The organism is Burkholderia sp. Tr-20355 (genome assembly GCF_017104685.1).
In the GTDB taxonomy this organism is placed as follows: domain Bacteria; phylum Pseudomonadota; class Gammaproteobacteria; order Burkholderiales; family Burkholderiaceae; genus Burkholderia; species Burkholderia seminalis.
Map to the genome: position 1 here is coordinate 1 of NZ_JAAGPK010000041.1, position 54,162 is coordinate 54,162.

A 54,162-nucleotide genomic window follows, 5' to 3' on the forward strand; every position below is an offset into this window, starting at 1 on the left:
TCGTCGCGGGCCGCGGCGACCGCGCGCTCGACATCGGGCGCCGTGCCGCGCGCGATGACCGCGAACGGCTGGCCATCGGAGGGATCGACGACCGCGATGGTTTCCAGTTGCGCGGGCAACGTCCATTCGCCCGCGATGAAGTGCTTCGCCTCTTCCATGCCTGCTCCCGTGTACCCGGGTTGGCGCTTCAGCGCCGACGCCGATGCCGTGCCACGCGGCCGGCAGTGCGACGGCCGACCATCCGGAACGATTATCGCGCCGATCGTCATCCGGACGCCACCGGTCGATTGGCTATAATGGCGCATTCCCTTGGGGGGCGCCCGCGCCGGTGCATCGGCCGCTGCGCCCTGTCCCGAATTCCCATCGACCTACAGAGAGTGCTCATGAGCTTCAATCATGTTCCGGCCGGCAAGGACCTGCCGCAAGATTTCAACGTGATCATCGAGATTCCCGCGCAAAGCGACCCGGTGAAGTACGAGGCGGACAAGGAACTGGGCCTTCTCGTCGTCGACCGCTTCATCGGCACGGGCATGCGCTATCCGGTGAACTACGGCTACATCCCGCAGACGCTGTCGGGCGACGGCGATCCGGTCGACGTGCTGGTGATCACGCCGTTCCCGCTGCTGGCAGGCTCGATCGTGCGCTCGCGCGTGCTTGGCATGCTGCAGATGACCGACGAGTCGGGCGTCGACGCGAAGCTGGTCGCCGTGCCGCACGACAAGGTCTGCCCGATGACGGCGAACCTGAAGTCGATCGACGACGTGCCCGAGTACCTGAAGGACCAGATCAAGCACTTCTTCGAGCAATACAAGGCGCTCGAGAAGGGCAAGTGGGTGAAGGTCGAAGGCTGGGCCGGCATCGAAGCCGCGCACAAGGAAATCACCGACGGCGCCGCGAACTACAAGAAGTAAGCGGCGTGCCGGCCGACGGCCGGTTCGTACGGAACGCAGACCGCGTGTGTCTCCTCAGGAGGCCGCGCGGTTTTGTTTTGGGCGCGCGGGTTTCCGGCGTGCGGCCGGCGCGGTCTTCGCACGTGTTGCGCGGGGCGTGGCCGCTTCGATGGTTGTCGCGGCCGTTGGCCGGCGACGGGCCGGCTCGGAAGCGGCGTTCTTGCGCGTGTTCGCCGCGGGCTGGCCGACGGCGGCCGGGGCCTTCGGTTTCGATGAAGCGGATGCGGGCGGCCTGGTCTTCTTTACCGACATGCCGCGCGATGCGGTCTTTTTTGCGGCTGTGGCGCCGTCGGCTTGTGCACGTTTCGCTTCCGGCGCGGCCTGTTTGGCTATCGTCGCCGCTGGTTTGCGCGTTGCCGCCTTTGCCGGTTTGCCGACTTTCCCCGCCTTCACGTTTTCCGCTGCAGCCGGTTGCGCCGCGGCCGTGTCCGCCAGGTTGTCGGCGTTCTCCGCCTTCGCCTGCTTGCGCCCGCGCGTGCGCACCGGTGAGCCGGCCGCGTCCGCGCTTTCATCGAGCGTCGCCACGACGGGCAACACCGATTCGAGCGTCCGCAACCCGGCCGCCAGCTCCCGCTTCTGCACGGGCGTAAGCCGCTTCACCCAGTATTCCGCCCGCGACGCGCTCGATCGGTCGGGCAGCGGAAACGACGCGAGCACCGCACGCGGCTTGCGCGAGCGCGTGTAGCGCGCGCCCTTGCCGGACGCGTGTTCGTCGAAGCGCGCGGCAACGTCGGTCGTGATGCCCGTATAGACGCTGTCGTCGGCGCATTCGATCAGATACAGAAACCAGGACATGGCAGGGCGGCGGAGTGCGAAGCCGCCAGTGTCTCAGAAAAAACGCGCGTCAACGCCACCGGTCGCCGTGTCCGTCGCGAAAGCGGCTCGGCGCCGCGCCGAGTTCGCGCGTGAAGAAGCGCGTGAACGCGCTCGTCGAACGGAAGCCGACGCGCACGCCGATCTCGCCGATCGGCAACTGCGTGTTCAGCAGCAGGTCGCGTGCTTCGCCGAGTCGCGCCTGCGCGACGAGCGCATGGAACCCGACGGCTTCGCGATGCAGCCGCCGGCGCAGCGTCCAGCGCGACATCGCGAAGCGCGTGCATACGTGCTGCATCAGCGTGTCGGTCGGCACGTCGACTTCGTCGGACGTGCGCAGCCAGTCGCGCACGCACTGCTCGACCGACGAGCCGAACGTCGAGCGTGCCCGCACGCGCTCGCGCGCGGCGTCGGCCGCATGACGCTGGATGCCGGCGAGCGGCGCGTTGTAGCGCTCGAACGGCGTGTCGAGGTGCGCGGAGCGCAGCACGATGCGATTGTGCGCGGCGTCGAACGACATCGGCGCGCCGAGCATGTCGCGCAGCGCGGCGGCGGGCGCGAACGCGCGGCCGGCGAATTCGGCGTCGGCGATGCGTGCGTGCGGATCGTACAGGCGCGCGAGTGCCGCGAGGATCGCGAGGTTGGTGAATGCGCTGCCCGCGTGCCGGCCGTCGCCTTCGTTCACGTACTCGAGCGCGATCGCATCGCGATGCTCGTGCGCGAACACCCAGTCGACGTTGCCGATCAGCTCGCGATAGTGCAGGTAGCCGTGCAGCGCGTCGCGCAGCGTCGCCGCGTTGCACGTGATGCCCGCGAGTTCGGGAAACTGCACGAGCCACGGCACGACTTGCGGCGGCGGGCGACGCCACGACAGCGGCCAGCCGCTCGTCAGCTGCATCGCAGCCACATGCCGGTCGCCCGCGATGCGGCGCGCGTCGTCGGCGAGCTCGGCCGGCCCGATGCCGAGCGTGTCGTAAAGCGGCGCGGGATCGATGCCGTTCGCGCGCGCGTCCTCGCACAGCCAGCGGTAGATCCGTACGGATACCGATTTCTGTTGCAACTCCATGTCTGTCTCCCTGTCGTCATGCCGTTCGGGTTTGTCCCCGCTGCGAGAGGTCAACGCATGCTCCTGCCGGTCAAGCGTGGTGACCGGTCACTTTTTAGACTCGGACGCTGGAGTGTGGCGACAAGTACAACAGAACGATTCTGGAGGATCAATGAAAACTTCGCTGTTCCGGTGTTCGACGATTGCGTCCGCGTGTGCGCTCACGGTGCTGCTCGCGTCGTGCGGCGGCGACGACATCCAGGCGGGCCCGAGCTCACCGGCCGACCCCGATGCGGCGGCCGACCGGCGCGCGGCCGCGCTCGTCGCGCAACTGACGACCGACGAGAAGCTGCAGCTCGTGCACGGCACGGGCATGCCCGCGCTCGACCTGGGCGGCCCGTTCCCGGCCGACGCGCTGAACGGCGCCAGCTACATCCCCGGCGTGCCGCGGCTCGGCATTCCGGCGCTCAGCAGCGCCGATTCGGCGGGCGGCGTGAACGTGAAGAACGCGCGCGTGACCGCGCTGCCGGCACCGGTCGCGCTCGCGGCGACCTGGGATCCGGCGCTGGCGGGCACTTACGGCACGCGCATCGCGCTGGAACTGCGCGCGCTCGGTTTCGCGGAAGGGCTCGGCGGCGGCGTGAACCTCGCGCGCGAGCCGCGCAACGGCCGCACGTTCGAATACATGGGCGAGGATCCGGTGCTCGCGGGCACGCTGAGCGCCGCGCGCACGCAGGCGACGCAGGCGCAGAAGGTGATCGCGACGATCAAGCATTTCGCGTTCAACGACCAGGAAACCAACCGGATGACGATCGATTCGGTCGTCGACGAGCGGACCATGCGCGAGGCCGAGCTGCTCGCGTTCGAGATCGGCGTGAAGGACGGTCAGCCGGGCAACGTGATGTGCTCGTACAACAAGCTGAACGGCGTGTATGCCTGCGAGAACCCGTATCTGCTGACGACGGTGCTGAAGAACGAATGGGGCTTCAAGGGCGTCGTGCAGTCCGACTGGGGCGCGACGCACTCGACCGTCGCGGCCGTGCAGGCCGGGCTCGACGAGGAGCAGCCGGGCGCGGCCGACGACGGCAACGCGCCGCTCGGCTCCTACTTCAACTCGAAGCTGCGCGCGGCGCTGCAGGCCGGCAGCGTGTCGGCCGCGCGCCTGAACGACATGGTGCAGCGCAAGCTGCGCACGCTGATCCGCATCGGCGTGATGGATGCGCCGCCGAAGCCGGGCGGTGCGATCGACGAGGCCGCCGGCAACGCCGACGCGCTGGCGATCGCGCGGCAATCAGCGGTGCTGCTGAAGAACGCGGCCGCGCCCGGCGATGCGCAGCCCGTGCTGCCGCTCGCGGCCGGCGCGCTCAAGTCGGTCGTCGTGATCGGCGGGCATGCGGATGCCGGCGTGCTGTCGGGCGGCGGCTCGGGCGCGGTACCGGCGATCGACGGCAACGCGGTGACGACCTGCGAGCAACCGGCCGGCACGCTGTTCGGCGGCTGCGCGACCTGGTACAAGTCCGCGCCGCTCGCGGCGATCCGCGCGAAGGCGCCGAACGCGTCGGTCAGCTATCTCGACGGGACCGATGCGAATGCCGCGGCGGCCGCGGCCGCGCAGGCCGATGTCGCCATCGTGTTCGCGACGCAGTGGCAAACGGAAGGGCTCGACCTCGCGAGCCTGTCGCTGCCGGATGCGAAGGCCGATCCGTACAACCAGCAATACGACCAGAACGCGCTGATCGCGGCCGTCGCCGCGAAGGCGAAGCGCGTGGTCGTCGTGCTCGAGAACGGCAGCCCGGTGCTGATGCCGTGGCTCGCGAACGTGCACGGCGTGCTCGATGCCTGGTATCCGGGCGCGCAGGGCGGCCAGGCGATCGCCGACCTGCTGTTCGGCGACGCGAATCCGTCGGGCCGGTTGCCGCTGACGTTCCCGAAGCAGGAAGCCGACCTGCCGCAGCCGGCGATCGATCCGTCGCGCACGCAGACCGTCTATGCGGAAGGCCTCGCGTACGGCTATCGCTGGTTCGACGCGAAGGCGATCGAGCCGCTGTTCCCGTTCGGCTACGGGTTGTCGTATACGACGTACGCGATGTCGGGGATGTCGGCGCAGGCCGACGCGGCGGGCAACGTGAAGGTCGGCGTGACGGTGACGAACACGGGCGCGCGCGCCGGTGCGCAGACGGTGCAGATCTACGCGGCGCTGCCCGCTTCGCTCGGCGAGCCGCCGAAGCGGCTCGTCGGCTGGACCAAGGTCGCGCTGCAGCCGGGCGAGGCGCGCACGGTCAGCGTCGCGGTGCCGGCGCAGCGCTTCGCGGTATGGGATGCGAATGCGCATGCGTGGCGGGTCGGCGCGGGGAGCTACGTGCTGTCGGCCGCCGCGTCGTCGCGCGACCCGCAGGCGCTGTCGCAGACGGTGACGCTCGCCGCGCACTGAGCCGGAGGCGGCCGTGCGTCATGCGGCGAGGCCGGTCGTGGCCTCGCCGCATGACGACGTGCCTGCCGGTGCTATTCGGTGCCGCGCCGGAACGGATCGTGTTCGCGCAACTCGTCGACGTACGCGTGGATATGTTCGGTCTCGCGTTCGAGGAAGCGCGCGACCGCATCGGAAAACGCCGGGTGCGCGAGCCAGTGCGCGGAGTGCGTGACGGTCGGCAGGAAGCCGCGTGCGAGCTTGTGCTCGCCTTGCGCGCCGCCTTCGAACGTGTCGAGCCCGGCCTCGATGCAGAATTCGAGCAACTGGTAGTAGGCCGTTTCGAAATGCAGGCAGGGGACGTGTTCGATCGCCCCCCAGTAGCGGCCGTATAGCGTGCCGCCGCCGTGCTCGCCGCGCCGGTACACGGCGAGCGCGCTCGCGATCGGCCGGCCGTCGGCTTCCGCGATCACGAGCAGCAGGTTCTCGGGCATCGTCGCGCCGATCGTGCGGAAGAAATCGAGGTTCAGGTACGGGCTCGAAAAGTGTTCGCGGTAGGTCTGCCGGTAGCAGCGCGAGAAGAAGCGCCAGTCGGCGTCGGTGATCCGGTCGCCGGTCAGCCGCCGGAACGTCACGCCCGCGTCGTGCACCTTGCGTCGCTCCGCGCGGATGTTCTTGCGCTTCTTCTGCTCGAGCGTGCCGAGGAAGTCGTCGAAGTGACGGTAGCCGTCGTTGAGCCAGTGGAACTGCACGCCTTCGCGCAGCATCATCCCCATCGATTCGAGCAGCCGCGCCTCGTCGCCGGTCGGGAACAGCACGTGCAGCGACGACACGTCGCTCTGCTCGGCGAACGCGAGCAGCGTGGCCGCGAGCCGGCGGCGTGCGTCGTCGTCGGCCGCGAGCAGGCGCGTGCCCTGCACGGGCGTGAACGGCACCGCGCACAGCAGCTTCGGGTAGTAGGGCAGGTCGTTGCGCTGATAGGCGTCGGCCCACGCCCAGTCGAACACGTATTCGCCGTAAGAATGCTGCTTCGCGTAGACGGGCGCGGCGGCCGCGAGGCGGCCGGTGCGCTCGTCGGTCAGCGTGACGAAGTGCGGCGACCAGCCGGTCTCGTCGACCGCGCAGCGCGCGACGTGCAGTGCGTCGAGAAATTCGTGGCGCAGGAACGGCGTCGGCTGCGCGTCGCGGGCGAGCAGCGCGTTCCATTCGTCGGCCGGCACCTCGGCGGGGGACGACAGGATGCCCGTGCGATAATCGATGCGTGCGTGTTTCAAGCGTGAATCCGTACCGTTGGATGTTGCCGGATGTGTGCCGCCGCGGCCCGCGTCCGGTTCGATTTCGTCAGCCGTTCCGGGCGCGCCGCCCGATCCCGCCATGAAGACCCGACTCGCTCTTGCCCAGATCAACGTCACCGTCGGCGATTTCGCCGGCAACGTCGCGCGGATCGTCGCGGCCGCACGCGCCGCGCACAACGATGGTGCGCAGCTGATGGTCGCGCCCGAACTCGCGCTGTCCGGCTATCCGCCGGAAGACCTGCTGCTGCGGCCCGCGTTCTACGCGGCGGCGGCATCTGCGCTCGCTGCCCTGGCCGACGCGCTGAAGGCGTTCGACGGGCTCGCGGTGCTGGTCGGCCATCCGTTGCGCGGTCCGGGCAGGGGTCCGGGCGCCGATCCGCACGCGCCAGCCGTCGATGGTAATGCAAACCGCCCGATCGAGCGCGGCGTGCCGCCCACCGATACCTTCAACGCGGTATCGCTGATCGTCGGCGGGGCAATCGTCGGCACCTACCGCAAGCAGGATCTGCCGAACGCCGAGGTGTTCGACGAGAAGCGCTACTTCGCGACGGACGCCGAGCCGCTCGTGTTCGAGCTGAACGGCGTGAAATACGGCGTGATCATCTGCGAGGACGCGTGGCATGCGTCGGCCGCGCAGATCGCGAAGGCGGCCGGCGCACAGGTGCTGCTGATCCCGAACGGCTCGCCGTACCACATGAACAAGGAAGCGGTGCGCATCGACATCCTGCGCGCGCGGATCCGCGAGACCGGGCTGCCGATGGTGTACGTGAACCTCGTCGGCGGCCAGGACGAGCTCGTGTTCGACGGCGGCTCGTTCGTGCTCGACGCGCAGGGCGCGCTCGTCGCGAAGATGCCGCAGTTCGACGAAGGCCATGCGATCGTTGAATTCGACGGCGCGCGGCCGTTGCCCGGCACGATCGCGCCCGAGCTGTCGACGGATGCGCAGGTGTACCGCGCGCTCGTGACCGGCGTGCGCGACTACATCGGCAAGAACGGTTTTCCCGGCGTGCTGATCGGGCTGTCGGGCGGCGTCGATTCGGCGCTGGTGCTGGCCGTCGCGTGCGATGCGCTCGGGCCCGGGCGCGTGCGCGCGGTGATGATGCCGTCGCGCTTCACGGCCGACATCTCGACCACCGACGCGGCGGAGATGGCGCGGCGCGTCGGCGTGCGCTACGACGAGATCGCGATCGAGCCGATGTTCGACGCATTCCGCGCGGCGCTTGCCGGCGAGTTCGCGGGCCGCGCGGAAGACGCGACGGAGGAGAACATCCAGGCGCGCATCCGCGGCACGCTGCTGATGGCGCTGTCGAACAAGTTCGGCTCGATCGTGCTGACGACCGGCAACAAGAGCGAGATGGCGGTCGGCTACTGCACGCTGTACGGCGACATGGCCGGCGGTTTCGCGGTGATCAAGGACATCGCGAAGACGCTGGTCTACCGGCTCTGCCGCTATCGCAACGCCACGGCCGACTACGGGCTGCGCGACGTGATTCCCGAGCGGATCCTCACGCGCGCGCCGTCGGCCGAGCTGCGCGATAACCAGACCGACCAGGACAGCCTGCCCCCGTACGACGTGCTCGACGCGATCATGCGGATGTACATGGAAGAAGACCGGCCGCTCGCGGAGATCGTCGCGGCGGGTTATGCGCAGGCCGACGTCGAACGCGTGACGCGGCTCATCAAGATCAACGAATACAAGCGCCGCCAGGCGCCGATCGGCATCCGCGTCACGCATCGCGCGTTCGGGCGCGACTGGCGCTACCCGATCACGTCGCGGTTCACCGAACGTCTCGATTGAGCCGTGCTGGGCCGGAGGCGGCCCGCAGGCTTACAATCGGGAACGCGATTTTTCATCCAAACGAGCATTGGGGGACAACCACCATGAAACGCATCACCGCCATCATCAAGCCGTTCAAGCTGGACGAAGTCCGCGAAGCGCTCGCCGAAGTGGGTCTCACGGGCCTGACCGTGACGGAAGTGAAGGGTTTCGGCCGCCAGAAGGGCCATACCGAGCTGTATCGCGGCGCCGAATACGTCGTCGACTTCCTGCCGAAGATGAAGATCGAGGTGGTCGTCGCGGAAGCGCAGGTCGACCAAGTGATCGACGCGGTGATCGGCGCGGCGCGGACCGGCAAGATCGGCGACGGCAAGATCTTCGTGTCGGACGTCGAGCGCGTGATCCGCATCCGCACCGGCGAAGAGAACGAAGCGGCCGTTTGAACGCCGTCGTGCGTCGCCGGGCCTGCGCAAGCCCGTGGTTTGCGGGAGCAGGCGCCAAGCCGGCCCGCCCAAGAAAAAACGGTGCGGATACCCGGTTGGGTACCGCACCGATACGCGCCTCTCGCAGCAGCGTGGAAAGTGTTGTCGAATCGTTCTTTGACGGCGCCTGATCAGAACAGGTGCTGGATACCGGCGTAGACGCCGGTCTGGCTGCCGCCCGGATTCGGGTTGCCCGTCGACACGGCCGTGCCTGCACCGTTCGCGTTCAGGCCGAAGTTCGCGTTCTTGCTGTTGCGCACGGTTGCGACCTGCAGGTCGAACAGCGTGCGCTTCGAGATGTTGTACGAGCCGCCGACCGTGTAGATGTTCGCGTTGCCGCCGCCGTGGTTCGCGTTCACGTGATACACGGCTGCGATCAGCGCCGCTGCCGGCGTTGCCTGCCACGTCACGCCGCCCCAGACCTGCTGGGTACCCGTCACGCCGGCGTTCACTGCCGGGCCGCCGCTGCCGTCCGCGCGCGATGCCTGGTAGGCCGCCTGCACCTTGAACTGGCCGAGGAACACGTTCACGCCCGCGAAGTATTCACGCGAGTAGTTGAACACGTCGGAGAAGCGGCCGTTGCTGTCGCGCGTTTCGTCGTAGATGCCGCGCAACTGGAACAGCGAGTTCGTGTAGGTGACCTGACCGCCCATTGCACGGCCCGGTTGGCCGGCCGTCGTGTTGCCGTTGAAGCTGGTCGAGTTCGAGAACGAGAACTGGCCGTAGAAGTCGAGGCCGTAAAGCGACGGCGACTGGTACGACACGTTGTTGCTGGTCTTGTTCCAGTTGCGGCCGCGCACCAGCGAGGCCGTCGACCAGGCCGACTGGCCGAACGGGTCGAAGTCCCACACGCCGTTGGCGATCGCGAGCTCGCGACCCAGCAGCAGCGTACCGTAGCGGTCGTTCGAGATACCGACGGTCGCGAAACGATCCCAGATCGAGCCGCTGAAGCCGCCCGTCATCGTGTTGAACGCGCCTTCGAGGTGGAACAGGACCTTGTTGCCGCCACCGATGTCCTCGCTACCCTTCAAGCCCCACAGGCTCGTGCCCCAGTCGCCGCTTTCCGCGCGCACTTGGTGGCCGTTTTGCAGGCCGTTCAGGTACTCGATGCCCGCATCCAGGCGGCCATACAGCGTGACGCTGCTCTGCGCGTGCGCCGTCACCACCCCAGCAGCCATCAGCGCGGCCGCGACCAAAGCTTTCTTCATCATCTCCTCCATACCCTGTCAAAAAGTCAACCCAGACTGCACGAGATGCCCGGAGCGCGAGCGCCGGGCAAAAGCGGGATAACCAGGGAGACCTCGTGCAGGGCCGGTAAGCGCGGCACGCGGGCAAGCGGACGGAAAACCGTTGAGCGGTCCCGCGCAGCCGGGTCGGCCTGCGGGGTCTCCTTGTAGTGTCGTGAAGCTAAACTACATTTCACGAACTTCGTTTTGCTACTTTGGTTACTAATTTAGCAAAAATACAATTTTGTGGCGATGGAAATCGTTGTTTGACTAACCGCTGTCGCCAAATTGCCATGCAACACGGTGGGCAACAGGTGCACCGAGGGTTGGCGATTAACGGAAAACCCTTGTCCCGCAAGGGAGACACGAATTTTTTGGATAGGGGTCAAGGATTGCCACTATTGACGTTGCGAATGCGCGGGCGTAAGCGCGAAAGTCGCGAAATTGGTAAGCATTTCGTAATGATTCGGGCGGTTTCGGCGAACGCAGGCCGGCGCCTGAAACGCCCGTCGCACAAGGCGCGCGGAACCTAGCGCGGGCCCGGCCGCGCGTCGAGCAACTGCGCGCGAATCCAGCGGTGCGCATCGGTGCGCGCATGCTTCGCGTGCGAGTAGACCTTCACCGTGTAGCGCGGGATCTCGAACGGCGCGGGAAAGATGCGGATCGGCGCCGCGTGCCGCAGGGCCTGCGCGGCGCGGTTCGGCACGGTCATCAGCAATTCGGATTCCGCGATCACGAACGGCGCGGCCAGCACGGTCGGCAACTGCACGGCGACGTGCCGCGCGAGGCCGAGCCGGTCGAGCACGTAGTCGACGACGCCGCGCGATTCGTTCCACGGCGTGACGACCACGTGGCGGGCGGCCAGGTACCGGTCGAGCGTCAGCCGCCGGCGGATCGCCGGATGCGCGGCGCTGGCGATCACGACGTAGTCGTCGGAGAACCAGTCGAAATCCTCGATGCCCGGCGCATCGGCCGCCGATTCCTCGTGATAGCCGAGCGCGAAGTCGATGCGGCCGGCCGCAAGCTCGTCGACGGAGATCTTCCGGTCGGAATGCACGACGCGGATCCGCAGGTGCGGCGCGACGTGCTGGATCCGCGCGAGGAACGCCGGCAGCACCGCGAAGGCCGTGTAGTCGGTCGCGGCGAACACGAACGTGCGGTCGCTTTGCGCGGGATCGAAGCGGCGCGCGCGGGCGAGACCCTTCGACATCGTGTCGAGCGCGTCGCCGGCCCACGTGGCGATGTCGTCGGCGCGCACGGTCGGCTGCATCTCGTTGCCGAGGCGCACGAACAGCGCATCGCCGATCGCGTCGCGCAGCCGCGCGAGCGCGTGGCTCAACGCGGACGGGCTCAACGCGAGCTCATGCGCGGCCGCCGCGACCGACCGGTGGCGGTACAGCGCGTCGAACACGAGCAGCAGGTTCAGGTCGAGACGGCGCAGGTCGGGATGCATCATGTTCAGGTCTAGATGAAGAAACTGCACTTCCTGCAGTCGTTGCGCGAACGTAGCATGACGGTTCGATCGGCGCCAGCGCGCGTGCGCGGCGCTGCTTTCTGTTTCAGAACCGGGCCGGAGGAGGGCTCAACCCGTGCAAATCGATATCCGTTGCGCCACCGTCGCCGACGTGCCGCTGATCCTGCGCTTCATCACCGAGCTGGCCGTCTACGAGAAGGCGGAGCACGAAGTGATCGCGACGCCCGCGTCCCTCGAACGCAGCCTGTTCGGCGATGGGTCGCCCGCGCGCGCGCTGATCTGCGAGGTCGACGGCGAGCCGGCCGGCTTCGCCGTGTATTTCTTCTCGTATTCGACGTGGCTCGCGCGGCAGGGCCTGTATCTGGAGGATCTGTACGTGTCGCCGCGTTTTCGCGGCGCGGGCGCCGGGCTGCGGCTGCTGAAGACGCTTGCACGAATCGCGGTCGAGTCGGGCTGCGGGCGGTTCGAATGGAGCGTGCTCGACTGGAACGAGCCGGCGATCCGCTTCTACGAGAGCGTCGGCGCGGCGCCGCAGAGCGAATGGGTGCGATACCGGCTGGCGGGCGACGCGCTGCGCGCGTTCGCCGACGGCGCGCCGGTGAGCGCCGCGTAAACGCAAAACGGGCGCCGCGGGGCGCCCGTTCGACCGTCGTGCGTTTCGTGCGTGTTACTTGAGGCTGCCCGACAGGAACCCGCGCAGGCGTTCGCTCTTCGGATTGGCAAACACTTCGGCCGGCACGCCTTCTTCCTCGACGCGGCCCTGGTGCAGGAACATCACGTGATTCGACACGTTGCGCGCGAAGCCCATCTCGTGCGTGACGACGATCATCGTGCGGCCTTCCTCGGCCAGCTTCTGCATCACCTTCAGCACTTCGCCCACCAGCTCCGGGTCGAGCGCCGACGTCGGCTCGTCGAACAGCATCACGTCCGGATGCATCGCTAGCGCACGTGCGATCGCGACGCGCTGCTGCTGGCCGCCGGACAAATGCGACGGGTACTGCTTCTCGACGCGCGGCGCGAGGCCGACTTTCTCGAGATACTCGCGCGCGCGGTCCTCGGCTTCCTTCTTCGGGATGCCGAGCACGTTCACGGGCGCCTCCATCACGTTCTCGATCACGTTCATGTGCGACCAGAGATTGAAGTGCTGGAACACCATCGACAGCTTGGTGCGCACGCGCTGCAGCTGTTTCGTATCGGCCGCGCGCAGCGCGCCCGTCTTGTCGAGCGCGGTGCGCACTTCCTCGCCGTCGACGAAGATGCGGCCCGCATTCGGCTGCTCGAGGAAGTTGATACAGCGCAGCATCGTGCTCTTGCCGGAGCCGGACGAGCCGATCACGCTGATCACGTCGCCGGAGTTCGCCCTCAGCGACACGCCCTTGAGCACTTCGTTGTCGCCGTAGCGCTTGTGCAGATCGTCGACGAAAAGCTTCTGAGTCTGGGAGTTCATCAATAGTCCTGCGAAAACTTACTTGCCTTGCGGGCGCAGATACGCGAGCCAGCGACGCTCGGCCTGGCGGAACAGCCACACGAGCGTGAACGAGATCGCGAGGTAGAGCAGGGCGGCAATGCCGAACGCATGGAACGACATGTAGGTCGCCGAGTTGACGTCGCGCGCGATCTTGAGGATGTCCGGCACGGTCGCGGTGAACGCGACGGTGGTCGCATGCAGCATCAGGATCACTTCGTTGCTGTACAGCGGCAGCGCGCGGCGCAGCGCCGACGGCAGGATCACGCGGCGATACATCGTGAACGGGGACATCCCGTACGCGCGCGCGGCTTCGATCTCGCCATACGACGTCGCCTTGATCGCGCCGGCGAAGATCTCGGTGGTGTATGCGCAGGTGTTCAGCGTGAACGCGAGCAGCGTGCAGTGCATCCCGTCGCGGAAGAATGCATCGAGCACCGGCGTGCCGCGCACGGCCTGCAGGCTGTAGAGGCCCGTGTAGCAGAGCAGCAGCTGCACGTAGAGCGGCGTGCCGCGGAACACGTACGTGTACAGCCATACGGCGCTCGACAGCCACTTCTTCTTCGACACGCGCGCCACGGCGAGCGGTATCGACAGGCAGAAGCCGAGGCCGATCGACACGACGAGCAGCCACAGCGTGATCGCGACACCGGTGATGCGATAGCCGTCGGTGTAGAGATAGTTGCGCCAGTATTCTTGGATGAGTTCGATCATAGGTCAGCCTTGCGGACACCGGTCGAGTAGCGCTTTTCGAGCCACATCAGCACGAAGTTCGAGATCGTCGTGATGGCGAGGTAGACCGCGCCCGCGATCAGCGTGAAGAAGAAGAACCGCAGCGTGCCCTTGCCGGCGTCCTGCGAGGCCTTCACGACGTCGGCGAGGCCGATGATCGACACCAGCGCGGTCGACTTCACGAGCACCTGCCAGTTGTTGCCGATGCCCGGCAGCGCGAAGCGCATCATCTGCGGGAACATGATCCGCGTGAACACCTGCCAGTTCGTCATCCCGTATGCGCTGCCGGCCTCGAGCTGGCCGCGCGGCACCGACAGGAACGCACCGCGGAAGGTCTCGGTGAAGTACGCGCCGTAGATGAAGCCGAGCACGAGCACGCCGGCGAGGAACGGGTCGATGTCGATCTGGTCCCAGCCGAGCGCGTCGGTCGCCATGTTCAGCCAGATCTGCAGGCTGTAGAACAGCAGCAGCATCAGCACGAGGTCGGGTACGCCGCGGATCAGCGTCGTGTAGACGGTGCCGATGCCGTTCGTCACGCGGTTGCGCGACAGCTTCGCGCCTGCGCCGAGCAGCCCCAGCAGGAACGACAGCGCGAGCGAAAGCACCGCCAGTTTGACGGTTTGCCAGGTGCCAGCGAGGATCAGCGGGCCGTAACCTTGTAGAAACATATGTGGTCCTTGACGGCGCACGCGGTGCGCCGCGAAAGACGCGCCCGCCAAGCTGCGCGGAACGCCCCGTGCGTATCATGACCGTCCGCCCCGGCAACGGTGCCGGGCGAGCCCGTCGCGCGAGCGGCGGGCAAGGGGGCGGGCGGCGCGTGGTTGACTGCCTTTACTGCGTGGACACGGGGCCGCCCCCGCATCCGTTGCTTCTTCTTGTCGGCGCTTAGCGGGCCGGCGCCGAATAGACGCTGAACGAGAAGTACTTGTGCGACAGCCGGTCGTACGTGCCGTCCTTGTGCATGTCGGCCAGCGCCCGGTTGATCTTGAGCTTCAGGTCCGTATCGTCCTTGCGCAGGCCGATCGCGGTGCCGTCGCCGATCGTCTTCGGATCCTTCACTTCCGGCCCGGCGAACGCGAAGCCCTTGCCGCGCGGCGTGCGCAGGAAGCCATAGTCGGCCTGCAGCTCGTCCTGCAGCGTCGCGTCGAGGCGGCCCGAGCCGAGATCGGTGTAGACCTGGTCCTGGTTCTGGTAAGGAACGATCGTCACGCCCTGCGGTTCCCAGTACGTCTTCGCGTAGGTTTCCTGCGTCGAACCCTGCTCGACGCCGACACGCTTGCCCTTCAGCGACGCGACCGTCGGCAGCAGCGGCGAGCCGGTCTTCGCGATCATCCGGGCCGGCGCGTCATACACCTTGTCGGAGAAGTCGATCTGCTCGCGGCGCTTGTCCGTGACGGTCAGCGACGACACGATGACGTCGTACTTCTTCGCCTTCAGCGCCGGGATGATCCCGTCGAGATCCTGCGCCACCCACACGCATTTCACGTTGATCCGCTTGCAGATTTCCTTGGTGAGATCGACGTCGAAACCGACGATCTCGCCGCTCGGCGCGGTCGACTCGAACGGCGGGTAGCTGGCATCGACGCCGATCCGCACGGTCTTCCACTCCTTCGCGAAGGCGCTGCCCGCCACGAGGGCGAGGGCGGCGCACAGGGCGGCCTTCTTCATTTCCATCCTTCTGTTGCTGACTTTCCGGGGGCGCTCGCGGCCGGCGGGACCGGGCGCCGCGGCGTATTCTAGACGGCCAAAATTCGCCGGACGGCGCTCTGGCGATGGCGCCGCCGGAACGGCGAACGCCAAAAGGGCGGTATTTTACCCGAACGCGATTCCCCGAAAACGGCAATCCGGCGCGATCGATCGATTCTTCGAATCGGCTGTTGCGGCAATCGTGGTATTGACAACGAATATTTTGGCGATTGGTTGCGCGAGCGCAACAATGCTGTGCATTGGCGGCGGATTGTGGCGCGTTCGGTGTCCCCCTACAGTGGCGGTAAACCCGAACAAGTATCTGCCCCCGGAGTGCCCGCGCCATGTTCCAGATCCGCCGCGCCGAAGACCGTTGCCACACGCGCCAAGGCTGGCTCGAATCGAGTCACAGCTTTTCGTCGGCCGGCCGCGCCGCGAACGCGCATCCGCCGGTCGGCGCGCTGCACGTGCTGAGCGAGGACCTGATCGCGCCGACGCGCGGGTTCGGGATGCAGCCGCGTCGCGACGTGGAGATCGTGACCTACGTGCTGGACGGCACGCTCGCGCACCGCGACAGCCTCGGCTGCGGCGCGATCGTCCGCGCCGGCGGCGTCCAGCGGGTGAGTGCCGGGACGGGGCTCGTGCACAGCGAAACCAACGCGTCGCGCGACCGTCCGCTGCATCTGCTGCAGATCTGGCTGCAGCCGGCCGAGCGGGGCGGGCGGCCCGGTTACGAGGAGCGGCATTTCGCCGCCGCCGAGAAACGCGGCCGGCTGCGGCTCGTCGCGGCGCCCGGCGGCGGCGACGGCGCGCTGTCGATGGGGGCGGATGCCCGCATCTTCGCGGGGCTGATCGACGGCGACGAGGGGGTGACCTTCGAGGTCCGCGCGGGGCGCAGCACCTACGTGCACGTGGCGCGCGGCGACATCGAGGTCAACGGCCGCGCGCTGGCCGCCGGCGACGGCGCGCGGATCGGCGGCGTGGACGCGGTGGCGTTCGCGCGCGGCCGGGCGGCCGAAGTGCTGCTGTTCGACGTCGCCTGAAACGAAAAAAGGGGGCGCGGGCCGGTGCCCGCGTCCCCTTCGGCGCCGCTCCGGGAAGCGGCCCGCCGGCTTACTGCGCCGGCGCCGATGCGCCCTTGGCGGCGCGATGCTGCTCCCAGCGCTCCTTCATCTTCTCGTGACGCTGTTCCATCTTCGCGTACTGCTGCTTGAGCGCCGTGCTGACCGTCGTCTTCTGCTGGTCGTTCAGCCCGTTGTAGAACGTGAGCCACGCAGCCGACGTCTGCTCGCGCAGTTGCGCGTTCTGCGCTTCGGCCTGCTGGCGTGCCGAATGCATCGCGCTCAGGTCGAGGATCGGCTGGTTCTGCTGTGCCTTGAACTGCTCGCGCACCTGCTCGTGGTTCTTGCGCATCGCGTCATGGTTCTGCTTCATCGTGTTGACGGCCGCCTGCCATTGCTGTTCCTGCGACGCGTTGAGCTTCAACTGGTCGTGCAGTTTCATGATCGCGCCGAACGGGCCGCCTTCGTGCCCGCCGTGCATCTGGTGCATGCCGGGGCCGCCCGGAGGCGGCATGTCGTTGGGCTGAGCGGCATGCGCGGTGCCGAAGGCGAGAGCGAGCACGGCGGCGGCCGCGATGGCCACGCGGGAAGTCTTCTTATACATTTCAGAAACTCCTTGTATCCAAAGGGTCCGGCGATGCGGTGCCGGAAAAGCCGGGTACCGCATCCGGTAAGACGCAGGTTAGCGATGCAGGCTCCGGCCGGTGTTACGTGGGGCGGCGGCCCGGTTACCGTGCATTACAGTTCCCTTGCGCGGTAACCCGCAGTAACCCTTTCGTCCCTTTGTTTCGTTCTTCGACTCCGCCCTCGCGCGGTAAACTTCGAGCCATGACTACCCAGATCCTCATCGTCGACGACGACCAAGAACTCCGAGACCTGCTGCGCGACTATCTCGTGCGCCAGGGGATGGAAGTGTCCGTGCTGCACGACGCGGCGACGCTCGAGAAGCGCCTCGAGCGCGAGCGGCCCGACCTGATCGTGCTGGACCTGATGATGCCGGGCGTGGACGGCCTGACCGCGCTGCGCCAGTTGCGCGCGGCCGGCGACGACATCCCCGTGATCATGCTGACCGCGCGGGCGGACGACGTCGATCGCATCGTCGGGCTCGAACTCGGCGCGGACGACTACCTCGGCAAGCCGTTCAACCCGCGCGAGCTGCTCGCGCGCGTGCAGGCGGTGCTGCGCCGCCGCCGCGCGACGCCGTCGGCGGCAGCGCCCGAACAGCGCGAGCCGTTCGCGTTCGGCCGTTTCCTGCTCGACTTCCAGGCGCGCACGCTGTCGGTCGACGGCAAGCCGGCCACGCTGTCGAGCAGCGAATTCGCGCTGCTGAAGATCTTCGTGAACCATGCGCTGCGCACGCTCACGCGCGAGCGGCTGCTCGAGCTGCTGCACGGGCCCGAGTACGACGGTACCGACCGCGGCATCGACGTCCAGGTGTGGCGCCTGCGCCGCATCCTAGAAACGGATCCGTCGACGCCGCGCTTCATCCAGACGGTGCGCGGGCGCGGCTACGTGTTCGTGCCCGACGGCGAGGCTCATGCGCAAACCCATTGATTCACTGTTCGGGCGGCTGGCGCTGCTCGTCATCGGTGTCCTGCTCCTGTCGCACTTCGCGTGGTTCTTCGCGATGCGGCTCGAGCGCAACCAGATGCAGACGCGTTATGCGGTCGAGGAAGCCGCGTTCCTTGTCGACGCCGTGCGCCAGCACGTCGAGCGCACGCCCGACCAGCCGCTGCCGTCGCGTGTGCGGCTGGTGCCGCCGGACAGCGCCGACGTCCCGAAGGGCGGCGATTCGGCGTTGCCGCCGCCGCTCAAGCGGTTCCGCGACGACGTGAGCGAGCGCATGCCGCCCGGCACGCAGGTCGAGATCGGCACGCCGGGCCATCCGCCCGTGCTGTGGGTGAAGGAGCCGGCCGATCGCAACTGGATCGTGGTGCCCGTGCAGCCGCTGCGGCCGCCGCGCTCGCTCGACCGGATGCTGCTGTGGCTCGGCACGATCTTCTCGGCCGGCGTGATCGCCGCGTTGTTCGCGGCCTGGCAGCTGCAGCAGCCGCTGCGCTCGCTCGCGCGCGCGGTCGGGCGTTTCGGCCGCGGGCAGCCGGTGCCGCCGCTGCGCGAGCGCGGCCCGCGCGAGCTGCGCCAGCTCACGCACGGCTTCAACCAGATGGTGGAGCAGGTGTCGCAGGCCGAGAACGATCGCGCGGTGATGCTGGCGGGCGTCGCGCACGACCTGCGCACGCCGCTGGCGCGGATGCGCCTGCGGGCGGAAATGATGGACGACGCGCGGTTGCGCGACGGCGTCGTGCGCGATGTCGACTCGATGTCGCACATCGTCGACCAGTTCCTGGTGTTCGCGCACGGCGGGTCCGACCGCAGCGAACCGGTGCCGGTCGACCAGGCATGCGAGCGGATCGCGCGCAGCTATCGCGCGGTCGCGCCGAATGCGCCGACGGTCCAGACCCGGCTCGATGCCGATCCGGGTTTCCGGCTGCCGACGGCCACGCTCGACCGGATCCTGTCGAACCTGCTGGACAACGCGCATGCGTATGGCGCACCGCCGGTGCTTGTCGAAACGGCGCGCACGCCGGCCGGCTATGTGTTGTCGGTCAGCGACAGCGGTGGCGGGATTGCGCCGCGCGATCTGGCGGCCGCGACGCGGCCGTTCGTGCGGCTCGACCCCGCGCGCGGCGGGAACGGCCACAGCGGGCTCGGGCTTGCGATCGTCGAGCGGCTGGTGCTCAGGCTGGGCGGGGCGTGCGACATCGGCAACCGCCCCGAGGGCGGTCTGCGCGTCGCGATGACGTTCCCGTTCGAGGCTGTGCCGAAGGACGAACCCCACGCACAGGCCGCGTAGGCGGCTGCGGCGCCTGCCCGGCCGGGCGGGCGCCGCGCGGCGTCATTCGCCGAACAGCGTGCCGAGCGTCTCGGCCGCGTTGCTGTCGATCGTGTTGTAGGTCACGCTGGTGGCCTCGAAGATGTAGACGGTCGTATACCGGCCGAGGCGCTCCAGGATTTCCTCCTGCAGCGATTCCGGCACGACGTTCATATTCAGGTACCATGCGGTCGACGACAGCCGCGTCTGGAACGACCCGTACTCCTGCATCAGTTCGTAGAACGCGTCGGCATCCTGATCGCGGCAGACGATCACCAAGTTTCCTGCCATTCCCTTTCCTCCCGCTCGTCGGTCGATCCCCAAGGGGGCTAGCCCCGATCATACCCGCTTCACCGTATTCGGCCCCTGATGTCCGACACGGTTTGCGCCCGTGTGGGGCTGGCGGGTTCCCGGCCGGGCCGGATCACGGCATAATTCGGGCCTGCTGCCGGCCGAAGGACTCAGGCCGGGCTGCTCCGTACCGCGCACCGGCCGTCCGCCCGCGCGTCGGGCACGATCGGTGCACCGACCCCGGACGGTTGAACCTGAAATACAGGTTGGTGTAGTGTCGTGCCGTCGCGGGCCGACTCGCCCCCGGGAGCGCGGGCGCAGCGTGCACGCACGGCGCATCGCGCGTGCGCGAGATCGTCAGTCAATCGAGAATTACCGCGCCCGTGCGCTTTGCCATGAATCAACATCGACTGCCGGCTTCGTTCGGCCTTACCGGGGAGGGCGCCTGATGAATGTCGGATTCTTCAATCCGAACCGGACCGCCAACGCGTCCGCGTGGCGCGTTCTGCCGAACCGTTGGGACTTCATCGCGTTTCCGCTGATCATCTGCCTGATCGCGATGGCGGTCGTCGGTTTCCACGAAACGATGGCGCCGATCGGCACGCTGCAGACGCAGAAGATCTCGCTCGACCCGTCGAACCTGCCCGAATACGCGTTGCGCACCACGCTGCGGATGCTCGCGGCGATGGTCGCGTCGCTCGCGTTCACGCTCGTCTACGGCACGCTCGCGGCCAAGAGCCGTCGCGCGGGCATGGTGCTGATCCCGATCCTCGACATCCTGCAGTCGGTGCCGGTGCTCGGCTTCATCTCGTTTACCGTCACGTTCTTCCTCGCGCTGTTCCCGAGCCGCGTGCTCGGCGCCGAGCTCGCGGCGATCTTCGCGATCTTCACGAGCCAGGCGTGGAACATGACGTTCAGCTTCTACCAGTCGCTGCGCACGGTGCCGCGCGATCTGGACGAAGTGTCGCGCGGTTTCCACCTGACGTCGTGGCAGCGCTTCTGGAAGCTCGAAGTGCCGTTCTCGATGCCGGGCCTGATCTGGAACATGATGATGTCGATGTCGGGCGGCTGGTTCTTCGTCGTCGCGTCGGAGGCGATCACGGTCGGCAACCAGACGATCACGCTGCCCGGCATCGGCGCGTATCTCGCGCAGGCGATCTCGGACAAGAACTTCGGCGCGATCGGCTGGGTGATCCTCACGATGACGGTCGTGATCCTCGCGTACGACCAGTTCCTGTTCCGTCCGCTCATCGCGTGGGCCGACAAGTTCCGGATGGAGAACACCGCGTCGGGCGATGCGCCGCAATCCTGGCTGCTCGACCTCGTGCGCCGCACGCGCCTGATTCATCAGCTGCTCGTGCCGGCCGGCTGGTTCTTCGCGAAGGCCGCACGGATTCCGCTGCGCCTGCCGCTGTCGGGCGCGATGCGGTTTTCGCTGCCGCGCGTCGAGAAGAAGGCGTCGCGCACCGTCGACATCGCGTGGGCGATCCTCGTGCTGGTCGGCACGGCCTACATCGTGTGGCGCGTCGTGAGCTTCGTCGCGACCGGCGTGACGATGGCCGAGGTCGGCCACGTGATCACGCTCGGGCTCATCACGCTGCTGCGCGTGGTCGTGCTGATCTCGATCGCGTCGGTGATCTGGGTGCCGATCGGCGTATGGATCGGGCTGCGCCCGAAGCTGGCCGAGAAGCTGCAGCCGCTCGCGCAGTTCCTCGCCGCGTTCCCGGCCAACCTGCTGTTCCCGGTGTTCGTGATCGTGATCGCGCGCTTCCACCTGAACGCGGACATCTGGCTGTCGCCGCTGATCGTGCTCGGCACGCAGTGGTATATCCTGTTCAACGTGATCGCCGGTGCCACGTCCTACCCGAACGACTATCGCGAAGCGGCGACGAATTTCCGCATCCGCGGCTGGCAGTGGTGGCGGCAGGCGATCCTGCCCGGCATCTTCCCGTACTACGTGACCGGCGCGATCACCGCGTCGGGCGGCGCATGGAACGCGAGCATCGTGTCGGAAGCCGTGCAGTGGGGCAACACCAAGATCGAGGCGCACGGCCTCGGCGCGTACATCGCGCAGACCACCGCCGCCGGCGATTTCCCGAAGATCATCCTGGGCATCGCCGTGATGTCCCTGTTCGTCACCTTGTTCAACCGCCTGCTGTGGCGGCCGCTGTATGCTTTCGCCGAAGCGAAGCTGCGGCTCGACTGAGATCGATTGAGAGCGAAACGCGATGCACAATCCGAATGCTGTAAACGCCCCCGTCCAGACGTCCCAGCCGCCGCGCCTCGGTGAGGAAATCCTGCGCGTCGATCACGTTTGCCGCGGCTTCAACAAGACGCAGGGCGAATTGCTCGTGCTCGACGATGCGAACCTGTCGCTGCGCGAAGGCGAGATCGTCGGGCTGCTCGGCCGTTCCGGCTCGGGCAAGTCGACGCTGCTGCGCATCATCGCCGGCCTGATCGAACCGACCGGCGGCGAGGTGACCTACCTCGGCAAGCCGCTGACCGGCCCGGCCGAAGGCGTCGCGATGGTGTTCCAGACCTTCGCGCTGTTCCCGTGGCTCACCGTGCTGCAGAACGTGGAAGCCGGCCTCGAGGCGCTCGGCGTCGGCGCGCGCGAGCGGCGCGAGCGCGCGCTGGCCGCGATCGACCTGATCGGTCTGGACGGCTTCGAGAACGCGTACCCGCGCGAGCTGTCGGGCGGCATGCGCCAGCGCGTCGGTTTTGCGCGCGCGCTCGTGGTCGATCCGACGATCCTGCTGATGGACGAGCCGTTCTCGGCGCTCGACGTGCTGACGGCCGAAACGCTGCGTACCGACCTGCTCGATCTGTGGACGCAGGGCCGCATGCCGATCAAGTCGGTGCTGATCGTCACGCACAACATCGAGGAGGCCGTGTTCATGTGCGACCGGATCCTCGTGCTGTCGTCGAACCCGGGCCGCGTGATCGCCGAGATCAAGGTGCCGTTCAAGCATCCGCGCAACCGGCTCGACCCGGCGTTCCGCAAGCTCGTCGACGACATCTACGCGAAGATGACGGCGCGCCAGACCGGCGAGGCGACGAAGAAGGGGCTCGAACTCGGCAGCTGGCTGCCGCAGGTGTCGACCAACCTGATGGCCGGCCTGATCGAGACGCTCGCGATGGCGCCGTACCACGGCCGCGCGGACATGCCGGAAATCGCGCGTACGCTGCATCTGGAAGTCGACGACCTGTTCCCGATCGCCGAAGTGCTGCAGTACCTCGGTTTCGCGGACGTGCGCGAAGGCGATGTGTTCCTGACGCCGCCGGGGCGCGTGTTCGCGGAATTTGGCACGCAGGAGCGCAAGCTGATGTTTGCCGATCATCTGCTGAAGCACGTGCCGCTGGCGGCCCGGATCAAGAAGGTGCTGAACGAGCGCCCGGGCCATCGCGCGCCGCGCGTGCGCTTCGAGCAGGAGCTGGAGGATTCGCTGTCGGACGGCGCGGCCGAGGAAACGCTCGACGCGGTGATCGACTGGGGCCGTTACGGCGAGATCTTCTCGTACAACGACCAGACCGAGATCTTCAGTCTCGAGGACGTCGAGTCCTGATCGACGAATGCCGGGCCGTCGGCCCGGCATTCGCAGGCGCCGCGCGTGACGCGGCGCGCATCGTTCGTTACTGCAGGTTCCCCCACCGGTCGACCGCCGGCTCCGCCGACGCCCACTTCCAGTGCGTGCCTTGCTGGCATGCATTCGCGAAATACCAGTCGGCCTTGTCGCCGTCCTTCACCGAGAACGCGAATTCCTTGCAGATCGCAAGCGCCGACGCGTATGCGCGCGTGACGCGCACTTCGCCTTCGCCGTTTTCCAGCGGCAGCGTGTTCTTCACCTTCCACGGCTTCACTTCGCCGACGGCCAGGCCGCCGGCCGTCTTCGCGATCGCGTCCTGCTGGTTCTGATGGAGTTGCTTCATCGTGCGGTTGACGGCCTCGTCGGTCGCGGCCTGCACGGCGATCCCGACGCCGACGCCGACCGCCGGATTCGCGGTGACGAGGCCCGTCGCCGCACCGGCCAGCGCGCCGCTTGCCGCGCCGACCGAGCCGCAGCCGGACAGCGCGGCGGTTGCCGCGCACAGCGCGCCGATGGCCGCCAGACGGAGGGCGACGCTCATTGCAGCGCGCCCCAGCGCTCGGTCGCCGGCTCGGCGGACGCCCATTTCCATGCGGGGCCGTCGCGGCAGATGGTGGCGACGTAGAACGCCGATTGCGCGGCCTTGTCGGCCTTCGCCGGCGTGTCGACCGCGAACACGATTTCCTTGCAGTCGAGCGGGCCGACGCTGATCATCCGGCTGACCGTCACGCGGCCCTGTTCGTCGTCCTCGATCGGGAACGAGTGGTGCGTCGACCACGGCGCGACGCCGCCCACATCGAGCGGGCCGGCCGCCTTCGCGATCTGTTCCTGGGTGTAACGGTGGGCGACGCGCTGCGAGTACTGGACGCCGGCCCGCGCGCCGGCCACGGCGCCGAGGCCGATACCCGTCGCGACGGCGGCGTTGTTCGTGACCTTGGACGCGATCGCGGCGCCCGCGATACCGGCGCCGGCCGTCGCGCCTTCGCTGTACAGCGAGTTGCAGCCTGACAGCAGTGCGGCCGTGGCGATGACGGCCAGCACGATGCGCGCCGGCATGGCCCGACGCGGCGATTCGAAGCGAATGTTCATCCCTGAGTGCAAGTCCTGTCTGGGTGAGCGGCGGCGCATGCACGCCCTGATGCCGCATCATTGTTTCGCAATTGTCATAGGAAAATTGCAAAGCTTTGACAAATCGCCGGTCGGCATGCCGCGCGCACGCGCGGCGCTATTGTCGGATAGATGATTGGCGAGGGGTCGAAACGTTACAAATTGAAGGTAATTGTTACCTTGGCGTGCCGCGAACCGACCTAGACTGTTTTGCTATGGAATGTTTCTCCGACGGCCTCGAGCCGCGCCGCACATGAGACACCCAGCCATGCGCCGTTCAAAACGGTTGTCACACCGGCCGCCCGACGCGGGAGCAGACCGCCCGCGTCCGCGGACCGACGCGCCACCGGCGCCGCCCGCCGGCGCGCCCGACGAGACGCCGTCCGACGGCGATCACAACCAGGGCGGCGCTCGCCCGGAAGGGCTCGACTATCAACGCGACCTCGGTCAGGAGCAGGACGCTTGATGTCGTCGGCGTTGCATTCCACCGCCGTATTTCATTGCATTTCTCGGAACTGAATCGCCGCGCGGCCGCCTTCGGGCCGCCGCGCCCGCTTCGGCGCGCGCCGCGCGCGAGCTTATCGAATCGAGGAGGGAAACCGCATGAGCAGATCGATCGTGGTATCGAACCGTGTCGCCGCCGGCGAGGACACGCGCCCGAGCGCGGGCGGCCTGGCCGTCGGCGTGATGGACGCGCTGAAGGAAAGCGGGGGCGTCTGGTTCGGCTGGAACGGCGAGATCGTCGGCGCGCCCGACGCCGAACCCGCGATCCAGCGGGACGGCAACGTCACGTACGCGACGGTCGGCCTGACCCGGCGCGACTACGACCAGTACTACCGCGGTTTCTCGAACGCGACGCTGTGGCCGGTGTTCCACTACCGCGGCGATCTCGCGCGCTTCGATCGTCAGGAGTACGCCGGTTATCTGCGCGTGAACGCGATGCTCGCGAAGCAGCTCGCCGCGCTCCTGCGGCCCGACGACCTGATCTGGGTGCACGACTACCATCTGCTGCCGTTCGCGCATTACCTGCGCGAGCTCGGCGTGAAGAACCCGATCGGCTTCTTCCTGCACATCCCGTTTCCGTCGCCCGACATGCTGCGCCTCGTGCCGCCGCACGAGGAACTCGTGAAGTTCATGTGCGCGTACGACGTCGCGGGCTTCCAGACCGACGCCGACAAGCAGGCGTTCACCGACTACATCGAACGGCGCGGAATCGGCGCGGCCAGCGACGACGGGATGCTGCATGCGCACGGCCGTGTCGTGAAGGTCGCCGCCTATCCGATCGGCGTGCATCCCGACGCGATCGCGCAGGCGGCCGTCCAGTACGGCACGCGCAAGCCGGTGAAGATGCTGCGCGAGGCGCTCGACGGCCGCAAGCTCGTGATGAGCGTCGACCGTCTCGACTACTCGAAGGGGCTCGTGGAACGTTTCCAGTCGTTCGAGCGGATGCTCGCGAACGCGCCGGGCTGGCAGGGGCGCGTGTCGCTGTTGCAGATCGCGCCGCCGACGCGTTCGGACGTGCAGACCTACCAGGACATTCGCGAAACGCTCGAAGGCGAAGCCGGCCGCATCAACGGCCGCTTCTCGCAACTCGACTGGACGCCGATCCAGTACCTGAACCGCAAGTACGAACGCAACCTGCTGATGGCGTTTTTCCGGATGTCGCAGGTCGGCTACGTGACGCCGCTGCGCGACGGGATGAACCTCGTCGCGAAGGAGTACGTCGCAGCCCAGGATCCGGCCGATCCCGGCGTGCTGGTGCTGTCGGAGTTTGCCGGTGCGGCGGCCGAGCTGACCGGTGCGCTGCTCGTCAATCCGTACGACCTGTCGCAGATGGCGGAAGCGCTCGAACGTGCGCTGTCGATGCCGCTCGCGGAACGGCAGGCGCGTCACGAGGAAAACCTCGCGCGGCTCCGTGAAAACGACCTGTCGGTCTGGCGCGACACGTTCGTCGCCGACTTGCGCAGCGTCGCGGCGGCCGCGTCGGTCACGCGGCGTGCGGGCCGGCGCGTCGCGCATGCGTGAGTTCGCCCCGGGCGCGGGTGCCGAGGACGAAGAGACGGACGCCGCCGGCCGTTTCTTCGTCGTGACGGGCGGCCCGGGTTCGGGCAAGAGCACGCTGCTCGATGCGCTGGAGCGCGCCGGCTTTGCGCGCTCGCAGGAAGCCGGGCGCGGCGTGATCCGCGACCAGATGGCGATCGACGGCCTCGCGCTGCCGTGGCGCGACCCGGCGGCGTTCGCCGAGCTGATGTTGAGCTGGGAGATGCGTTCGTACCACCTCGCGCGGCACGCGCGCGGGCCCGTGTTCTTCGATCGCGGCGTGCCGGACGTGGTCGGCTACCTGCGGCTGACGGGCCTGCCGGTCCCCGCGCACGCGGAAGCGGCGGCCCGCCGTTTTCGCTATCACCGGCGCGTGTTCATCGCGCCGCCGTGGCCCGACATCTATGCGCAGGACACCGAGCGCCGGCAGGATTTCGCGGAAGCCGAGCGGACCTACGACGCGATGGTCGAGTGCTACACGTCGTACGGCTACCGGCTGATCGAGTTGCCGCGCGTCGGCGTCAAGGCGCGCGTGCGCTTCGTGATGGACGCGCTCGACGGCGCGTGACGCCCGTCGCGCGGTAGTCTCAGGTCGCCGTGTCCGGCCTTGGCGACGTGATGCGCAGCATGCTCACGACGGCCGCCACCGCCGCGAATGCCGTGGCGACATAGAGCGCGATCGTCGGCCCGCGATCGGGCGACAGCCCGAAAATCAGCGCGACCAGCGCGGCGCCGAGCGTCTGGCCGGTCAGGCGCGCGGTGCTCAGCATGCCGCCCGCGCCGCCGCTGCGCTCGCGTGGCGCGGACGACAGCATCGCGCGGTTGTTCGGCGACTGGAACAGCCCGAAGCCCGCGCCGCACAGCGCCATCCGCCACACGATGTCGACGGTGCCCGGATGCGCGCCGATCGTCGCGAGCGACAGCAGCCCGGCCGCGAACAACGCGAGCCCGATCCCGCCGAGGATGCCGGCCGAATAGCGGTCCGACAGCACGCCCGCGAGCGGCGCGGCGAACACGATCACGAGCGGCCACGGCGTCATGTACAGGCCCGTCTCGACCTGCGAGAAGCCGAGCGAGTTCTGCAGCCAGAACGGCAGCGCGACGAACGCAAGCATCTGCGACGTGAACGATGCCATCGACGTGTAGATCGACAGCGCGAACATCGGGATGCGCATCAGGTCGACGGGCAGCAGCGGCGCCGGCTGCGACAGCTGGCGCTTCACGAAGAAGTAGCCGACGACGAACGCCACCGCCAGCTCGGCCGCGACGTACGCATGGCGTTCGCCGTGGCCGAGCCCGTCGACGGCCGTGATCAGCAGGCCGAACACGCACGCGTTCATCAGCGCGCTCGGGAAATCGTAAGGCGCGTCGTGCAGCGGGTTGGCCGGCAGCGCGCGCAGGCTGCCGAGGACCGCGGCGATGCCGATCGGCACGTTGACCGCGAACAGCCACGGCCACGATGCGAACGACAGGATCGCGGAGGCGACCGTCGGCCCGATCGCCGACGACAGCGCGACGACCATCGCATTGATCGACAGCCCGCGCCCGAGCATCGACGACGGGTAGATCATCCGCACGAGCGCCGCGTTGACGCTCATGATGCCGGCCGCGCCGAACCCCTGGATCACGCGCATCACGGCCAGCATCGGCAGCGAGCCGGCCAGCGCGCAGCCGAGCGAGGCCGCGGTGAACAGCGCGAGCCCGGCGATGTAGATGCGGCGATAGCCGATGCGCTCGCCGAGCGACGCGAGCGGCAGCAGCGTGATCGTGACCGCGAGCTGGTACGCGTTGACGATCCAGATCGATGCGGCGTCGGACGCGTGGAGGTCGCGCGCGATCGTCGGCAGCGCGACGTTCGCGATGGCGCCGTCGAGCACGGCGAGCGTGATGCCCAGGGCGACGCAGACGATCGCCCAGTAGCGTTGCGGAAGCGGCAGGCCGGTATCGGCGTTCATGACGGGAGCGAGAGCTTGGTTGTCCGCGCACCCGGTTGCCGGTTGCGTGCGCAACCATGCGCGAGGGTGGCGGCGATGAACGGCCCGCTCGGTGCGGCGGCACCGGAACGGGGCCGGTCGAGTGTATCACCGGGCCGCATGACGCGACGCCGGCATGCTCGGCCGCGGGCCGGCGCGGGCACTCAGCCTTCGAAGTCGAGGCCGCCGAGCCGCACGAGCGGATCGGCTTGCGTGCGCGACGCGAGATCGATGTCCCGCGCGCCTTGCCACGCGCCCAGCTTTCTCGGCAGCGCGGCCAGGTAGTGCTCGAAGCGCTGCGGGCCGTCCGGCTCCATCAGCCGCTCGATTTCGTCGGTGTCCCAGGTCAGCTCGAGATTCAGCGGATGCTCGAAGCCGCTCACATGCTCGTGCGGCGCGCTGCGGATCTGCACGCGCGTCGGATGCCCGTGGCCGCCGTACGGGACGACGTCGGTCAGTACGTGCTCGGCGAAGAAGGCGGCGATTGCCTGCGCGATGCGCGGCGCGAATTCGGTATCGAAACGGCGGGCGGTTTCGGGCTGCATGAAGGCGTCTCCTGTGTGCCGAAAATCGTAGCACGGCGGCGCGGCGTTCCGGTGGGCCCGATGCCGGTAATCGCGCGTTACCACTTGCTGCATCTATTACGGCCGCGTGCCGCCACAATGCATCGCATCCAGTACCACTTCGCGTGGGAGTCCATCATGAAAAAGATTGCCGCAGTGTGTGTCCTCGCCGGTTCGCTCGCCATCGCGGGCCCGGCGTCCGCGCATGGCCGCGACGGCGGCGCCGTCATCGGCGCATTGATCGGCGGCGCGGTGCTGGGCGCGATCGTGACGTCCGCGATGAATCCGCCCGTCGCGTATCAGGCGCCCGTGTACCAGGCACCGGCCTATCAGCCGCCGACGTACTACCAGGCGCCGGCATACCAGCAGCCGGCGTATCCGACCTATCAGCAGGCGCAGTACCAGGACGACGGCCCGAACTATTGCTACGACCGTTACCAGCGCGCGTATGTGTGCGGTGCGCCGGTGCGGGGCGGCTACGCGCAGCCGGCCGGCTGGTAAGCGGGCGCACGCGACGCGTGAACGGGCAGGGCGCCGGCAGGCCGGCACCCGCCGGGGTTCATTCGCGGGACCGGACGACAAAAGGCCCTCGCTTCATGCGAGGGCCTGTGCTTTTGTGCGACCGTCCGTTTGCCTGCGTGACGCGCGACCGGCCACCGGCGGGCCGTGCGCGGATACAAACGGTTGCAATTGCGCGTCAGTGACGATGGCCGCCACCGCCGTCACCGCGCCCGCCGCCGTCGTTCCAGTCGCCGCGGCGTCCGCCGCGTCCCCAGCCGTTGCCGCGGTTGCCGCGATCGCCGTCCCAGCGGTGGTAGTCGCGCCGGCCGCGATCCCAGTCGCGCCCGCCGCCACCGCCCCAGATGTTGACCGTGCCGTACACGGGCGACGGCGCGTACGCGTAGCCGGGATCGGAATAATAGGGCTGTCCGTAGCCGTATCCGGCGTCCGGGGCGACGACGCAGCCGGCCAGCAAGGTCGCGACGCCGGCGGCAGCAATGAGCTTCAGCATGATGTTCTCCGTTGGTTGCCGTATAAGTACCGCGCACGGGAACCGACAGCTGTTTGCAATTGTGTCCGCAAATTACAGCTCAGTAAGGTCTTGATGCGAAAGTGTTAGCATCCGGGGCTCTTTTGTTTTTCAGGAGCACATCGATGAAATTCGCGATCCGGGCCGCCCTGGCCGCTATCTGCGTAACGACTGCCGCCGCGTGCGTGGCGAGCCCCGCATCGGCGCCCGCCGTGCCGGCCGAGTCGATCAAGATGTTTCCGCAGGCGGCGGCCGGCCAGCAGCGCGTCGTGATCGGGCTGCCCGCGCTCGAGAACGAAGGCGATGCGCGCGTCGAGCTGATGATCGGCAAGACATTGCAGACCGACTGCAACCAGCAATGGTTCGGCGGCGAGCTGACCGCCGAGGACGTGAAGGGCTGGGGCTACACGTATTACCAGCTCACCGACGTGAAGGGGCCGGCATCGACGCTGATGGCGTGCCCGGGCCAGGCGCCGCAGCAACGGTTCGTGCAGGTGCGCGGCGACGGCCAGCTGCTGCGCTACAACAGCCGCCTGCCGCTCGTCGTCTACGTGCCGGACGGCTTCGAGGTGCGCTATCGCGTGTGGCATGCGTCGAAGGACGTGCAGCAGGCCACGAAGCAGTAAGTCACCCGCCGGCGCGGTTGCGTGCGGCAGTGTCCAGACGCTACGCGCCGCCCGTGCTGCCCGCACCGACGAGCGCGGGCCATGCGCCCAGCGCGGCCTGCGCGATGGCCTCCAGATCGCGGCGGCTCGCGCCGTCGCGCGCCTGGATCGACATGCCCTGTTGAACCGTCACGTAGTAACGGGCGATTGCATCGAGGTTCGCGTGCGCCGAGATCTCGCCGGTCGCGACGCCGTGCCGGAGACGATCCCGCAGCGCCTCGACCGTGCCCTCGCGCATCCCGATCAGCGTTTGCCGGACCGTGTCGGAGCGTTCGGCCGGATGCAGCGCCGACAGCACGATCAGGCAGCCGGGCGGCTTCGAGCGCCGCGTGAACACGCGCGCCGTATCCATCAGGTAGTTCCGCACGGCGTCGTGTGCGCTGTCCGCCCGTTCGACGCCACCCCAGATTTCCCGTCCCTCCGTCGCGACGTAGTGCTCGAGCGCCTGCCGGAACAACGCTTCCTTGCTGCCGAACGCCGCATACAGGCTCGGCGACGCGATGCCCATCGCGGCCGTCAGGTCCGTCATCGACGCACCTTCGTAGCCGAGGCGCCAGAACACCTCCATCGCGCGATCCAGCGCCGCTTCCTTGTCGAAGCTTCTCGGTCGGCCCCGTTCAGCCATTGCGTCCATCCCTGCGTCGATTTCTGTATCGATCGATAAAATAAATCAATTGACTGTGCGACGCAACTCGCTACATTCTGTGTCGGTCGTTACATAAATAAGGAAAGGAACCGACATGAACCGACTTCAGGGCAAGCGTGCACTCATCACCGGCGGCAGCCGCGGCATCGGCGCGGCAATCGCGAAACGGCTGGCGGACGAGGGCGCGGACGTCGCGATCACGTACGAGAAATCGGCCGAGCGGGCGCAGGCCGTCGTCGCGGGCATCGAGGCGCAGGGCCGCCGCGCCGTCGCGATCCAGGCCGACAGCGCCGATCCGGTTGCCGTGCGCGACGCGGTCGACCGTGCCGCGGAGGCGCTCGGCGGCCTCGACATCCTCGTCAACAACGCGGGGATTTTCCGGGCCGGCGCGCTGGACGACCTCACGCTCGACGACATCGACGCGACGCTGAACGTGAACGTGCGCGCGGTGATCGTCGCGTCGCAGGCGGCGGCGCGCCATCTCGGGGAGGGCGGGCGCATCGTGTCGACCGGCAGTTGCCTCGCGACGCGCGTGCCCGATGCGGGAATGAGTCTCTATGCGGCGAGCAAGGCCGCGCTGATCGGCTGGACGCAGGGGCTCGCACGCGACCTCGGCTCGCGCGGCATCACGGTCAATATCGTGCATCCGGGTTCGACGGATACCGACATGAATCCGGCCGACGGCGAACACGCCAGTGCCCAGCGTTCGCGCATGGCGATTCCGCAGTACGGCAAGGCCGATGACGTCGCCGCGCTCGTGGCCTTCGTCGTCGGGCCGGAAGGGCGGTCGATCAACGGCACGGGCCTGACGATCGACGGCGGTGCGAACGCGTAAGGGCCGCGCCCGGCGGGATCCGGCCGGGCGGCGCGACGTTTGTTATCGGCAGCCGAGCCGTTGATGCTCGGTTTCGAGGTCGGCCCGTTTGTCGTAGGCGTGCAGTTCGTTGCGCGGCTTGCCGTCCGGGCCGACGCGGCGCACGACCTTGTGGCCGCGGTCGGGGGCGTGCGTGACCGCGTCGATGCGCGCGGCCAGTTCGCGGCAGCGTGCGTCGGGCGATGTGCTGTCCCGAAGTGGTGCTGCCGCCGTCGTGACGTTGGCGATGCCCGGGCTGACATAGCGCTGCGTGGCGCGAGCCGTGCCGAGGTCGGTGTCGGTGGCGTTCGCCGTGCAGGTCAGCGCCGAAAGGGCGGCCAGTGCCGCGATGGTTCGAATCATGATCGGGTCCGGTGCGAGCGAAGGTTCGGGATTCTACGCAATGCGCGGTGCCTCACCGTGGTGCACGGACAAAGTGCGATCACATGTCGCATGACACGGCGATGAATCGGAGAGGCGCGCCAACGGTTCGTGCGTCGGACATACAGTGCGCCGGGGCGGACGAAGGCCTCATTTACAAAGGCGCGACGCATCCTTAGGATGACGCCACCTCCGGTCCGTCAGAAATCCTATGCATATAGTCGATCGCGCGATGCTCGCCGCGCTTTGCCTTGGCGTTGCCGCGTGCGGCGGTGGCGGCGACAGTGCGGCGCCGCCCGCGCAGACCGTTGCGGGCACACCCGTTCCGCCGGCATCGCCTGCCGAGCCTGCCAGCGCGGCGTCCGGCGGCTCGCCGTCGTCGGCGAATCCCGCCAGCCCCGTGCCCGCGTCCACCGCGGCCGGTACGACGCCCGGCGCGGCGCGCGCGCCCACGCAGGGTGCCAATTCCGGGCTCGTCGCGGATGTGACCGTCTATCCGGCAGCCAACGGCGGCGATCAGGCCGACGCGCTGCAAAAGGCATTCGACAGCCTGAAAGCCGGCCAGCGCCTCGTCATCTCGCCGGGGCGTTACGTCGTCGGGCATTCGCTCACGGTCAGCGTGCCGCAGGCGGTGATTTCCGGATACGGCGCGACGCTGGCCGCCACGAATCCCGCGGACCAGACGATCGTGATGAGCGGTACCGGTTCGACGCTCGTGGGCGTGACGCTGGTCGGTACCGGCACGACGCGGCTCACGACGCCGGCCTCAACCAAGGTCGACGTGACCGGTGCGGGCGTCCAGGTGCTGCGCGTGACGATCCAGGGCGGCGCTAGCGCCGGGATCTTCGTGTTCGGCGGCAGCGACGTCGCGATTGTCGGCAATACGGTGAGCGCCACACTGGCGGACGGGATCCATACGACCAACGGATCGATCAACGTGCTCGTGCAGAACAATACGGTGACGGCCACCGGCGACGACATGATCGCGGTCGTCAGCTATCGGGGGGACGGCCGCGTCAGCAGCAATGTGCTGATCGACCATAACGCGGTGTCCGGCAACGTGTGGGGGCGCGGCATGGCGGTGGTCGGCGGCCAGGCCGTGACGATCTCGAACAACACGGTCGACGGCGTGCAGAAGGCGGCGGGCATCCTGGTGGCGCAGGAGGACAGCTGGAACTCGTTCGGTGCGTCGAACGTGATGATTAGCGGCAACGTCGTGACCAACATCCAGAACTCGAACGCAAACAACGGGCTGCAGCCGACGCAGCAGGCGGCGCTCGAACTGGACACGTCGACGGGCACGGTGACGAATGTCGCGGTGACGGGCAACAGCGTGTCCGGCTCCGGTTATGCGGGTTTCCGGGCGTATGGGAACGTGTGCTCGTTCCGCGTGACGGGGAACACGTTCTCGTCGATCGCCGGTTCGCCCGTGTCGCTGCTGGCGAGCGGATGTGCGGCGAGCCAGATGGTTGTCGATGCGAATCGGTTGGGCGATGGCAGCTTGCTGGCGCAGCCGGCGGGGGTGTCGGCGGCGAAAGGGGCGTTTTCCGTGACGGGGGCGGATGCGAGTTTGATGCCGCAGGTGAGGACGGGGTTGATGTGAGAGCGGACTGGGCAGGGTGAGGCTGGCGGGGGAATGTTGGTCCCCGACAGAATTCATATTGCTTTGCTGCGCGTGCCATTCAGGCAACGTTGCTCAGAAGATACCAACAAAAATACCAACAGGCGTATCGGCGTAGGCTCGGTCAGTCGAAGGTCGGTGCAGTACTCAACGTTGCTGTGCCGCCGGAAGCAAAAATATTTGGAGATTTGGAGATAGACGGTTGTATCGGCCTGTAAGCCTTGTCTGGTAAGGCGGTGTTATCTCCAAGTCTATCTCCAAAGTACACATTCTCTTGGAGATAACGTTGGAGATAGCCGGCAGGCCAGACGGTCTTCATTTCGCCTTTTGCGATCGGTACCGCTGTCTGGGACGCGGCGCGCAAATACTTGCCCCGCCCCCCCGCGCGTACTCGGCTCGCTGCCCGATTTGTTGTGGACCAACGTGAGCGCAATGTGCGGATCTGGAGTTACGGCGAATCAGCGCATCGGTGGTGATTCAAGAGCCAGATAAGGCGGCGAGTGTCGCGACCGGCCTTCGGGGTACCGCCGCCGACAGTGGATGCGACTTTGCGCGTCCCTTGCCGATATGCGACAAAGTTTTGTCTGCAGTGATCTGGTGTGATGTGCCACCGGCTAGTTCGGCGACGACTGGGGCGGTTGCCAGTGGCCGTATGGCGCATCGATCTACCCTACGACAAGCCGGAAAGACGCGTAGCAGAAGGGGTAATGTGTGCAATTCGCGACGCGTCTCGTCTACTTGCACGCGTTCGGTCGACGTCGCGGGCAGGATAGTTGACAATTTGACTTCAGGAGCGGCGTTGAGCGGCAAGCTACGTACGAGGGAGTTTTGCACACCGCCCGCGAAGTCGATCTTTCGATGGATATTGTTGTTCAGCGGCAAGAGACGCTTGAGATATTTTCGATGTCGTCGGAAGCTCTGATGTAGAAATGTATGACGGGGTTTGTGATTGTTGATTTTTAATCGACTAAGAGGTTGGCCTTGAAAATAATATCTGTATTTAACAATAAGGGTGGTGTTGGTAAGTCAACCCTGAGTTTTCATCTTGCGCACGCGCTTGCCGAGCAAGGTATTAAGACTCTAATGGTTGATCTTGATCCGCAATCCAATTTAACGTTGCAATGTATTGAGCCGGATGCGCTGGAGAAGCTGTGGACGGAAGAGGAGCCGTATATCGAGGATTTTCAAGATGCTTTGGAGAGTAGTGATAAAACGTTTTCAGAGTTTGTTGCGACTCCGAGATCGATTCATTGTCTCCTGAAGCCTGTCGAGGACGGTGTTTTTGATTCATTCGAGCTTGGTGCGATTCACAAGATTAGTCCGAAGTTGGGGTTAATTCCAGGGCGTCTTAGTCTTCACACATTTGAGGATAAGCTTGCAAAATCATGGAGTGATGCTTTCCTTGGCGAGCCTCAGTCACTTAGACTGCTTACTTCAATTCGAAGCTTGTGTCTTGAGGCGTCAAAGAAGCATGGCTATGAAGTTGCGATCCTCGATACTTCTCCTAGTTTGGGAACGTTAAATCGAGTTATTATTTCGATGTCTACGGGATTTTTCGTTCCATGCATGCCGGATATGTTCTCGACATTCGGTTTGACAAACATTGGTTTGGCTCTCCGAGCATGGAGATCCCAGTTCTCCACAATGTACAGTGTACTGTCGGATAAAAAGCGTTCGGCATTCCCTCCTCACTTTGTGAAGTTCCTCGGCTATACTATTTATAATGCTAGAAGGTATGCCGGGCAGAACGATTACGATTTGGCAACCGCGCATTATGGATATGCGAAGATGCTTCCAAGCATCATTGAGACCAAGATTCCGAAGGAATGTTATTCGCATCTTGCGGATGGGGTCGTTGAAAAGCCGATCGGAGGCACCTCTATTATGCATTCACATAATACGCTCCCTTCGATGGCGCAAAAATATAGATCCCCTATGTGGAAGGTTCCTACGCTCTCGGGTTTGACGCATGAGGATAAAAGCACGGTCTCCGGAAATAAGGAGACGTATTTCGAAAAGAAATCAATGTATCACGCTTTTGCCAAGGACTTGATGACTCGCCTTGCGCACTTGGAGGATTAAAATGGTGCGCGAAGATTTGAGGGAGAAGCATGCGGATATTTTGCGGGCGTATGAGAAAAACATTGAATCTTTTGAGTTTTTTCATAAGCACGTAAAAAATTTCTTCGAGAGTAGGAGCTTGTCTAAATACGTTCACTCTCTTCGATATCGGCTGAAGGATGTGGACCATCTTCTCGAAAAGGTCGATCGAAAGAATTCAGAGGACGCGATTCTCCCGCCTGAAAAGAGGAAGGGGGTGATTACGCCGGACAATTTGTTTTCGAGGATAACGGATATTGCTGGAATTCGAGTCCTTCATCTTCACATATCGCAGTTTGAGCATATTCATAGTGCGTTGATTGAGAAAATCGATGAGGGGGAATTCACTCTGTTTGAGCCGCCAAAGGCTTATACTTGGGATCCGGAATCGGGGGATTATTTTGATCGGTTAAAAATTGGGCGCGAATTAAAGGAGAGCTACTATACGAGTATTCATTATGTCCTTCGGCCTAATTCAAAATCACAGGCTACATGCGAAGTGCAGGTCCGCACGCTTTTGGAGGAGGTTTGGGGGGAGGTCGATCACACAATGAATTATCCGCATCCAACACCAGACCCACATTGCCGAGAGCAAATAAGAGTACTCGCGAGACTAGTTGGCGCTGGTACTCATCTTGCCGATTCGATCATGCGTCGTTACTCGATAAGTCAATAGTGATTTTTGCTGCTCTAAACTGACTTTGATTGGCGTGGCATTCATTTTGCATCGCGTACTCGCATGATTGTTTGACGACTTGTGCTGTATTGCTTTGCAAGGCTTGCCACGCTTGCGCCTTGGCTTAGTTGCTGACGGACCTCAATCTGCTGTGCCTTGGCGAGCGAATGTGGTCGACCGATGGATTTACCCTCAGATATTGCCCGTGAAATACCGGCTTGCGTTCGTTCGATTAGTAGGTCAGCCCGCCTAAGGGGGGCATATTCATACCGAAATGCAGGGGGCCGGCTGTGCGGTGCCAACTCTGAAAAAACGGTGGGAGGTGCGCGGCAAGGGGGGCATGACCATGCCGTTCGACAGTGCCTCTGGAATCGCCGACAATCGATCGTTGCTTTTTTCCATTGTCAGTTTCCGACGCGTCGGAGTAGCCATGACGTATCCCACCTCGCGGTACCGTGACGGTTTTAGAGTGAGCGCGCGTGTTATTGGATTGGTCGTATTGATTTTGGGCATAGCCAACACGGCCGCCGCAGATCAGCTGGACGACGCGGCAACAGCGTTTCAGACCATGGACTACGCAACCGCTGTCGCGCTCTGGCGCCCGCTTGCTGAGCGAGGAAACTCAAAAGCGGAAATCGGTTTGGGTAAGCTCTATGACTCGGGTTTCGGGGTTCCCAAAGATCCCGCACAAGCTACCGTTTGGTTTCAGAAAGCCGCGAATCAAGGTGACGCCGAAGGCGAATGCATCGTCGGAGAAAGATACGTGCAGGGAGCTGGTGGCTTGCTTCGCGACATTTCGCAGGGGTTGGCGCTAATGCGGAAAGCTGTCGGTCATGGAAGTGCGTATTGCGCAGGACAGATCGGAGAGCTTTATCGAAATGGCTTATTTGGCGTCCACAAAGATCCTGTCGAAGCAGCTGCATGGCATCGCAGAGGGGCGGAGATGGGGGACACGCTTACCCAAGGTCGACTCGGTGCTGACTACGAGTTCGGCATCGGAGTGCTTGAGGATTCCGAGCAAGCTGCATACTGGTATCGAAAGGCTGTAGAACAATTGCGCAAGGAGGCTGAGCAAGGCAATGTCGCCTCGCAGTTAAACCTAGGCCAGACGTACGAGTGGGGATCATGGGGCTTGAGCAGGGACAAAGCTGCGGCCTTGTATTGGTGCAAGAGGGCAGCGCAACAGAAGAGCCGCGTGGAGGATTTCGCTAAGCAATGCGTCTCGCGGGTTGAGCAGGAATCCCTTGCTACCGAGTCAAAGTGACGATTTTCGTGTCGGCCGAATGGCTAATTTCGCACTTCACTTGCGGGTGATGCGAGGTCCGTAAGCCACCGATGCTTCCGGTGACCCGCGAGCGCCAACAAAAATTGCCTGCTCCTGTCGTTCGGCACGGAGAGGAGCCGGCGGCGTTGGGTTGTCGACGTCCATCTCCTAGCGGGCGGATGCAACGCGGATGATCGACGCCCCTGCCTTGAGCTGGTCCAGATGATCGCCCCATGCCTGCATCATTCGCCTGCGCTCCGGCAGGTATTCAGCGTGGACGTAGGCGGCTGTCACCTGATTGCGTTCGGCGTGTGCCATCTGGCGCTCTACAACGTCCCGCCCGAAGCCGAGTTCGCGCAGAGCCGTAGCAGCCAGTCCGCGAAACCCATGCCCCGTCATCCGCGACTTGTAGCCCATGCGATATAGCGCGTAGAGCATGGTGTTGTTCGAGATGTGGCTTCGGCCTTGCACGCTGTAGAACACGAATCGATGCTGGCCGTTGAGTGCACGGAGCTGGGCGAGCACGTCGAGCGCCTGCCGCGATAGCGGCACAATGTGCGGGTCACGCATCTTCATGCGCTCCGGCGGCACGCGCCACTCAGCGGCGGCTTCGTCAAACTCCGACCACTCCGCACGGATCATTTCCGTTGTCCGCACGAAGGTCAACGCCATCAGGCGCAGCGCGAGCCGGGTGACTAGGTCGCCTTGGTAAGCGTCGATATCCCGCATGAGTTGGGGAATCTCCGTCGCCTTGACGCGGGCCATGTGTTGCACGCCGGGGCCTTTCTTCAAGACCGTCTGCGCGTCGATGTCGGCTGCCGGATTCCTGGAGCATCGCCCGGTCATGATTCCATACTGGAAGACCGCGCGAGAGCGCTGGAGAATCCGCTTCGCTGTCTCGTGCACCCCGCGCGCTTCAACCTCGCGAACGATGCTGAGCATCTGCGGCGAATCGATCTCCGCGATCGGGCGAGGGCCGATCTTCGGGAACACGTCGACCTCAAGCGAATTCAGCACCTTCTCCGCGTAGCCGTCGCTCCAGCCCGGACGCTGAGAGTCGAACCACTCGCGCGCTACCGCTTCGAACGAGTTAGCCGCCGCGATTTCGGCGGCCCATTTCGCGTCCTTCTTCGCCTCGCCCGGATCGATGCCGGCCGCGATCTGCTCGCGGGCCTCGTCGCGCTTCTTCCGCGCTGTCGCGAGCGTGACGGCCGGATACACGCCGAGGGCGAGCGTCTTCTGCTTGCCAAGGAAGCGGTAGGACAAGCGCCAGTACTTCGCGCCGTTCGGTGGACGAGCAAGAACATCCCGTTGCCGTCCGTGAGTTTGTACGGTGCGGCGCTGGCCTTTGCGTTCCGTACCTGTATGTCAGTGAGAGGCATTGTTGGTATCTGTGTTGTTGGTATCTGCTGATACCAACAAAAATACCAACACTTTCTCCGGCTGCCGCTGAGCAACGTTGGGTAACGATGGGCGCGAGAAGGCCGCCAGACGGGCTTGAGCGGGGAGTTTCTTGTGAATCTTGGGGGAGGTTTGGGGCTTGGCTGGTCCCCCCGACAGGAATCGAACCTGTATCTAGCGCTTAGGAGGCGCTTGTTCTATCCATTGAACTACGGGGAGAGCCATATCCAGTCGATCACGCGAAAAACGCGAACCGGACGGCAGTGTGGACAGCGCGCAGAGTATAGCAAACGCGCGGCGCGTCGGCGGGGCGGAATGCGTGCCGACGCGCGTATCGCGGAATCACCCGCGATCGGAACGAACCGTCAGAAATCGACGACGACGAAATCTTCCTTGCCCACGTCGCACAGCGGGCAGCGCCAGTCGGCGGGAATGTCGGCGAAACGGGTGCCGGCCGCGATGCCCTCGTCGGGCAGCCCTTCGGCTTCGTTGTAGACCCACCCGCAAATCAGGCAGACCCAGCTCTGGTATTCGGTTACTTCGCTCATGTGGTGCTCGGGAAAATGGAAACTCGGTAATGCCGTCCGCATCCTGTTGAGCGGACGAAAGGCGCAATAGTACCGGAATTTCGCCGAACACCTAGGCAACGTCGTTTTAAACGTACGCATCGCGAACAACGGGCATCATCGCGTGGCGCGGGCATGCAGTGTATGCTTCGTGGGCCTGTCAATCTGAAGGAGGAAAACGATGCTCAACAGAAAGTGGATCGCGGGTGTGGTGTGTGTCGCGGCGCTGGCCGTGTCGACGCTCGCGCGTGCCGAAGCGCGCGTGTTCTTCGTCGAGCCGCAGGACGGCGCGACGGTGTCGAGCCCCGTGCACGTGAAGTTCGGTCTCGACGGCATGGAGCTCAAGCCCGCCGGCGACATGACGCCGGATACCGGCCACCATCACCTGCTGATCGACGGCAAGCCGGTGCCGAAGGGCGACGTGATCCCGGCGAGCGACCATTCGCTGCATTTCGGCAAGGGCCAGACCGAAACCGACGTGAAGCTGGCACCCGGCAAGCACACGCTGACGCTGCAGCTCGGCGACGGCGCCCACCGTTCGTACGGCCCCGAAATCAGCTCGACGATCACCGTCAACGTGAAGTAATCGTACGTCTCGCGCGGGCGCCCGGTGTGCCGCGCGCGGGATCGCCGATCGGCCGGCCACGGGCATCGGGCCGGCCTTCGCCCGTTCGTGCGGGCACGCAACCCGCACGGCGGTTTTCGGCCCGGATACCGGCCGCCAGCCACGCGTCGCACCGCGCCGGCGCGTTTCGCGTACCGGTTGCAATGCTCGTCCATCCAGCCATGCCGGTGCCGGCCTCCGCGCCCGGTACAATGGGCGCTTCCGATTCCTCTCTTCGCCGTCTCCCCATGTCGCTCTATTCCATTACCGGCGCGCAGCTCGCGTTCGGTCACGTCGCGTTGCTCGATCACGCGGATTTCTCGCTGGAAGCCGGCGAACGCGTCGGCTTGATCGGCCGCAACGGCGCGGGCAAGTCGTCGCTGCTGAAGATCGTCGCCGGCCTCGCGAAGCCCGATGACGGCCTGATCACGCGCCAGCAGGAGCTCGTGACCGTCTACGTGCCGCAGGAGCCCGAGTTCGAACCGGGCGCGACGGTGTTCGACGCGGTCGCGTCGGGGCTCGCGCACACGCGCGAACTGCTCGAAGAATACGATTCGATCGCGCATCGTCTCGCCGATACGCCCGAAGGCGCCGAGCACGACGCGCTGCTCGCGCGGATGAACGCGCTGCAGTCGTCGCTCGACGCGCACGACGCATGGAACTGGCGCACGCGCGTGGCGATGACGCTCGCGCAGATCGGCCTGCAGGACGGCGACGCGAGCGTCGACGCGCTGTCGGGCGGGATGCAGAAGCGCGTCGCGCTGGCGCGCGCGCTGGTGCTGCAGCCCGACGTGCTGCTGCTCGACGAGCCGACCAACCACCTCGACTTCGACGGCATCCGCTGGCTGGAAGAGCTGCTCGTCTCGCAGCGCGCGGGCCTGCTGTTCATCACCCACGATCGCGCGTTCCTCGATCGCGTCGCGACGCGCATCGTCGAGCTCGATCGCGGCCGGCTGCTGTCGTACCCGGGCAATTTCTCCGCGTACCAGACGCGCAAGGCGCAGCAGCTCGAAGTCGAACGCGTGGAAAACGAGAAGTTCGACAAGCTGCTCGCGCAGGAAGAAGTGTGGATCCGCAAGGGCGTCGAGGCGCGCCGCACGCGCAGCGTCGGCCGCATCGCGCGGCTCGTGCAGATGCGCAACGAGCGCGCGGAGCGCCGCAATGCGCAGGGCAACGTGCGGCTCGACGTCGCGCAGGGCGAGAAGTCCGGCAAGATCGTCGCGGAGCTGACCGACGTGACGAAGCGCTACGGCGGCCGCACGGTCGTCGACCGCTTCTCGGCGACGGTCATGCGCGGCGACAAGATCGGCTTCGTCGGCCCGAACGGCGCGGGCAAGACCACGCTGCTCAAGCTGATCCTCGGCGAGCTGAAGCCCGACGAGGGCACCGTGCGCACCGGCACGAACCTGCAGGTCGCGTATTTCGACCAGATGCGCGCGCAGCTCGACCAGGACAAGAGCCTCGCCGATACGATCAGCCCCGGCAGCGAGTGGGTCGAGATCGGCGGCGTGCGCAAGCACGTGATGAGTTATCTCGGCGATTTCCTGTTCGCGCCGGAGCGCGCGCGTTCGCCGGTGAAGTCGCTGTCGGGCGGCGAGCGCAACCGGCTGCTGCTCGCGCGCCTGTTCGCACGCCCGGCCAACGTGCTGGTGCTCGACGAACCGACCAACGACCTCGACATCCCGACGCTCGAGCTGCTCGAGGAGCTGCTGGCCGACTACGACGGCACGGTGCTGCTCGTCAGCCACGATCGCGCGTTCCTCGACAACGTCGTGACGTCGGTGATCGCGGCCGAGGGCGACGGCAAGTGGCGCGAATACGTCGGCGGCTTCAGCGACTGGCAGATCCAGAGCGAGCGTTCGGAGCAGCTCGCGCAACAGGAAGCCGCGAAGCGCGCGGTCAAGGAAGCGGTGCCGGTGAAGGAAGACGCGGCGAAGAGCGCCCCGGGCCGCAATGCGCAGCGCACGGTGAAGCTGTCGTTCAACGAGCAGCGCGAGCTCGATTCGCTGCCGGAGAAGATCGCCGCGCTCGAAGCGGAGCAGAAGACGATCAATGCGCGGCTCGAGGACGGTTCGATTTTCGCGAAGGATCCGCAGGAAGGCACGCGCCTGACCGAGCGCTTCGCGGCGATCGACGACGAACTGCTCACCGCGCTCGAACGGTGGGAAACGCTCGAGGCGAAGCGCAAGCCGGCGTGACGCGTGCGGCGCGCGCCGATCCCGCGATTGGCGCGCCACGCGGAACCAGTAAAATACCGCGCGTTCAGGGCCGCGCAGCGCACGCCGCGCGCCCGCTTTCGGAGCAGTCCAAGCACACCGTTGTTTCGATTCGCTTTTTTACGGAACTCAACGTTTTGTCCACGATGTTATCCACACGAGGTGTGGACAACGTCCCGATGAATGACGAAATTCAGCGCCTATGTCAACGAAGAAACCCAGCGCGGCCTATAGCGAAGCATCGATCAAGGTGCTCAAGGGTCTCGAGCCGGTCAAGCAGCGGCCCGGCATGTACACCCGTACCGAGAATCCGCTGCACATCATCCAGGAAGTCATCGACAACGCGTCCGACGAGGCGCTCGGCGGCTACGGCAAGCAGATCACGGTCACGCTGCACGCCGACCAGTCGGTCTCGGTCGAGGACGACGGCCGCGGCATCCCGTTCGGCATGCACCCCGAAGAGGGTGTCCCGGTCGTCGAGATCGTGTTCACGCGTCTGCACGCAGGCGGCAAGTTCGACAAGGCCGCCGGCGGCGCCTATACGTTCTCGGGCGGCCTGCACGGCGTCGGCGTGTCGGTGACGAACGCGCTCGCGACGCGCCTCGACGTGACGGTGTGGCGCGACGGCAAGATCGCCGAGCTCGGCTTTGCCGAAGGCGACGTCGTCAAGCCGCTCGCGACGCAGGCCGCGGGCCGCGGCGAGAAGAAGTCCGGCACGCGCGTGCAGGTGTGGCCGAATCCGAAGTACTTCGATTCGCCGAACCTGCCGCTCGGCGAGCTGCAGCGCCTGCTGCGCTCGAAGGCCGTGCTGCTGCCGGGCGTCGAGGTCGTGCTCGTCAACGAGAAGACCGGCGAGCGCCAGGCGTGGAAGTATGAAGACGGCCTGCGCGGTTACCTGCTCGACGAAATGAACGGCAGTGAGCTGCTGATCCCGCTGTTCGAAGGCGAGCGGTTCGCCGATTCGCGTTCGGGCGACGATTCGTTCGCCGAGGGCGAGGGCGCGTCGTGGGTCGTCGCCTGGAGCGAGGAAGGGTCGCTCGTGCGCGAGTCGTACGTGAACCTGATCCCGACGCCGGCCGGCGGCACGCACGAATCCGGCCTGCGCGACGGCCTGTACCAGGCCGTGAAGAGCTTCGTCGAGCTGCACAACCTGCAGCCGAAGGGCGTGAAGCTGCTCGCGGAAGACGTGTTCGCGCGCGTGTCGTTCGTGCTGTCCGCGAAGGTGCTCGATCCGCAGTTCCAGGGGCAGATCAAGGAGCGCCTGAACAGCCGCGACGCGGTGAAGCTCGTGTCGTCGTTCTCGCGCCCGGCGCTCGAACTGTGGCTGAACCAGCACGTCGAGCACGGCAAGAAGCTCGCCGAGCTCGTGATCAAGCAGGCGCAGGCGCGCACGCGGGCGGGCCAGAAGGTCGAGAAGCGCAAGAGCTCGGGCGTCGCGGTGCTGCCCGGCAAGCTGACCGACTGCGAAACCGAGGACATCGCGCGCAACGAACTGTTCCTCGTCGAGGGCGACTCGGCGGGCGGCTCCGCGAAGATGGGCCGCGACAAGGAATACCAGGCGATCCTGCCGTTGCGCGGCAAGGTGCTGAACACGTGGGAAACCGAGCGCGACCGCCTGTTCGCGAACAACGAGGTGCACGACATCTCGGTGGCGATCGGTGTCGATCCGCACAGCCCCGACGACACCGTCGACCTGTCGAACCTGCGTTACGGCAAGATCTGCATCCTGTCGGACGCGGACGTCGACGGCTCGCACATCCAGGTGCTGCTGCTCACGCTGTTCTTCAAGCATTTCCCGCAGCTGATCGAGCGCGGCCACGTGTATGTCGCCCGTCCGCCGCTGTTCCGCGTCGATGCGCCCGCGCGCGGCAAGAAGCCCGCGCAGAAGCTCTACGCGCTCGACGACGGCGAACTCGAGGCGACGCTCGACAAGCTGCGCAAGGACGGCGTGCGCGAGACGCAGTGGAGCATCAGCCGCTTCAAGGGTCTCGGCGAAATGAGCGCCGAGCAGCTGTGGGACACGACGATGAACCCCGATACGCGCCGCCTGATGCCCGTGAAGCTCGGCGAGCTCGACTACGAGGCAACCGTCGCGCGCATGACGATGCTGATGGGCAAGGGCGAGGCAGCCGCGCGGCGCGGCTGGCTCGAGGAAAAGGGCAACGACGTCGAAGCGGACATCTAAGCCACGCATCCGCGCGGCCGGGCATGACGCCCGGCCCGGCCTCACGCCACTTACGAATACGGAATTCTGATGGACGACAATACTTCCGATCTCTTCGCCGGGTCCGATGCACCGGACGCCGAAGCGCTGACGCTCGGCAACTACGCGGAGCAGGCGTATCTCAGCTACGCGGTCAGCGTCGTGAAGAGCCGCGCGCTGCCCGACGTGTGCGACGGCCAGAAGCCGGTGCAGCGCCGGATCCTGTTCGCGATGAACGAAATGGGTCTTGGGCCCGATGCGAAGCCGGTGAAGTCGGCGCGCGTGGTCGGCGACGTGCTCGGTAAATACCACCCGCACGGCGACCAGTCGGCGTACGACGCGCTCGTGCGTCTCGCGCAGGATTTCTCGCTGCGCTACCCGCTGATCGACGGGCAGGGCAACTTCGGCTCGCGCGACGGCGACGGCGCGGCGGCGATGCGTTACACGGAAGCGCGCCTCACGCCGATCGCGAAGCTGCTGCTCGACGAGATCGACCAGGGCACGGTCGACTTCATGCCGAACTACGACGGCTCGTTCGAGGAACCGAAGACGCTGCCGAGCCGCATGCCGTTCGTGCTGCTGAACGGCGCGTCGGGTATCGCGGTCGGCCTCGCGACCGAAATCCCGTCGCACAACCTGCGCGAAGTCGCGGCCGCTGCGGTCGCATTGATCCGCAATCCGAAGCTCACGCACGCGGAGCTGATGAACCTGATTCCCGGCCCGGATTTCCCGGGCGGCGGTCAGATCATCTCGAGCGACGCCGAAATCGCGGCGGCCTATGAAACCGGCCGCGGCAGCCTGAAGGTGCGCGCGAAATGGAAGATCGAGGATCTCGCGCGCGGCCAGTGGCAGCTCGTCGTGACCGAGCTGCCGCCGAGCACGTCGGGCCAGAAGGTGCTCGAGGAAATCGAGGAGCTGACCAACCCGAAGCTCAAGCTCGGCAAGAAGACGCTGACGCCCGAGCAGCTCAACACGAAGAAGGCGATGCTCGACCTGCTCGACGCGGTGCGCGACGAGTCGGGCAAGGAAGCGGCGGTGCGGCTCGTGTTCGAGCCGAAGTCGCGCACGATCGATCAGACGGAATTCGTGAACACGCTGCTCGCGTACACGAGCCTCGAGTCGAACGCGACGCTGAACCTCGTGATGATCGGCGCCGACGGCCGGCCGGGCCAGAAGGGCCTGCTGACGATCCTCGACGAGTGGGTGAAGTTCCGCCAGCTGACGATGACGCGCCGTTGCCGCCATCGTCTCGCGAAGGTCGACGACCGCATCCACATCCTCGAAGGGCGGATGATCGTCTTCCTGAACATCGACGAGGTGATCCGCATCATCCGCGAGTCGGACGAGCCGAAGGCCGCGCTGATGAGCGCGTTCGGCCTCAGCGAGCGGCAGGCGGAAGACATCCTCGAAATCCGGCTGCGTCAGCTCGCGCGGCTCGAGAAGATCAAGATCGAGAAGGAACTCGACGCGCTGCGCGACGAGAAGGCGAAGCTCGAGGAACTGCTCGCGAACGAAAGCGCGATGAAGCGGCTGATGATCAAGGAGATCGAGGCCGACGCGAAACAGTACGGCGACGATCGCCGCACGCTGATCCAGCAGGAAAAGCGCGCGACGTTCGAGGCGAAGGTGGTCGACGAGCCGGTGACGGTCGTCGTGTCGCAGAAGGGCTGGGTGCGCGCGCTGAAGGGCCACGGGCTCGACCCGGCCGCGTTCTCGTTCAAGGCGGGCGACAGCCTGTACGCGGCGTTCCAGTGCCGCACGCCGGACCGGCTGATCGCGTGGGGCAGCAGCGGCCGCGTGTACTCGGTCGACGTGTCGGTGCTGCCGGGCGGGCGCGGTGACGGCGTGCCCGTCACGTCGCTGATCGAGCTCGAATCGGGCTCGCACCTGATGCACTACTACGCGGCGTCGGCCGACCAGCAATTGCTGCTCGCGTCGAGCAACGGCTTCGGCTTCCTCGCGAAGGTCGGCGACATGGTGAGCCGCGTGAAGGCCGGCAAGGCGTTCATGACGATCGACGCCGGTGCGGTGCCGCTTGCACCGATGCCGGTCCTGCCGAACGCGACGCAGGTCGCATGCCTGTCGAGCGGCGGCCGCTTGCTCGTATTCGGGATGGACGAGATGAAGACGCTGTCCGGCGGCGGGCGCGGCGTGATCCTGATGGCGCTCGACGACAAGGAAACGCTCGTGCAGGCGCTGGCGATCGATCCGGCCGGCGTCGTGCTGATCGGTACCGGCCGCGGCGGCAAGGCGCAGGACGAGACGCTGTCGTACGCCGGGCTCGCGCCGCACGTCGGCAAGCGCGCACGCAAGGGCCGCGCGCCGGAGACGAAGCTCAAGGTCGTCAACGAACTGCGCCCGCTGCTCGGCTGACGCCGGGCCCGGTTCGGCCGCGATCGACAGGCCGCCCATCCGCTTCGGCGGGTGGGCGGCCTTTTGTTTGGATGCGGCGATTCGGGTAAGCCACGTGTGGCGCTGTCACGCGGAACTTGCAAAATAATGTGAAATCGCGCCGGGGGTCTGAACCGGGACGCAATTGGCCGGTCGAACGTCGCTTGATGCCGCGCGCGACGCGGCCGTTCGCTGGTCCCCACTCATCACAGGATTGTCGCCATGTCCCACGCTGTTGCCGTCGCGCTGTTTCTTCACCTGCTGGCCGTTGCCGTGTGGGTGGGCGGGATGGTTTTCGCGCACTTCTGCCTGCGCCCGGCGCTGTCCGACCTGTCGCCGCAGCTCCGGTTGCCGCTGATTGAAGGCGTGTTCGGCCGTTTCTTCAACTGGGTGGCCGGTTCCGTGATCGTGATCCTGCTGTCCGGCGGCTTCCTGCTCGTGGAATTCGGCGGCGCGCACGCGACGTGGTCGCTGCACGCGATGGCCGGGCTCGGCGTCGTGATGATGCTGATCTTCGGCCATATCCGCTTCGCGCTGTTCCCGCGCATCCGCCGCGCGGTGCAGGCGCAGAACTGGCCGGACGGCGCGCGCGCGGTGAATGCCGTGCGCCTGCTCGTCGTCGTCAATCTCGTGCTCGGCGTCGTCACGATCGGCGCGGCCGTGCTGTCGCGCGGGTTCTGATCGCTCGCCGCGGGCTGCCGGCCGGGTCGCCCGCGCCGCTACGCGGCCAGCATCGCATCGAGCAACCACGCGCCGGCCGGGCCGAGCGGCCGGTTGCGCGACCAGACCGCATCCACGCGCACGCGGCGCGGCCAGCCGCGTGAGCGCAGCTCGCACAGGCGATCGCGCGCGAAGTGCTCGACCATCCAGCGCGGCAGTTCCGCCCAGCCGAACCCCAGTACGGCCATCTCCAGCAGCATCAGGTAGCTGGGCGCCAGCCAGTGCTGCGTGCCGACGACGATCCGGTCGTCGGTGCCGCGGCCTTCCGTTTTCACATAGGTATTGAGGCGCAGCTCGCGCACGTCGCGCAGCACCGCGTGCGGCACCTCGGCGTCGCCGTATTCGGCGAGCGCATGCGTGCGCCCGACGAACAGCCCGATCTCCGATTCCTCCGCCACCGTCGCCGCGCCGATATCGGCCGGGTAGGCCGCGCGCGCGGCCATCAGCCCGAGCTGCGCGCGGCCCTGCTGGATCAGGTCGAGCACGTCCTCGTGTTCGGCGATCTGGCATTCGAGCTCGAGCGCCGGAAAGCGTCGCTCGAGCGCCATCAGCGTTTCCTCGTAGCGTTTCGACTGGTACGTGTCGGACACGACGAGCGTCAGCCGCGCTTCCTCGCCGTGCGCGAGCCGCGCGGCCGTTCGGTCGATCGCCGCGCTGGCCTCGAGCGCGCGCTGCACCTGCGGCAACAGCGCGCGGCCGGCGTCGGTCAGGGTCGGCGCGCGCGTCGAGCGGTCGAACAGCTGCACGCCGAGATCGATTTCGAGGTTCGCGATGGCTTCCGAAATGGTCGACTGGCGTTTGCCGAGCTTGCGTGCGGCGGCCGTAAACGAGCCGAGCAGCGCGGCCTCGGCGAATGCGAGCAGGGCTTCGGGGGCGTGGTGCATGCGGTGCTCCAGACTTCTTATTATCGGTAAAACCGATGATAACAAACTGGATTCAACCGGTATCGCCGATCAAAATGGCCGACATGCATGACGTAACGAATAGGAGGGCATCATGAAACAGGTGAACAAAACGGTGACGGAACGGCTGCTGCACGCGCTGACGTTCGAGCTGGTCGCGATCGCGCTGTGCGCGCCGATCGGTGCATGGCTGCTGGACATGCCGGTGTCGCACGTCGGCGTGCTGACGGTGATGGTGTCGCTGATCGCGATGGCGTGGAACATGGTGTTCAACACGCTGTTCGACCGCTTCGAGCGTCGCGCGGGATTGAAGCGCACGCTCGGCATGCGGATCGCGCACGCGGTCATGTTCGAGCTCGGCCTCGTCGCGATGGTGGTGCCGGTGGCCGCGTGGTGGCTGAACGTGAGCCTCGTCGAGGCACTGCTGCTCGACCTCGGCATCGTGCTGTTCTTCCTGCCTTACACGTTCTGCTTCAATCTCGCGTATGACGCGCTGCGGGCCCGCTGGATGGCTCGCCGGGTCGCGGTGCAGGCCGGTTGAGGAGGGGCGGCGCGCCGGTGGCGGCCGGTGGAGCAGGGCTGCGGGGGCCTGTCAGTGCGAGGCGGCCCACAGCCACACGCCGCACGCCACGGCGACCGCGCCGTAGACGGCATAGACGGGCACCTTGAAGCGCGCGAAGCACAGCGTCGCGAAGGCGCCCGTCAGCCAGTAAACCGGGTCGGCCGGCTCGCGATGCAGGATCTTCGCGACGGCGACGACGAGAAAGCCCGTGGTCGCCGCGCGCAGCAGGCGCATGCCGTGCTCGAAGCGCGCGTGGCGCTTGAGCCGGGACAGGTGGTTCTGCGCAAACACGACGAGGCATCCCGACGGGATGAACAGCGCGGCCGTCGCGAGCAGCGCGCCGACCCAGCCGTCGGTCAGGTAGCCGAGAAACGGCACGACGTTCAGCAGCGGGCCCGGTGCCACCGGCGACAGCGCGAACGCCAGCGTGAAGTCATGATCGGAGATGCCCGTCGCCGGCGACACGAACAGCGTCTTGAGCACCGGCAGCGCGGAAAAACCGCCGCCGAACAGCGTCATGCCGGCGCCCGCGAGGCGCGGCCACAGTAGCTGCGCCTGGTAATCGCCTGGCAGCGGCACCGCGAACAGCGCGACGAGCACACCGAGCAGCACGAGCAGGTTGCGGTCGCGCTTCGACAGCGTGAATTCGACCGCGTCGCGCTGGGTCGGCCCCGTCAGCCAGCCCGCTGCAAACGCGGCGAAGAGAATCCCGACGAAAGCGGCGGGAGTATGCGCGAAAGCGAGCAGAATCGTCGACAGCGCGGCGATCGCCTGCTCGAGCCGCGTGCGCGCGAGCGCGCGCAGCTGCTTGACCCACGTGACGCCGATCAGCGCGGCGAGCACCATCCCGAAGTGATTGATCAGCATCGGCGCGGCCAGCGAGCGCACGAGCGGCGTCTGATAAAAGATCGCGAACAGCGTCATCAGGATCGAGAACGGCAGCACGCTCGCGATACCGGCAACCCAGGCGCCGGCGCGGCCGTGCAGCGTCTGGCCGACCTGCACCGCCACGTTGCAGCCGACCGGGCCCGGCACGAGCCAGGCGAGCGCGACGAGATCGCCGAATACGTGCGGTTCGATGCGCTGCAGTCGTTCAACGTAGTGGCGTTCGAGCTGCGCCATCATCGAAAGCCCGCCCCACGAGAGCGCGGAAATACCGGCGACGACCTTGAACAAGGTCCACAGGGATGCCTGTGCCTCTTCGACACGAGCGGTCGCTTCGACTTCGACGGTAGTCATGGTTGTGTGGTTGGCGCAGGGCCGGATCTCTCGCGTATGGCCATGCCGGCGGCCCGCCGACACGTAGGCCCTCCCGATTGTCCGCCGCGCATCGTGACACTGCCATGCGCGAAAACGCTAGTTAATGAACTAAACGATCGGATCGGGAAACGCAACAATCGCGACGGCGCGCAACGGGCGCCGTGGTTGCAGCGGCGCCGCCGTTCAAGCGCCGGTGCTGCCGGTCGCGCGATGGGCGATGACGTTCGGATGGTCGCCGCGCACGCCGAAGCGGGCGATCAGTGCGGGAATCGCGTCGGCCGGCACCGGGCGCGAGAACAGGAAGCCCTGTGCCTCGATCTCGCCGAGCGCGGACAGCCAGGTGATCTGCTCCTCGGTTTCCGTGCCTTCGACGACGACGGTCAGGCCGAGTGAGCGGGCGAGATGGACGATCGACGACACCATCACGCACACGCTGCGATCGTTCGGGATCGCCTGCACGAACGAGCGGTCGACCTTCAGCGTGTCGACCGAGAAGCGGTGCAGGTACGACAGCGACGAATAACCGGTGCCGAAATCGTCGAGCGCGATGCGGATGCCGAGCTTCTTCAGCGCGACGATCTTCTCGGACACGAGCTCCGGATACTCCATCATCGCGGTCTCGGTGATTTCGAGTTCGAGCCGGTTCGCGTCGATGCCGGTCTCCCGCAGCGTGCGCGAGATCGTCTCGATCAGGTCGCCGCGCCAGAACTGCACGGGCGAGATGTTGACCGCGAGCGTCAGCGTGTCGTGACCTTCGTCGCGCCAGCGCGCGATCTGCTCGCACGCGGTGCGGATCACGAAGTCGCCGATCGGCACGATCAGGCCCGTCGATTCGGCGATCGAAATGAATTCGTTCGCCGAGATGATCCCGTGCTCGGGGTGATCCCAGCGCGCGAGTGCCTCGAAGCCGGTGATGTACCGGTGCGTGAGGTCGATCTTCGGCTGGTACGCGAGGAACAGCTGCCCCTCGGCGAGCGCGACACGCAATTGCTGTTCCCAGCGCATCAGGTGATCGGCGCGGTGCGACAGGTGCGGCGCATAGAACTGGTAGCAGTTCTTGCCGGCGTCCTTCGCGCTGTACATCGCGAGGTCGGCCTTCTTCAGCAGGTCGATCTCGCTTTCGTTCGCGACGGTGTGCAGCGCGATGCCGATGCTCGCATGCAGCACGAACGAACTGCCGCGCACGTCGAACGGCTCGCCGAACATCCGGATGATCGCTTCGGCGAGCCGCACCGCGCGCCGCTCGACGTCGTCGCCCTTCATCACGACGACGAACTCGTCGCCGCCGATGCGCGCGAGCGAGCCTTCGTCGCCGACCGCATCGGCCAGGCGCGACGCGGTCATCTGCAGCACGATGTCGCCGGCGTTGTGGCCGAGCGTGTCGTTGACGGTCTTGAAGTTGTCGAGATCGATGAACAGCAGGCCGAGCCGCGACAGGCTCGCCGGCATCGACACGTCGTTGCGCAGCCCGCGCAGCGTCGCGTAGCGGTTCGCGAGGCCGGTGAGCAGGTCGTATTCGGCAAGCTGCGTCATCTCGCGCTCGCGGCCGAGCAGCTTGCCGATCAGGCCCGTCGCGACGCCGAAGAACGCGAGCATCGCGAGCGTGATGAAGCTCGTCATCAACAGGTAGACGTTGCGCGTGTGGTAGTAGTCCGCGAACTCTTCCGTCTGCGATAGCCCGACCATCACGGCGAGCGGATAGCCGTCGAGGTGGCGGTACGACACGATGCGCGTCACGCCGTCGATCGGGTCGATGATCGTGCCCGTCACGCGCTCGGCGATCGGGTACACGCCCGATGCCGAAAACGCGCCGGGCGCGTTGTTCAGCGAACCCGTGCGCCGCGCGAGCACCGTACCCGTGTCGGACACCACCGCGATCACGCCTTCCTTGCCGATCGCCGCGTTGTTGTAGAAGTCGTTGGTGAAGTAGCTCGGGTCTTCCGACACGACGACGATGCCCGCGAAGCTGCCGTCCGGGTTGTTCAGGCGCCGCGTCATCTGCAGCGTCCAGTGGCTCGACACGCGGCCGAGCACGGGTTTGCTGATGAACAGGCGGTCGTCGTTGTGCGCGAGGTGGACCTTGAAGTGCTCGCGGTCGGACAGGTTGATCGGCTGCGGATGAAGCTCGGCCGTGTTCGCGAACAGGATGCCCTTCGCGTTGACCAGCGACACCTGAATCAGCGTATCGCTCGGCACGACGCCTTTTTCGACGGCGCTCGCGAGGTTGAAGTGCGCGGGGGACTTCTCGAATTCGAACTTGACGAAGCGGGTGATCTGGTCGACCTGGTGGATCGCCTTGACCGTATGCTGCTCGAGCGCGGAGGAGAGGATCGCGGCGGAGGCCGCCGCTTCCTTGTACGCGCTGTCCTTTTCCACCGACAGCCGCGCGATGATCACGGCCCACAACAGCGCGAGCGCCAGCATCCCGAGCAGCGGGATCGCAAATAGCGCCCGCCGGCGCGATTTGCGCGGCGTGCGCAGCGGCCGGTTCGGCGGCGTGTGGTTGGACCGGGCGGAGCTCATCGAAGCGGGTGGCGTCCTGCTCGCGTGCGCCATCCGTCCGGATGGCTGGCTTGGGTTGGGGTTATCCCGGCGTCTGTTCGTTCGCGGGATGCGCAACCATGGACAGACGTCCGAAACAACGGATTAGGCCCGATATTACTGGCTGGAACGTTTTTGCGATAGTTGGGCGAAGCGTAGGGCGCCGAACGAGGCGGCGCCATCGCACATCGCGGAATGTCAGGCAGGCGACCGGAAGGTGCCGTCGACGACCGTCACGACGTCGCCGCCGATCCATGTCGTGCCGTCTTCGTCGTAGCGGACGGCGATACGGCCGTCGCGGCCGATCGCCGTGCCCTGGCGGGCCGTGTACGACGGGCCGGGGCGGCGATTCTGCCGCGTCAGCAGCCCGGCCAGCGCGGCGTTCGCGCTGCCGGTGACGGGATCCTCGCCGGGGGTGCCGAACTGGCCGCCCGTCATCAGGCAGCGGATCTCGAACGTCGCGGGGCCGCCTTCGGCGTGCGGCGCGTAGGCGGCGAGGCCGTCCACGCCGTAGCGGCGGGTCAGCGCTTCCAGCGCGACCGGATCGGGCGACAGGCCGATGCACGCGTCGGCCGACTTCAGCCGCACGACCAGCCACGGCGCGCCGTTGTCGACCGCGCACGGCTCGGCATCGAGGTCGAGCGCGTCGCTGCGCAGCGCGGCGGCCAGCGCCGCGTAGTCCGAACGGTCGGGCGGCGTGACGCGTGCCGGCGG

At 66.4% G+C, this 54,162-nt stretch carries 49 protein-coding genes, 1 tRNA gene and 3 pseudogenes; 26 read left to right on the plus strand and 27 right to left on the minus strand.

Annotated features, from left to right (window positions below; translation table 11 throughout):
* Positions 1–269, minus strand: a pseudogene (locus G3N62_RS35950) (hypothetical protein); the annotation flags it as partial.
* Between the two features lie 114 nt (positions 270–383).
* On the opposite strand from G3N62_RS35950, the gene ppa reads away from it, so the two are divergent.
* Entirely contained in the window at positions 384–911 is a 528-nt protein-coding gene (gene ppa / locus G3N62_RS13610) for an inorganic diphosphatase (protein WP_011352863.1), read from the plus strand.
* Between the two features lie 54 nt (positions 912–965).
* On the opposite strand, the gene G3N62_RS13615 is transcribed toward ppa, so the two are convergent.
* Together G3N62_RS13615 and G3N62_RS13620 are read right to left on the minus strand one after the other, a co-directional pair.
* Positions 966–1,745 (minus strand): GIY-YIG nuclease family protein, encoded by a 780-nt coding sequence (locus tag G3N62_RS13615; RefSeq protein ID WP_124670957.1) that lies wholly within the window; start codon positions 1,743–1,745, stop codon positions 966–968.
* A 49-nt stretch (positions 1,746–1,794) separates the two neighbouring features.
* On the minus strand, positions 1,795–2,829 hold the full coding sequence (locus G3N62_RS13620; protein ID WP_034186240.1) for an AraC family transcriptional regulator: 1,035 nt from the start codon (positions 2,827–2,829) through the stop codon (positions 1,795–1,797).
* Between the two features lie 151 nt (positions 2,830–2,980).
* Here G3N62_RS13620 and G3N62_RS13625 point away from each other — a divergent pair, with 151 nt between their 5' ends.
* Positions 2,981–5,239, plus strand: a complete 2,259-nt coding sequence (locus G3N62_RS13625) for a glycoside hydrolase family 3 C-terminal domain-containing protein (protein ID WP_124670956.1) — start codon at positions 2,981–2,983, stop codon at positions 5,237–5,239.
* Positions 5,240–5,310: 71 nt separating this feature from the next.
* On the opposite strand, the gene G3N62_RS13630 is transcribed toward G3N62_RS13625, so the two are convergent.
* Positions 5,311–6,489: a GNAT family N-acetyltransferase gene (locus tag G3N62_RS13630; protein ID WP_049030133.1), complete on the minus strand. Its 1,179-nt coding sequence runs from the start codon at positions 6,487–6,489 to the stop codon at positions 5,311–5,313.
* 100 nt (positions 6,490–6,589) lie between these two features.
* On the opposite strand from G3N62_RS13630, the gene G3N62_RS13635 reads away from it, so the two are divergent.
* Positions 6,590–8,308: an NAD+ synthase gene (locus G3N62_RS13635; RefSeq protein WP_124670955.1), complete on the plus strand. Its 1,719-nt coding sequence runs from the start codon at positions 6,590–6,592 to the stop codon at positions 8,306–8,308.
* 83 nt (positions 8,309–8,391) lie between these two features.
* Entirely contained in the window at positions 8,392–8,730 is a 339-nt protein-coding gene (locus tag G3N62_RS13640; protein ID WP_006398637.1) for a P-II family nitrogen regulator, read from the plus strand.
* Between the two features lie 170 nt (positions 8,731–8,900).
* On the opposite strand, the gene G3N62_RS13645 is transcribed toward G3N62_RS13640, so the two are convergent.
* The gene (locus G3N62_RS13645) at positions 8,901–9,980 is read right to left on the minus strand and encodes a porin (protein WP_049032448.1); all 1,080 of its coding nucleotides are present in this window, start codon (positions 9,978–9,980) and stop codon (positions 8,901–8,903) included.
* 544 nt (positions 9,981–10,524) lie between these two features.
* The gene (locus tag G3N62_RS13650) at positions 10,525–11,451 is read right to left on the minus strand and encodes a LysR family transcriptional regulator (RefSeq protein ID WP_049032450.1); all 927 of its coding nucleotides are present in this window, start codon (positions 11,449–11,451) and stop codon (positions 10,525–10,527) included.
* Positions 11,452–11,584: 133 nt separating this feature from the next.
* Here G3N62_RS13650 and G3N62_RS13655 point away from each other — a divergent pair, with 133 nt between their 5' ends.
* The gene (locus G3N62_RS13655; protein WP_059560407.1) at positions 11,585–12,082 is read left to right on the plus strand and encodes a GNAT family N-acetyltransferase; all 498 of its coding nucleotides are present in this window, start codon (positions 11,585–11,587) and stop codon (positions 12,080–12,082) included.
* A gap of 54 nt (positions 12,083–12,136) precedes the next feature.
* Here G3N62_RS13655 and G3N62_RS13660 read toward each other — a convergent pair whose 3' ends face one another.
* The 4 genes from G3N62_RS13660 to G3N62_RS13675 all read right to left on the minus strand — a co-directional run bounded on the left by G3N62_RS13660 (position 12,137) and on the right by G3N62_RS13675 (position 15,334).
* A complete protein-coding gene (locus G3N62_RS13660; protein ID WP_034186235.1) occupies positions 12,137–12,916 on the minus strand; it encodes an ABC transporter ATP-binding protein in 780 nt (259 codons plus the stop codon).
* Between the two features lie 18 nt (positions 12,917–12,934).
* The gene (locus tag G3N62_RS13665) at positions 12,935–13,648 is read right to left on the minus strand and encodes an ABC transporter permease (RefSeq protein ID WP_034186234.1); all 714 of its coding nucleotides are present in this window, start codon (positions 13,646–13,648) and stop codon (positions 12,935–12,937) included.
* Positions 13,645–14,334, minus strand: a complete 690-nt coding sequence (gene hisQ / locus G3N62_RS13670; protein WP_034186233.1) for a histidine ABC transporter permease HisQ — start codon at positions 14,332–14,334, stop codon at positions 13,645–13,647. Before hisQ ends, G3N62_RS13665 begins: the two co-directional genes overlap by 4 nt.
* A gap of 217 nt (positions 14,335–14,551) precedes the next feature.
* On the minus strand, positions 14,552–15,334 hold the full coding sequence (locus G3N62_RS13675; RefSeq protein ID WP_034186329.1) for an ABC transporter substrate-binding protein: 783 nt from the start codon (positions 15,332–15,334) through the stop codon (positions 14,552–14,554).
* Positions 15,335–15,696: 362 nt separating this feature from the next.
* On the opposite strand from G3N62_RS13675, the gene G3N62_RS13680 reads away from it, so the two are divergent.
* The gene (locus tag G3N62_RS13680) at positions 15,697–16,395 is read left to right on the plus strand and encodes a pirin family protein (RefSeq protein ID WP_034186232.1); all 699 of its coding nucleotides are present in this window, start codon (positions 15,697–15,699) and stop codon (positions 16,393–16,395) included.
* A 70-nt stretch (positions 16,396–16,465) separates the two neighbouring features.
* On the opposite strand, the gene G3N62_RS13685 is transcribed toward G3N62_RS13680, so the two are convergent.
* Entirely contained in the window at positions 16,466–17,017 is a 552-nt protein-coding gene (locus G3N62_RS13685) for a periplasmic heavy metal sensor (RefSeq protein WP_034186231.1), read from the minus strand.
* Between the two features lie 224 nt (positions 17,018–17,241).
* On the opposite strand from G3N62_RS13685, the gene G3N62_RS13690 reads away from it, so the two are divergent.
* On the plus strand, positions 17,242–17,967 hold the full coding sequence (locus G3N62_RS13690) for a response regulator (protein ID WP_006493394.1): 726 nt from the start codon (positions 17,242–17,244) through the stop codon (positions 17,965–17,967).
* Entirely contained in the window at positions 17,951–19,267 is a 1,317-nt protein-coding gene (locus G3N62_RS13695; RefSeq protein WP_049033472.1) for an ATP-binding protein, read from the plus strand. Before G3N62_RS13690 ends, G3N62_RS13695 begins: the two co-directional genes overlap by 17 nt.
* A gap of 42 nt (positions 19,268–19,309) precedes the next feature.
* On the opposite strand, the gene G3N62_RS13700 is transcribed toward G3N62_RS13695, so the two are convergent.
* The gene (locus G3N62_RS13700; protein ID WP_027786765.1) at positions 19,310–19,576 is read right to left on the minus strand and encodes a hypothetical protein; all 267 of its coding nucleotides are present in this window, start codon (positions 19,574–19,576) and stop codon (positions 19,310–19,312) included.
* A gap of 448 nt (positions 19,577–20,024) precedes the next feature.
* Between G3N62_RS13700 and G3N62_RS13705 the strand changes: the two genes are divergently transcribed.
* Entirely contained in the window at positions 20,025–21,782 is a 1,758-nt protein-coding gene (locus G3N62_RS13705; RefSeq protein WP_034186229.1) for an ABC transporter permease subunit, read from the plus strand.
* 22 nt (positions 21,783–21,804) lie between these two features.
* On the plus strand, positions 21,805–23,142 hold the full coding sequence (locus G3N62_RS13710; RefSeq protein ID WP_069245685.1) for a nitrate/sulfonate/bicarbonate ABC transporter ATP-binding protein: 1,338 nt from the start codon (positions 21,805–21,807) through the stop codon (positions 23,140–23,142).
* Positions 23,143–23,209: 67 nt separating this feature from the next.
* Here the strand turns inward: G3N62_RS13710 and G3N62_RS13715 are convergent, their stop codons facing one another.
* Positions 23,210–23,704: a hypothetical protein gene (locus G3N62_RS13715; protein WP_034190695.1), complete on the minus strand. Its 495-nt coding sequence runs from the start codon at positions 23,702–23,704 to the stop codon at positions 23,210–23,212.
* Complete coding sequence (locus tag G3N62_RS13720; protein ID WP_034190696.1) at positions 23,701–24,252, minus strand: hypothetical protein; 552 nt, start codon at positions 24,250–24,252, stop codon at positions 23,701–23,703. Before G3N62_RS13720 ends, G3N62_RS13715 begins: the two co-directional genes overlap by 4 nt.
* 286 nt (positions 24,253–24,538) lie before the next feature.
* Here G3N62_RS13720 and G3N62_RS35955 point away from each other — a divergent pair, with 286 nt between their 5' ends.
* From G3N62_RS35955 to G3N62_RS13730, 3 genes are all read left to right on the plus strand, one after another.
* Complete coding sequence (locus G3N62_RS35955; protein WP_080287933.1) at positions 24,539–24,736, plus strand: hypothetical protein; 198 nt, start codon at positions 24,539–24,541, stop codon at positions 24,734–24,736.
* A 137-nt stretch (positions 24,737–24,873) separates the two neighbouring features.
* A complete protein-coding gene (gene otsA / locus G3N62_RS13725) occupies positions 24,874–26,295 on the plus strand; it encodes an alpha,alpha-trehalose-phosphate synthase (UDP-forming) (RefSeq protein ID WP_124670597.1) in 1,422 nt (473 codons plus the stop codon).
* Positions 26,288–26,878 carry an AAA family ATPase gene (locus G3N62_RS13730; protein ID WP_124609467.1) on the plus strand — a complete coding sequence of 197 codons (591 nt, stop codon included), beginning with the start codon at positions 26,288–26,290 and terminating at the stop codon, positions 26,876–26,878. Before otsA ends, G3N62_RS13730 begins: the two co-directional genes overlap by 8 nt.
* A gap of 19 nt (positions 26,879–26,897) precedes the next feature.
* Here G3N62_RS13730 and G3N62_RS13735 read toward each other — a convergent pair whose 3' ends face one another.
* The gene (locus G3N62_RS13735; RefSeq protein WP_034190698.1) at positions 26,898–28,265 is read right to left on the minus strand and encodes an MFS transporter; all 1,368 of its coding nucleotides are present in this window, start codon (positions 28,263–28,265) and stop codon (positions 26,898–26,900) included.
* A 182-nt stretch (positions 28,266–28,447) separates the two neighbouring features.
* Complete coding sequence (locus G3N62_RS13740; protein ID WP_034190699.1) at positions 28,448–28,828, minus strand: DUF5594 family protein; 381 nt, start codon at positions 28,826–28,828, stop codon at positions 28,448–28,450.
* A gap of 117 nt (positions 28,829–28,945) precedes the next feature.
* On the opposite strand from G3N62_RS13740, the gene G3N62_RS13745 reads away from it, so the two are divergent.
* Positions 28,946–29,347, plus strand: coding sequence for a hypothetical protein (locus G3N62_RS13745; RefSeq protein WP_034190700.1), 402 nt, complete (start codon positions 28,946–28,948; stop codon positions 29,345–29,347).
* 196 nt (positions 29,348–29,543) lie between these two features.
* Here G3N62_RS13745 and G3N62_RS13750 read toward each other — a convergent pair whose 3' ends face one another.
* Complete coding sequence (locus G3N62_RS13750) at positions 29,544–29,858, minus strand: hypothetical protein (protein ID WP_034190701.1); 315 nt, start codon at positions 29,856–29,858, stop codon at positions 29,544–29,546.
* A gap of 143 nt (positions 29,859–30,001) precedes the next feature.
* Between G3N62_RS13750 and eco the strand changes: the two genes are divergently transcribed.
* Positions 30,002–30,502, plus strand: a complete 501-nt coding sequence (gene eco, locus G3N62_RS13755) for a serine protease inhibitor ecotin (protein ID WP_034190702.1) — start codon at positions 30,002–30,004, stop codon at positions 30,500–30,502.
* 40 nt (positions 30,503–30,542) lie between these two features.
* Here eco and G3N62_RS13760 read toward each other — a convergent pair whose 3' ends face one another.
* Complete coding sequence (locus G3N62_RS13760) at positions 30,543–31,166, minus strand: TetR/AcrR family transcriptional regulator (RefSeq protein WP_034190703.1); 624 nt, start codon at positions 31,164–31,166, stop codon at positions 30,543–30,545.
* Positions 31,167–31,281: 115 nt separating this feature from the next.
* Here G3N62_RS13760 and G3N62_RS13765 point away from each other — a divergent pair, with 115 nt between their 5' ends.
* Positions 31,282–32,022 (plus strand): SDR family NAD(P)-dependent oxidoreductase, encoded by a 741-nt coding sequence (locus G3N62_RS13765; protein ID WP_049032606.1) that lies wholly within the window; start codon positions 31,282–31,284, stop codon positions 32,020–32,022.
* Between the two features lie 42 nt (positions 32,023–32,064).
* On the opposite strand, the gene G3N62_RS13770 is transcribed toward G3N62_RS13765, so the two are convergent.
* Entirely contained in the window at positions 32,065–32,403 is a 339-nt protein-coding gene (locus tag G3N62_RS13770) for a hypothetical protein (RefSeq protein WP_034190705.1), read from the minus strand.
* Positions 32,404–32,632: 229 nt separating this feature from the next.
* On the opposite strand from G3N62_RS13770, the gene G3N62_RS13775 reads away from it, so the two are divergent.
* The 3 genes from G3N62_RS13775 (at position 32,633) to G3N62_RS13785 (ending at position 36,818) form a co-directional block, all read left to right on the plus strand.
* Positions 32,633–34,024: a right-handed parallel beta-helix repeat-containing protein gene (locus G3N62_RS13775; RefSeq protein ID WP_241013086.1), complete on the plus strand. Its 1,392-nt coding sequence runs from the start codon at positions 32,633–32,635 to the stop codon at positions 34,022–34,024.
* A 993-nt stretch (positions 34,025–35,017) separates the two neighbouring features.
* On the plus strand, positions 35,018–36,124 hold the full coding sequence (locus tag G3N62_RS13780) for a ParA family protein (protein ID WP_241013087.1): 1,107 nt from the start codon (positions 35,018–35,020) through the stop codon (positions 36,122–36,124).
* Between the two features lies 1 nt (position 36,125).
* Positions 36,126–36,818 (plus strand): RelA/SpoT domain-containing protein, encoded by a 693-nt coding sequence (locus tag G3N62_RS13785; protein ID WP_241013088.1) that lies wholly within the window; start codon positions 36,126–36,128, stop codon positions 36,816–36,818.
* 41 nt (positions 36,819–36,859) lie between these two features.
* On the opposite strand, the pseudogene G3N62_RS13790 reads toward G3N62_RS13785, so the two are convergent.
* A pseudogene (locus G3N62_RS13790) lies at positions 36,860–37,060 on the minus strand (helix-turn-helix domain-containing protein); the annotation flags it as partial.
* Positions 37,061–37,158: 98 nt separating this feature from the next.
* Here G3N62_RS13790 and G3N62_RS13795 point away from each other — a divergent pair.
* Positions 37,159–38,082 carry a tetratricopeptide repeat protein gene (locus G3N62_RS13795; RefSeq protein WP_185733105.1) on the plus strand — a complete coding sequence of 308 codons (924 nt, stop codon included), beginning with the start codon at positions 37,159–37,161 and terminating at the stop codon, positions 38,080–38,082.
* A gap of 168 nt (positions 38,083–38,250) precedes the next feature.
* On the opposite strand, the pseudogene G3N62_RS13800 reads toward G3N62_RS13795, so the two are convergent.
* The 3 genes and pseudogenes from G3N62_RS13800 to G3N62_RS13810 form a co-directional block, all read right to left on the minus strand.
* Positions 38,251–39,464: pseudogene (locus tag G3N62_RS13800) on the minus strand (integrase arm-type DNA-binding domain-containing protein).
* Between the two features lie 163 nt (positions 39,465–39,627).
* Positions 39,628–39,702: transfer RNA gene (locus G3N62_RS13805), tRNA-Arg, on the minus strand.
* A 146-nt stretch (positions 39,703–39,848) separates the two neighbouring features.
* Entirely contained in the window at positions 39,849–40,031 is a 183-nt protein-coding gene (locus G3N62_RS13810) for a rubredoxin (protein WP_034190709.1), read from the minus strand.
* A gap of 199 nt (positions 40,032–40,230) precedes the next feature.
* On the opposite strand from G3N62_RS13810, the gene G3N62_RS13815 reads away from it, so the two are divergent.
* From G3N62_RS13815 to G3N62_RS13835, 5 genes are all read left to right on the plus strand, one after another.
* On the plus strand, positions 40,231–40,635 hold the full coding sequence (locus G3N62_RS13815; RefSeq protein ID WP_124670601.1) for a DUF4399 domain-containing protein: 405 nt from the start codon (positions 40,231–40,233) through the stop codon (positions 40,633–40,635).
* Positions 40,636–40,901: 266 nt separating this feature from the next.
* Positions 40,902–42,851, plus strand: coding sequence for an ATP-binding cassette domain-containing protein (locus G3N62_RS13820; protein ID WP_069705582.1), 1,950 nt, complete (start codon positions 40,902–40,904; stop codon positions 42,849–42,851).
* A gap of 220 nt (positions 42,852–43,071) precedes the next feature.
* Entirely contained in the window at positions 43,072–45,054 is a 1,983-nt protein-coding gene (locus G3N62_RS13825) for a DNA topoisomerase IV subunit B (RefSeq protein ID WP_034190712.1), read from the plus strand.
* Positions 45,055–45,123: 69 nt separating this feature from the next.
* Positions 45,124–47,445: a DNA topoisomerase IV subunit A gene (parC, locus tag G3N62_RS13830; RefSeq protein ID WP_069705581.1), complete on the plus strand. Its 2,322-nt coding sequence runs from the start codon at positions 45,124–45,126 to the stop codon at positions 47,443–47,445.
* A 240-nt stretch (positions 47,446–47,685) separates the two neighbouring features.
* Positions 47,686–48,144 (plus strand): CopD family protein, encoded by a 459-nt coding sequence (locus G3N62_RS13835; protein ID WP_034190714.1) that lies wholly within the window; start codon positions 47,686–47,688, stop codon positions 48,142–48,144.
* Positions 48,145–48,182: 38 nt separating this feature from the next.
* Here the strand turns inward: G3N62_RS13835 and G3N62_RS13840 are convergent, their stop codons facing one another.
* Entirely contained in the window at positions 48,183–49,067 is an 885-nt protein-coding gene (locus tag G3N62_RS13840) for a LysR family transcriptional regulator (RefSeq protein WP_059558165.1), read from the minus strand.
* A 112-nt stretch (positions 49,068–49,179) separates the two neighbouring features.
* On the opposite strand from G3N62_RS13840, the gene G3N62_RS13845 reads away from it, so the two are divergent.
* Positions 49,180–49,626: a multidrug/biocide efflux PACE transporter gene (locus G3N62_RS13845; protein WP_124670602.1), complete on the plus strand. Its 447-nt coding sequence runs from the start codon at positions 49,180–49,182 to the stop codon at positions 49,624–49,626.
* Positions 49,627–49,677: 51 nt separating this feature from the next.
* Here the strand turns inward: G3N62_RS13845 and G3N62_RS13850 are convergent, their stop codons facing one another.
* The 3 genes from G3N62_RS13850 to G3N62_RS13860 form a co-directional block, all read right to left on the minus strand.
* Positions 49,678–50,886: a chromate transporter gene (locus G3N62_RS13850; RefSeq protein ID WP_034190717.1), complete on the minus strand. Its 1,209-nt coding sequence runs from the start codon at positions 50,884–50,886 to the stop codon at positions 49,678–49,680.
* 204 nt (positions 50,887–51,090) lie between these two features.
* Positions 51,091–53,430, minus strand: coding sequence for an EAL domain-containing protein (locus tag G3N62_RS13855; protein ID WP_124670603.1), 2,340 nt, complete (start codon positions 53,428–53,430; stop codon positions 51,091–51,093).
* A 216-nt stretch (positions 53,431–53,646) separates the two neighbouring features.
* A partial coding sequence (locus tag G3N62_RS13860; RefSeq protein ID WP_206141244.1) for a PhzF family phenazine biosynthesis protein occupies positions 53,647–54,162 on the minus strand: 516 nt, incomplete at its 5' end.

What these genes read in the sequence shown, in the direction of transcription:
- ppa (WP_011352863.1), top strand. Translation starts at nt 384, where the DNA reads ATGAGCTTCAATCATGTTCCGGCCGGCAAGGACCTGCCGCAAGATTTC.
- G3N62_RS13615 (WP_124670957.1), bottom strand. Translation starts at nt 1,745, where the DNA reads ATGTCCTGGTTTCTGTATCTGATCGAATGCGCCGACGACAGCGTCTAT.
- G3N62_RS13620 (WP_034186240.1), bottom strand. Translation starts at nt 2,829, where the DNA reads ATGGAGTTGCAACAGAAATCGGTATCCGTACGGATCTACCGCTGGCTG.
- G3N62_RS13625 (WP_124670956.1), top strand. Translation starts at nt 2,981, where the DNA reads ATGAAAACTTCGCTGTTCCGGTGTTCGACGATTGCGTCCGCGTGTGCG.
- G3N62_RS13635 (WP_124670955.1), top strand. Translation starts at nt 6,590, where the DNA reads ATGAAGACCCGACTCGCTCTTGCCCAGATCAACGTCACCGTCGGCGAT.
- G3N62_RS13640 (WP_006398637.1), top strand. Translation starts at nt 8,392, where the DNA reads ATGAAACGCATCACCGCCATCATCAAGCCGTTCAAGCTGGACGAAGTC.
- G3N62_RS13645 (WP_049032448.1), bottom strand. Translation starts at nt 9,980, where the DNA reads ATGATGAAGAAAGCTTTGGTCGCGGCCGCGCTGATGGCTGCTGGGGTG.
- G3N62_RS13650 (WP_049032450.1), bottom strand. Translation starts at nt 11,451, where the DNA reads ATGATGCATCCCGACCTGCGCCGTCTCGACCTGAACCTGCTGCTCGTG.
- G3N62_RS13660 (WP_034186235.1), bottom strand. Translation starts at nt 12,916, where the DNA reads ATGAACTCCCAGACTCAGAAGCTTTTCGTCGACGATCTGCACAAGCGC.
- G3N62_RS13665 (WP_034186234.1), bottom strand. Translation starts at nt 13,648, where the DNA reads ATGATCGAACTCATCCAAGAATACTGGCGCAACTATCTCTACACCGAC.
- hisQ (WP_034186233.1), bottom strand. Translation starts at nt 14,334, where the DNA reads ATGTTTCTACAAGGTTACGGCCCGCTGATCCTCGCTGGCACCTGGCAA.
- G3N62_RS13675 (WP_034186329.1), bottom strand. Translation starts at nt 15,334, where the DNA reads ATGAAGAAGGCCGCCCTGTGCGCCGCCCTCGCCCTCGTGGCGGGCAGC.
- G3N62_RS13680 (WP_034186232.1), top strand. Translation starts at nt 15,697, where the DNA reads ATGTTCCAGATCCGCCGCGCCGAAGACCGTTGCCACACGCGCCAAGGC.
- G3N62_RS13685 (WP_034186231.1), bottom strand. Translation starts at nt 17,017, where the DNA reads ATGTATAAGAAGACTTCCCGCGTGGCCATCGCGGCCGCCGCCGTGCTC.
- G3N62_RS13690 (WP_006493394.1), top strand. Translation starts at nt 17,242, where the DNA reads ATGACTACCCAGATCCTCATCGTCGACGACGACCAAGAACTCCGAGAC.
- G3N62_RS13695 (WP_049033472.1), top strand. Translation starts at nt 17,951, where the DNA reads ATGCGCAAACCCATTGATTCACTGTTCGGGCGGCTGGCGCTGCTCGTC.
- G3N62_RS13700 (WP_027786765.1), bottom strand. Translation starts at nt 19,576, where the DNA reads ATGGCAGGAAACTTGGTGATCGTCTGCCGCGATCAGGATGCCGACGCG.
- G3N62_RS13705 (WP_034186229.1), top strand. Translation starts at nt 20,025, where the DNA reads ATGAATGTCGGATTCTTCAATCCGAACCGGACCGCCAACGCGTCCGCG.
- G3N62_RS13710 (WP_069245685.1), top strand. Translation starts at nt 21,805, where the DNA reads ATGCACAATCCGAATGCTGTAAACGCCCCCGTCCAGACGTCCCAGCCG.
- G3N62_RS13715 (WP_034190695.1), bottom strand. Translation starts at nt 23,704, where the DNA reads ATGAGCGTCGCCCTCCGTCTGGCGGCCATCGGCGCGCTGTGCGCGGCA.
- G3N62_RS13720 (WP_034190696.1), bottom strand. Translation starts at nt 24,252, where the DNA reads ATGAACATTCGCTTCGAATCGCCGCGTCGGGCCATGCCGGCGCGCATC.
- G3N62_RS35955 (WP_080287933.1), top strand. Translation starts at nt 24,539, where the DNA reads ATGCGCCGTTCAAAACGGTTGTCACACCGGCCGCCCGACGCGGGAGCA.
- otsA (WP_124670597.1), top strand. Translation starts at nt 24,874, where the DNA reads ATGAGCAGATCGATCGTGGTATCGAACCGTGTCGCCGCCGGCGAGGAC.
- G3N62_RS13730 (WP_124609467.1), top strand. Translation starts at nt 26,288, where the DNA reads ATGCGTGAGTTCGCCCCGGGCGCGGGTGCCGAGGACGAAGAGACGGAC.
- G3N62_RS13735 (WP_034190698.1), bottom strand. Translation starts at nt 28,265, where the DNA reads ATGAACGCCGATACCGGCCTGCCGCTTCCGCAACGCTACTGGGCGATC.
- G3N62_RS13740 (WP_034190699.1), bottom strand. Translation starts at nt 28,828, where the DNA reads ATGCAGCCCGAAACCGCCCGCCGTTTCGATACCGAATTCGCGCCGCGC.
- G3N62_RS13745 (WP_034190700.1), top strand. Translation starts at nt 28,946, where the DNA reads ATGCATCGCATCCAGTACCACTTCGCGTGGGAGTCCATCATGAAAAAG.
- G3N62_RS13750 (WP_034190701.1), bottom strand. Translation starts at nt 29,858, where the DNA reads ATGCTGAAGCTCATTGCTGCCGCCGGCGTCGCGACCTTGCTGGCCGGC.
- eco (WP_034190702.1), top strand. Translation starts at nt 30,002, where the DNA reads ATGAAATTCGCGATCCGGGCCGCCCTGGCCGCTATCTGCGTAACGACT.
- G3N62_RS13760 (WP_034190703.1), bottom strand. Translation starts at nt 31,166, where the DNA reads ATGGCTGAACGGGGCCGACCGAGAAGCTTCGACAAGGAAGCGGCGCTG.
- G3N62_RS13765 (WP_049032606.1), top strand. Translation starts at nt 31,282, where the DNA reads ATGAACCGACTTCAGGGCAAGCGTGCACTCATCACCGGCGGCAGCCGC.
- G3N62_RS13770 (WP_034190705.1), bottom strand. Translation starts at nt 32,403, where the DNA reads ATGATTCGAACCATCGCGGCACTGGCCGCCCTTTCGGCGCTGACCTGC.
- G3N62_RS13775 (WP_241013086.1), top strand. Translation starts at nt 32,633, where the DNA reads ATGCATATAGTCGATCGCGCGATGCTCGCCGCGCTTTGCCTTGGCGTT.
- G3N62_RS13785 (WP_241013088.1), top strand. Translation starts at nt 36,126, where the DNA reads ATGGTGCGCGAAGATTTGAGGGAGAAGCATGCGGATATTTTGCGGGCG.
- G3N62_RS13795 (WP_185733105.1), top strand. Translation starts at nt 37,159, where the DNA reads ATGACCATGCCGTTCGACAGTGCCTCTGGAATCGCCGACAATCGATCG.
- G3N62_RS13810 (WP_034190709.1), bottom strand. Translation starts at nt 40,031, where the DNA reads ATGAGCGAAGTAACCGAATACCAGAGCTGGGTCTGCCTGATTTGCGGG.
- G3N62_RS13815 (WP_124670601.1), top strand. Translation starts at nt 40,231, where the DNA reads ATGCTCAACAGAAAGTGGATCGCGGGTGTGGTGTGTGTCGCGGCGCTG.
- G3N62_RS13820 (WP_069705582.1), top strand. Translation starts at nt 40,902, where the DNA reads ATGTCGCTCTATTCCATTACCGGCGCGCAGCTCGCGTTCGGTCACGTC.
- G3N62_RS13825 (WP_034190712.1), top strand. Translation starts at nt 43,072, where the DNA reads ATGTCAACGAAGAAACCCAGCGCGGCCTATAGCGAAGCATCGATCAAG.
- parC (WP_069705581.1), top strand. Translation starts at nt 45,124, where the DNA reads ATGGACGACAATACTTCCGATCTCTTCGCCGGGTCCGATGCACCGGAC.
- G3N62_RS13835 (WP_034190714.1), top strand. Translation starts at nt 47,686, where the DNA reads ATGTCCCACGCTGTTGCCGTCGCGCTGTTTCTTCACCTGCTGGCCGTT.
- G3N62_RS13840 (WP_059558165.1), bottom strand. Translation starts at nt 49,067, where the DNA reads ATGCACCACGCCCCCGAAGCCCTGCTCGCATTCGCCGAGGCCGCGCTG.
- G3N62_RS13845 (WP_124670602.1), top strand. Translation starts at nt 49,180, where the DNA reads ATGAAACAGGTGAACAAAACGGTGACGGAACGGCTGCTGCACGCGCTG.
- G3N62_RS13850 (WP_034190717.1), bottom strand. Translation starts at nt 50,886, where the DNA reads ATGACTACCGTCGAAGTCGAAGCGACCGCTCGTGTCGAAGAGGCACAG.
- G3N62_RS13855 (WP_124670603.1), bottom strand. Translation starts at nt 53,430, where the DNA reads ATGAGCTCCGCCCGGTCCAACCACACGCCGCCGAACCGGCCGCTGCGC.